Source organism: Paraburkholderia phymatum (assembly GCF_040965635.1).
Taxonomy (GTDB): Bacteria; Pseudomonadota; Gammaproteobacteria; order Burkholderiales; family Burkholderiaceae; genus Paraburkholderia; species Paraburkholderia phymatum_B.
The window spans coordinates 1-52,515 of record NZ_JBFRCH010000044.1; the positions used below are offsets into that span (position 1 = coordinate 1).

The 52,515-nt window shown below is 58.5% G+C and carries 36 protein-coding genes and 8 pseudogenes; 12 read left to right on the forward strand and 32 right to left on the reverse strand.

Annotated elements, in window-relative coordinates:
- Nucleotides 1–129: 129 nt before the first annotated feature.
- Nucleotides 130–525 (forward strand): annotated as a pseudogene (locus tag AB4Y32_RS36050) (IS5 family transposase); the annotation flags it as partial.
- A 143-nt stretch (nt 526–668) separates the two neighbouring features.
- Here AB4Y32_RS36050 and AB4Y32_RS36055 read toward each other — a convergent pair.
- The 16 genes and pseudogenes from AB4Y32_RS36055 to AB4Y32_RS36130 form a co-directional block, all read right to left on the reverse strand.
- Nucleotides 669–1,093: pseudogene (locus AB4Y32_RS36055) on the reverse strand (IS4 family transposase); the annotation flags it as partial.
- Nucleotides 1,094–1,369: 276 nt separating this feature from the next.
- A complete protein-coding gene (gene glmS / locus AB4Y32_RS36060) occupies nt 1,370–3,187 on the reverse strand; it encodes a glutamine--fructose-6-phosphate transaminase (isomerizing) (protein ID WP_368725857.1) in 1,818 nt (605 codons plus the stop codon).
- Between the two features lie 244 nt (nt 3,188–3,431).
- Nucleotides 3,432–4,151 carry a carboxypeptidase regulatory-like domain-containing protein gene (locus AB4Y32_RS36065; protein WP_368725858.1) on the reverse strand — a complete coding sequence of 240 codons (720 nt, stop codon included), beginning with the start codon at nt 4,149–4,151 and terminating at the stop codon, nt 3,432–3,434.
- 19 nt (nt 4,152–4,170) lie between these two features.
- Nucleotides 4,171–6,507 carry a YjbH domain-containing protein gene (locus AB4Y32_RS36070; protein ID WP_368725859.1) on the reverse strand — a complete coding sequence of 779 codons (2,337 nt, stop codon included), beginning with the start codon at nt 6,505–6,507 and terminating at the stop codon, nt 4,171–4,173.
- Between the two features lie 137 nt (nt 6,508–6,644).
- The gene (locus AB4Y32_RS36075; RefSeq protein ID WP_368725860.1) at nt 6,645–6,944 is read right to left on the reverse strand and encodes a hypothetical protein; all 300 of its coding nucleotides are present in this window, start codon (nt 6,942–6,944) and stop codon (nt 6,645–6,647) included.
- Between the two features lie 428 nt (nt 6,945–7,372).
- Nucleotides 7,373–8,593 carry a hypothetical protein gene (locus AB4Y32_RS36080; RefSeq protein WP_368725861.1) on the reverse strand — a complete coding sequence of 407 codons (1,221 nt, stop codon included), beginning with the start codon at nt 8,591–8,593 and terminating at the stop codon, nt 7,373–7,375.
- Nucleotides 8,594–8,634: 41 nt separating this feature from the next.
- Nucleotides 8,635–9,813, reverse strand: a complete 1,179-nt coding sequence (locus AB4Y32_RS36085) for a polysaccharide biosynthesis/export family protein (protein ID WP_368725890.1) — start codon at nt 9,811–9,813, stop codon at nt 8,635–8,637.
- A 47-nt stretch (nt 9,814–9,860) separates the two neighbouring features.
- A complete protein-coding gene (locus tag AB4Y32_RS36090) occupies nt 9,861–10,952 on the reverse strand; it encodes a hypothetical protein (protein ID WP_368725862.1) in 1,092 nt (363 codons plus the stop codon).
- Between the two features lie 98 nt (nt 10,953–11,050).
- Entirely contained in the window at nt 11,051–12,400 is a 1,350-nt protein-coding gene (locus AB4Y32_RS36095; RefSeq protein ID WP_368725863.1) for an oligosaccharide flippase family protein, read from the reverse strand.
- Nucleotide 12,401: 1 nt separating this feature from the next.
- Nucleotides 12,402–13,679 carry a UDP-N-acetyl-D-mannosamine dehydrogenase gene (wecC, locus tag AB4Y32_RS36100; RefSeq protein ID WP_368725891.1) on the reverse strand — a complete coding sequence of 426 codons (1,278 nt, stop codon included), beginning with the start codon at nt 13,677–13,679 and terminating at the stop codon, nt 12,402–12,404.
- A gap of 41 nt (nt 13,680–13,720) precedes the next feature.
- On the reverse strand, nt 13,721–15,940 hold the full coding sequence (locus AB4Y32_RS36105) for a GNVR domain-containing protein (RefSeq protein WP_368725864.1): 2,220 nt from the start codon (nt 15,938–15,940) through the stop codon (nt 13,721–13,723).
- Nucleotides 15,918–16,373, reverse strand: a complete 456-nt coding sequence (locus tag AB4Y32_RS36110) for an arsenate reductase/protein-tyrosine-phosphatase family protein (RefSeq protein WP_368725865.1) — start codon at nt 16,371–16,373, stop codon at nt 15,918–15,920. Before AB4Y32_RS36110 ends, AB4Y32_RS36105 begins: the two co-directional genes overlap by 23 nt.
- 65 nt (nt 16,374–16,438) lie before the next feature.
- A complete protein-coding gene (locus tag AB4Y32_RS36115) occupies nt 16,439–16,963 on the reverse strand; it encodes an acyltransferase (protein WP_368725866.1) in 525 nt (174 codons plus the stop codon).
- Nucleotides 16,963–18,105, reverse strand: a complete 1,143-nt coding sequence (locus tag AB4Y32_RS36120) for a glycosyltransferase family 4 protein (RefSeq protein ID WP_368725867.1) — start codon at nt 18,103–18,105, stop codon at nt 16,963–16,965. Before AB4Y32_RS36120 ends, AB4Y32_RS36115 begins: the two co-directional genes overlap by 1 nt.
- A gap of 32 nt (nt 18,106–18,137) precedes the next feature.
- A complete protein-coding gene (locus AB4Y32_RS36125; RefSeq protein WP_368725868.1) occupies nt 18,138–19,172 on the reverse strand; it encodes a glycosyltransferase in 1,035 nt (344 codons plus the stop codon).
- A 525-nt stretch (nt 19,173–19,697) separates the two neighbouring features.
- On the reverse strand, nt 19,698–19,904 hold the full coding sequence (locus AB4Y32_RS36130) for a hypothetical protein (RefSeq protein WP_368725869.1): 207 nt from the start codon (nt 19,902–19,904) through the stop codon (nt 19,698–19,700).
- Here AB4Y32_RS36130 and AB4Y32_RS36135 point away from each other — a divergent pair.
- The 7 genes from AB4Y32_RS36135 to AB4Y32_RS36165 all read left to right on the forward strand — a co-directional run bounded on the left by AB4Y32_RS36135 (nt 19,891) and on the right by AB4Y32_RS36165 (nt 29,561).
- Nucleotides 19,891–20,604: a response regulator transcription factor gene (locus AB4Y32_RS36135; protein WP_368725870.1), complete on the forward strand. Its 714-nt coding sequence runs from the start codon at nt 19,891–19,893 to the stop codon at nt 20,602–20,604. The two genes, AB4Y32_RS36130 and AB4Y32_RS36135, sit on opposite strands and share 14 nt — an antisense overlap.
- Nucleotides 20,605–20,749: 145 nt before the next feature.
- Nucleotides 20,750–21,868 (forward strand): non-hydrolyzing UDP-N-acetylglucosamine 2-epimerase, encoded by a 1,119-nt coding sequence (gene wecB / locus AB4Y32_RS36140; protein WP_368725892.1) that lies wholly within the window; start codon nt 20,750–20,752, stop codon nt 21,866–21,868.
- Complete coding sequence (locus tag AB4Y32_RS36145) at nt 21,865–23,145, forward strand: glycosyltransferase (protein WP_368725871.1); 1,281 nt, start codon at nt 21,865–21,867, stop codon at nt 23,143–23,145. Before wecB ends, AB4Y32_RS36145 begins: the two co-directional genes overlap by 4 nt.
- Nucleotides 23,142–24,386 carry a glycosyltransferase gene (locus AB4Y32_RS36150; protein WP_368725872.1) on the forward strand — a complete coding sequence of 415 codons (1,245 nt, stop codon included), beginning with the start codon at nt 23,142–23,144 and terminating at the stop codon, nt 24,384–24,386. The genes AB4Y32_RS36145 and AB4Y32_RS36150 overlap by 4 nt, the downstream gene beginning before the upstream one ends.
- A gap of 53 nt (nt 24,387–24,439) precedes the next feature.
- Nucleotides 24,440–26,566 (forward strand): bi-domain-containing oxidoreductase, encoded by a 2,127-nt coding sequence (locus tag AB4Y32_RS36155; RefSeq protein WP_368725873.1) that lies wholly within the window; start codon nt 24,440–24,442, stop codon nt 26,564–26,566.
- Between the two features lie 122 nt (nt 26,567–26,688).
- The gene (locus AB4Y32_RS36160; protein WP_368725874.1) at nt 26,689–28,332 is read left to right on the forward strand and encodes a heparinase II/III family protein; all 1,644 of its coding nucleotides are present in this window, start codon (nt 26,689–26,691) and stop codon (nt 28,330–28,332) included.
- On the forward strand, nt 28,329–29,561 hold the full coding sequence (locus AB4Y32_RS36165) for a glycosyltransferase family 4 protein (RefSeq protein WP_368725875.1): 1,233 nt from the start codon (nt 28,329–28,331) through the stop codon (nt 29,559–29,561). Before AB4Y32_RS36160 ends, AB4Y32_RS36165 begins: the two co-directional genes overlap by 4 nt.
- A 714-nt stretch (nt 29,562–30,275) precedes the next feature.
- Here the strand turns inward: AB4Y32_RS36165 and AB4Y32_RS36170 are convergent.
- The 11 genes and pseudogenes from AB4Y32_RS36170 to AB4Y32_RS36215 form a co-directional block, all read right to left on the reverse strand.
- Nucleotides 30,276–31,022 carry a Crp/Fnr family transcriptional regulator gene (locus tag AB4Y32_RS36170; RefSeq protein ID WP_368725876.1) on the reverse strand — a complete coding sequence of 249 codons (747 nt, stop codon included), beginning with the start codon at nt 31,020–31,022 and terminating at the stop codon, nt 30,276–30,278.
- A gap of 196 nt (nt 31,023–31,218) precedes the next feature.
- On the reverse strand, nt 31,219–32,514 hold the full coding sequence (locus tag AB4Y32_RS36175) for an EAL domain-containing protein (protein ID WP_368725877.1): 1,296 nt from the start codon (nt 32,512–32,514) through the stop codon (nt 31,219–31,221).
- A gap of 773 nt (nt 32,515–33,287) precedes the next feature.
- Nucleotides 33,288–34,067 (reverse strand): annotated as a pseudogene (locus AB4Y32_RS36180) (IS4 family transposase); the annotation flags it as partial.
- A 384-nt stretch (nt 34,068–34,451) separates the two neighbouring features.
- A pseudogene (locus AB4Y32_RS40775) lies at nt 34,452–34,753 on the reverse strand (IS6 family transposase); the annotation flags it as partial.
- 92 nt (nt 34,754–34,845) lie between these two features.
- On the reverse strand, nt 34,846–35,985 hold the full coding sequence (locus AB4Y32_RS36185) for an extracellular solute-binding protein (protein WP_368725878.1): 1,140 nt from the start codon (nt 35,983–35,985) through the stop codon (nt 34,846–34,848).
- Nucleotides 35,986–36,131: 146 nt separating this feature from the next.
- On the reverse strand, nt 36,132–37,511 hold the full coding sequence (locus AB4Y32_RS36190) for an amidohydrolase family protein (RefSeq protein ID WP_368725879.1): 1,380 nt from the start codon (nt 37,509–37,511) through the stop codon (nt 36,132–36,134).
- A gap of 436 nt (nt 37,512–37,947) precedes the next feature.
- Entirely contained in the window at nt 37,948–39,063 is a 1,116-nt protein-coding gene (locus AB4Y32_RS36195; protein ID WP_368725880.1) for a porin, read from the reverse strand.
- Nucleotides 39,064–39,442: 379 nt separating this feature from the next.
- Nucleotides 39,443–40,597 (reverse strand): M20 aminoacylase family protein, encoded by a 1,155-nt coding sequence (locus AB4Y32_RS36200; protein ID WP_368725881.1) that lies wholly within the window; start codon nt 40,595–40,597, stop codon nt 39,443–39,445.
- 202 nt (nt 40,598–40,799) lie between these two features.
- Entirely contained in the window at nt 40,800–41,276 is a 477-nt protein-coding gene (locus AB4Y32_RS36205) for a PaaI family thioesterase (protein ID WP_368725882.1), read from the reverse strand.
- Entirely contained in the window at nt 41,277–42,602 is a 1,326-nt protein-coding gene (locus tag AB4Y32_RS36210; RefSeq protein WP_368725883.1) for an aspartate aminotransferase family protein, read from the reverse strand.
- The gene (locus tag AB4Y32_RS36215; protein ID WP_368725884.1) at nt 42,589–43,524 is read right to left on the reverse strand and encodes a 3-keto-5-aminohexanoate cleavage protein; all 936 of its coding nucleotides are present in this window, start codon (nt 43,522–43,524) and stop codon (nt 42,589–42,591) included. Before AB4Y32_RS36215 ends, AB4Y32_RS36210 begins: the two co-directional genes overlap by 14 nt.
- Nucleotides 43,525–43,883: 359 nt before the next feature.
- On the opposite strand from AB4Y32_RS36215, the gene AB4Y32_RS36220 reads away from it, so the two are divergent.
- The 3 genes from AB4Y32_RS36220 to AB4Y32_RS36230 are packed head-to-tail and all read left to right on the forward strand — an operon-like array spanning nt 43,884 to nt 46,769.
- Nucleotides 43,884–45,002 (forward strand): ABC transporter ATP-binding protein, encoded by a 1,119-nt coding sequence (locus AB4Y32_RS36220; RefSeq protein ID WP_368725885.1) that lies wholly within the window; start codon nt 43,884–43,886, stop codon nt 45,000–45,002.
- The gene (locus tag AB4Y32_RS36225) at nt 44,999–45,913 is read left to right on the forward strand and encodes an ABC transporter permease (RefSeq protein WP_368725886.1); all 915 of its coding nucleotides are present in this window, start codon (nt 44,999–45,001) and stop codon (nt 45,911–45,913) included. The genes AB4Y32_RS36220 and AB4Y32_RS36225 overlap by 4 nt, the downstream gene beginning before the upstream one ends.
- Entirely contained in the window at nt 45,906–46,769 is an 864-nt protein-coding gene (locus AB4Y32_RS36230; RefSeq protein ID WP_368725887.1) for an ABC transporter permease, read from the forward strand. Before AB4Y32_RS36225 ends, AB4Y32_RS36230 begins: the two co-directional genes overlap by 8 nt.
- A 265-nt stretch (nt 46,770–47,034) precedes the next feature.
- On the opposite strand, the gene AB4Y32_RS36235 is transcribed toward AB4Y32_RS36230, so the two are convergent.
- Nucleotides 47,035–48,003: a helix-turn-helix transcriptional regulator gene (locus AB4Y32_RS36235; RefSeq protein WP_368725888.1), complete on the reverse strand. Its 969-nt coding sequence runs from the start codon at nt 48,001–48,003 to the stop codon at nt 47,035–47,037.
- A 609-nt stretch (nt 48,004–48,612) separates the two neighbouring features.
- Between AB4Y32_RS36235 and AB4Y32_RS36240 the strand changes: the two are divergent.
- Nucleotides 48,613–49,162 (forward strand): annotated as a pseudogene (locus AB4Y32_RS36240) (IS110 family transposase); the annotation flags it as partial.
- 71 nt (nt 49,163–49,233) lie between these two features.
- On the opposite strand, the pseudogene AB4Y32_RS36245 reads toward AB4Y32_RS36240, so the two are convergent.
- From AB4Y32_RS36245 to AB4Y32_RS36260, 4 genes and pseudogenes are all read right to left on the reverse strand, one after another.
- Nucleotides 49,234–49,689: pseudogene (locus AB4Y32_RS36245) on the reverse strand (ATP-binding protein); the annotation flags it as partial.
- 161 nt (nt 49,690–49,850) lie between these two features.
- Nucleotides 49,851–50,852: pseudogene (locus AB4Y32_RS36250) on the reverse strand (IS91 family transposase); the annotation flags it as partial.
- Between the two features lie 105 nt (nt 50,853–50,957).
- Nucleotides 50,958–51,947: a tyrosine-type recombinase/integrase gene (locus tag AB4Y32_RS36255; protein WP_368725889.1), complete on the reverse strand. Its 990-nt coding sequence runs from the start codon at nt 51,945–51,947 to the stop codon at nt 50,958–50,960.
- Nucleotides 51,944–52,354: pseudogene (locus AB4Y32_RS36260) on the reverse strand (tyrosine-type recombinase/integrase); the annotation flags it as partial. The gene AB4Y32_RS36255 and the pseudogene AB4Y32_RS36260, both read right to left, overlap by 4 nt.
- Nucleotides 52,355–52,515: the final 161 nt, after the last annotated feature.

Sequence of the window (52,515 nt, forward strand, 5' to 3'; positions counted from 1 at the left end):
AGGGCTGGTTGCAGCATTCTGCCGCAACCAGCCCTCTGCCAGCTTGCTTGCGCCACGCGCGTCAAGCGTTCGCTTCGCCGGGCTGACGCCCGCACTTGACCCGGCAACCACCCACTCGAGATTCGAAGAAGCACCAAGATTCATATGGTTGCCGCGGATGCTCGAACAGCCATAACGTTCGCCCTGTCTGCTGACCAGGCAGGTGATGCGCCAGAGGGGCGAGCCCCGTTGCAAAGCCTTGCCTCGCCCAATCGGCCACTGCATCTGCTGATGGACAAGGCGTACGAAGGCGACGAGACGCGCCAACTCGCGCTCGACCTGGGTTTCATTCCGGTTGTTCCGCCGAAAAGCAATCGGCTTGAACCGTGGGAATACGATCGCGAAATGTACAAGCGCAGAAACGAAGTGGAACGCCTGTTTCGCCGCCTCAAAGGCTTTCGCCGCATCTTTTCCCGCTTCGACAAACTGGACGTGATGTTCCTCGCCTTCATCAATTTCGCCCTCATTGTCGACGGGCTTAAATAGTGTGAACAGGCCATAGCTTCATCATTGACGTTTGCAAAAAGATCGCCTCCCTTCGGCAGCAGATATGTACCGTCGTCGATGTCTTGCACAACCCTTTGAAGACCATCTGATGTTTGGGCCTGATCGACGTGCACGCCTTTAAAGTAAAACGCACCGGCTTCGATGGGCAGGAAGTCGAGCACGCCCACCTCGTGCACCTTGCCGTCGCCGATGTGAACGCGGGAATTGCGCCGCGCAAATCCAGCGGCGTATGCATCTTCAGCGCTGCCTTGCTTGTGCGAAACGGCGCCCACTGAAACAAGGACAGGCACAGGTCGATGGTCGTAGCATCGAGCGCATAGACCGTCGCATCGAGATCGATGTCCAGCGATTCGGTCGCATAAAGCGCTCGGGCACGTGCAATGAGTCGCATCGCCAACGCGCGATAGATACGCCAGTCGCGCAGGTTCAACGCGTCCGACAACGTCGAGCGTGCCGGCACGTTCTTCAATCCCATATGGGATTGAAGAACGTGCTCCCACGGCACAAACTGCATGACTTGCGCAAACGGCGTCTTGCCCACGTTCATGCGCTTCTCCGGGTCGTCCAAACCCGAAAGGATTGCAAATGTTGATTTCGAAATTCAAATCGTAGACACCGTTGCCCCCTCCCCGAAACCTGCTTTAGCAGGCGTTCTGCAGCCTGCTGACCTCAAATAAACGGGACACTACTGGTGCCTGATCTTTTTGCAAAAGAACATCCGGTTGTTTAGCGGCTAAGCGAACAGAGGGACGGCGTGGATTTGCGAAACGCAGAAAGCCTTCCCCTTTCTGTGAGTCCATCATTCTGCGAAACGGCGCGATCATTATTCAACGGTGACAGATTTTGCAAGATTCCGCGGCTTATCGACATCCGTCCCGCGAGCACAAGCCGTGTGGTACGCGAGTAACTGCAGCGGCACGACGTGCAGGATCGGTGACAGCAAGCCATAGTGCTCGGGCATGCGGATGACATGCAGCCCTTCGTCATTGACGATCTTCGTATCGACATCAGCGAATACATACAGTTGCCCACCGCGCGCCCGGACCTCCTGAATGTTCGACTTCAGCTTGTCCAGCAGCGCGTCGTTTGGTGCAATGGCCACGGCCGCCATTGTCTGCGTGACCAGCGCGAGCGGCCCATGCTTAAGCTCGCCGGCCGCGTACGCTTCCGCGTGGATGTAAGAGATCTCCTTCAGTTTCAACGCACCTTCAAGCGCTATTGGATAATGCAGCCCGCGGCCGAGGAACAGTGCGCTGTCCTTACGCGCAAACTCTTCCGACCATGCGATGATCTGTGGCTCCAGCGCCAGCACACTGTTTAGCGCCGCCGGCAAGTGGCGTAGCTGGCGCAGATAGTCGTCTTCCTGTGACGCGGTCACGTGGCCGCGCACTTTGCCGAGCGTTACTGCGAGCATGAAGAGAGCGACCAGCTGCGTTGTAAATGCCTTCGTCGACGCGACGCCGATCTCTCGGCCCGCATGCGTGAGGAATGAGAGCACCGTCAGCCGCACCATCGCGCTTGTGCTGACATTGCAGACCGACAGCGTGTGCTTGTGTCCCAGCGCTTGCGCATGCTTGAGCGCCGCAAGCGTATCCGCGGTTTCGCCAGACTGCGAGATCGCCACTACCAGCTGATTCGCATTTGGCACGGAGTCGCGATAGCGGTACTCGCTCGCGATCTCCACCTGCGTGGGAATTTTCGCGATCGACTCGAGCCAGTATTTTGCCGTCAATCCCGAGTAATAGCTCGTGCCGCATGCGACAATCAGGAGGCTGTCGATTTCCGAAAATGCCGTCGGTGCGGCCTCACCAAACAGCGTTGCGTCGAAAGAATCCGTTGCCGGGATCGTGTCACCGATTGCGCGAGGCTGCTCGAAAATCTCCTTCTGCATGAAGTGGCGGTAAGGGCCCAGTTCAACCGCACCGCCGTAGGCCGCAACTTCACGCGTTGCGCGCTCAATAGGCGCACCGTGACGATCGACGATCCTGACACTCGCGAGCGTCAGCTCGCAGACGTCGCCTTCCTCCAGAAAGACAAAACGCTCCGTGCTTCCAGCAAGCGCCAGTGCATCCGAGGCGAGGAAGTTCTCGTGCTCGCCAAGACCAACGACGAGCGGCGACCCTTGCCGCGCACCGACAACCGTGTTCCGATGCGCTGTGTGCAAAAGTGCAATCGCGTAGGCACCATGCAGTTCGCCCACGGCATTTCGCACCGCTGTGAACAGATCGCCGCGATACAGGCTGTGGATCAGATGCGCGATGACTTCCGTATCGGTCTGCGAGACAAACTCGTAGCCCTTGCCACGCAGCATCTCGCGCAGCGGCTCGTAATTCTCGATGATGCCATTGTGCACGAGTGCCAATTCGTTGCAGGAGAATATTGGATGCGCGTTATCGGTGACGGGCGCGCCGTGGGTCGCCCACCGCGTGTGCGAAATGCCGCTGACGCCTTCCAGATGCGTCTCGCGCACCTGCGCATCCAGTTCCGCGACGCGCGAGACACTGCGCGCACGGTGTAGTTCGCCTCCCGCCAGCACGGCCACGCCGCACGAATCATAGCCGCGATATTCGAGGCGACGCAGTCCTTCGATGAGAACGGGAACGATGTTACGTTGTGCAACTGCACCGAGAATCCCGCACATGACTTGCTTGTCCTCCAGAGTCTGCTTCGTTAAAGCACGTGCTTGCTGAATCACTTTCTTGCGAAAAGGGAATGCCCCTGACGCGAGACCACGTCGTCTCGCCAAGCTCGCGGCACGGTTCGCGCTCGGGGGGCATCCGAAACGCTGGCTTCCACTCGGGCTGGGAATATCACGACAATGCCGCTGCGATCCGCCACCTGCCCGGCCGGGATGAGCACGCGCCCCAGCACCCGTCACTTTTGGTCTACGTAGCGCCCGTGCCACCCGTACCGCCCGTACCCCCAGTCGAGCCGTTACCCGAACCCGTAATCGGATTCTTCGCGCCTGCGTTCACCAGCGCGTTCACCAGTTCTGAGACTGGTTGTCCCGTGGAATCAATCGCCCCGGCGCCGTGCAGCTTGTCCAGGTCGGCATCGATCCCCGGCTGACCCGTGGTGAACGCAGTAGTCAGGAACGCGGAAGTCGACAAGGTCACGCCGTACATGTCTTTGACGACCTGCGCGACGGCGGATTCCGCATTTGTAATCACCGTGCCACTGGTCAGTGCGCTCTGGTACTTTGGATTGGTCGGAAGGCCTGCCAGCAGGCCGTTGACCGTAGTCCCAAGCTGCGCCGCCAGATAACTCAGAAGCAGCTCCGTCAGTGAAGTCAGGTTGTACGTACCCGGCCCCGCGGCAAACGAGTGAAGCGTGGTGCTACCGCCAGTGCCAGTCAACGTGCACGGGCCATCGAACGCGAACGTCGCGTTGAACTTGCCGGATGAGTCTGTCGTAGTGCTCGCCGAACGGTTCTTGCAGACGATTGAGATCGTCGCACTCGCGAACGGAACGCCAATCGCCGCTGTGCCGTTGATGGTCCCGGTCGGCGGCGATCCGCTGCCGCCGCATGCCGTCAGCACACTCAGCGCAACGACAGTCGTTGCCATCCACAATGTCTGCTTTCCGAGTAGGTATGAACGCTTCATCGGTCTCTCCAGAAGGAAGTTACTGACAACCATTGAGCTGTTGGGCCTGAGCACCTGTCGCCCGATAGAAATTCGCGCACGCCACGCGCCCCTTCGTCGCGCCGATCGCAGATACCGCGCCTGACGAGCGTGACACCGTCACCAATCCGGTCGGCGCAGCGGCGTAGCGCTCGTATGCGTCCCGCATGCGCTTCAACTGGGTCGCAAAATACTGTGCGCTGAAGCGACCCTCGTTCAGCAGCATCTTCTGCGTGCCATAAGCAAAGCCGAGATTTTCAATCGCGTTCGGAGCGACATAATTGGGGGCGCCGACGCGGGTGCGGAAGTCGAGAGCGAAGTGGTCAGCGCCATCGATCTGCGTGATGCCGGGTTTCATGCCCTGTCGCGGGGTCAGCGGGAAGCCGATGGCGAGGCCCGCATAAGTACCCTGTCCGCTATGCTCGGCATGCACACTAAACGAAACGTCGTCAAACCAGCGCGTGAAGGTAATTAATGGTCCCTTGTCTCCGCCGACAAAACGCGCCGCGCCGGCTTCGACCCAAAGCTTCCAGGCGGGCTGCACCCAGCGATACGTGAGTGATGCATTGATCTCATGCGGCAGGTGGTCGGTACCCGGCTGCTGATGCAGATACGCGAGACGTAATCGCACCAGATCGGGTCGGCCCGGAACGAATAAAGTCGTTTCGTTTTCGGCACCCACGTAGTGGAAATCGAACTTGCCGACTGCCAGCACGTTCAAGACCTGCGGCGCGATCCAGAAGCTCTGTGCGAGGGCGGCATCTGACAAGCCAGCCTGCAACCTGTATTTGCTGTAGACGCGGCCGTCATCCATGTTCGCCGTGTGATAGATGGGCACCACGTAGCTGCCGATCAGCTCAGCACCCTTCCACAGCGGTATGTGGCCCACGACGTTGACGCCGATCGACGCATCCAGATTCCCGTATTCGGTGCCGAACAGATAACTCGCGATCGGCCTGACCTCAAGGCGCGTAAGACCATGTCGGTGCTCGTCCCCGTGCCATTCGACAGAATTCGCATCGTAGTCGGGTCGAAAGCGCATCGTCATCGATGTAGCCAGATCGCCCGGCGTACCGCTCACGAGGAACTGCACATAGGCATCGCGAGTGACAGTCATCTCCCCCAATACCTGGTTATCTTTCTTGATTACCGCGTGGATCCGTTCCACTTCGCGCGACGCACCCGCGCTAGCCACACCGAGCACGATGCCAAGCGCGTCAGCTTCGTTCTGGTTGTAGCGGTGATTTTCGTATTCGACGATCAGGTCACGCTCGCGGACACCCACGCGCACACGTTCCAGTCCCGCAGCAAACAGCTGCGCGGCGACGGTATCGAGCGCTGCCGTTTCGTCGACAACGGAATCGGATTTCGCGGGCTCCGGCAATTGCGCGACCCGCTCCCTTCCGGACCACACGTCATCGACGCCTGCACGCGTCAATCGGATAGCTGGACGCGTCGGCGCAACGGCGAAATCGCGGTCCGCGATGTCAACGTGCGACGCGGGCGGTAGTTCGGCTGCCAGGCCCCGCATGTCTGGCGGCAGCGCACCCGCATGCGCAGCAAGGTTGTCCCCTACACCGATGTTTGCTTGCAGATTCGAGTCCGCGGGCGTGTGTTCGACGGGTGAAGCGTCAAAGCGGTGTCCAAGCGGAATCTGCATGCCAACCGAGAATGAAGTGCGCGGAGCAACGCCGTTCGTCGAACGCAGCGACCGCAACACCGTTCCAACGAAGCTCGCGCCGGCAAGCCAACTGACTCCGGGTGACTGGTAACGAAAACCCGCATAGGGCGTTTTCGAGTCGTCTTCCACGAGCAGCGACGCTCCGGTGTTCCAAAGCGATACCTCCGCACCACCAAAGATCCCGTTAAGGCGATCGCCCTGCCCGTAGCCAACGCTCAGTGTCGCAGGTCCGAAGCTCTGCGAGACGACACCATATGTCGAACGGAAATAATGCGTCTGGCCGCCAACATCCGTCATACCAAATGCGATCGCCGGCTGGTAGCGGAAAAACCGTGGAACCTGCACCTTGACGTCGGCCATCAGATGCCGAAACAAGAAATGATCAGCACCGGAGAAGGCCGCGGGCACGTTGCCCGGGTAATTGGCCAGCCCGCCTGACACCTCGACATAGGGCAAGAGACCCACCGCTCCCCAGTACATCTGCGCGCCGGTTGCGCGCGCACCGAAGCGGGGATCCAGAAAGTTGTTGTATTGAGCCTCCGCAGTCCCTTCTGGCAAAGCAAACGCATAAGGAATGACCAGCCCGCCCGCCTGCCCGAGCGAATTCAGCGCAGGTGGAGCGGCCGCCTGTGCGGCCACCGGGAGCGTGAGAGCCACGGCGAGTGATATCGCGCTCAACGCGCATGGTTCGTGTCGTACGTGCACGCTTCGATGGTTTCCTAGCTATGTCGTCCGCAATGGTCTAGTTATGCTAACTATATGGCACATGGCGCGTCAGGAACGATCAGCAAATTTCAGAACAACGTGCCTTCATCACCCATGCGATTGAAGAAATGCACCGCTTCTTCCGGCGTCATCTTCATTCTGTAGCATTTCTGAATATCTCGGATCGTTGCTTCGTCAATCGCACAGGGCCATTTAAGGACCCCTTCCTTCACCGCCAGAATCAACCACTCGTCGGTCCATTGCTGGACTTGGCGTATTTCCTCTTCTGACAGCAGGTCGTGAAGGGAGCGGGTCGCAAACGACGCCCGGATCTGATCGTCGTGGTCGCGACTACGGCTCGTAGCGAGCGAAAATTTCGTCTTTATCATTGCTTTGATGACATCTCGTAGAATCCCTCGGCAAGGAAAATCGTACGGCGTCGCATTGCCGCATGCAGTGACGTTTGTCACAATAGCTGACGTTCATAACTATCTGCCTGCTGCTTTTACACCGCACGCGTTACTGCGATAGCTGCACTCTGCAAAGCGCGGCCGCTGCATCCGGGATCAACCTGGTGCTTTGCGGCAAAGGACCTCATCCAGCGAGCAGCATTTTTGCCGTCGACGGCGATCTGTGTGACATCGAGATACTCGCCAAGCGAACCGCTCCCGGCGCTCCAGTCCAGATGCCCCTCGGCCAGACTGGAGATGGGAAGGAAGAGTTGACGCGCACTGCATAAGACTACCTAGCCACTGCGCTGCGGTTTCAGACGGCCATGCTGCAGCTACCTCACCTCAAGGCCAGAGCTGGATTCTTTTCAGCTACGCAGTGTCATACGCACATTGTTCACGCCTGTCTCACGATTTACGGCGCTGACTTCGACGCGATCTGCGCGTCCAGTAACAACGAAGAGCTCATTGCCGTATAGCGTCGCATGCGTCGCGTTGGCCAGTTGCGTAAAGCGCCAGACACGTGGCTTGTTCCAGACATAGTTCCCCGCGGCCCGGTAGTCCTGCACGGGTGCGAGTGCGTCGATCACAAACGAGCGCGGAAAGAACACGTTGTCTTCCAGCGTCAACCCGCGTAGGTTTCGCATGCCGTCGACCAGAATGCAGGTGACGGCCGCATCGGAATCGCCGCGTGCAAACGATTCGTCTCTACATGCGACGATCCGCACGTTGCCCATGATGTCAGAGAATCTGAACGTAGCTCGGGCTTGGCCGCGTGCGACGACGTAACAGTCCTCGATCTTGATCTGCTGCACCGTCGCGTCGGGCGGTGTGCCCGGGTCCTGCTCGAACCAGATTGCCGCGCCATCCCGTGAATTGCAATAAACGGTGAGGTTGCCAAGCGTTGTAACGGTCAGCGGGCGCACGTGCGCATCCGTTTCGCGGAACTTCGACTTCAGGCCTAGTGAGTTGAAGGTCGTGAAATACAACGTCGCAAATCCTGCGTCGTTGCGATAGTCCCCCTGCCGGAAACTCCACACCTCGCCCGCATAGTTGTACAACGCCGCGCAGGTGAACCGCCCGTAGCAGCGCACGTTCTCGAAGGAATGGCCATAACTTTCGTTGGCGCCTGCCACGCGCGAAGCGAAGACCGCACTGCGCGGCGCGTCGGAAGGCAAGCCCGCAAACGTCAGGTTGCGCAATACGAGGCCCGACGTGCCGGATATATCCAGTCCCTGCGACGCGGTACCACGCACGATGAAGTTCGCGTGGCCAGGCACAGGCTGGTGCGTAGTATTGGTTCCCTCGATGATGAGACCGCCGTAGTAGAGACCTGTCAGATCGAGGTCGGTAATCACGTGATTCGCACCAACAAGCACTCGCCGGCAGCGCGCGCGTGCCGCATAGGACAGGCAACGCTGGATTGCCTCACTATCGTCAGTCCGGCCGTCGCCCACGGCGCCGAATTTATAAACCGACACACCGTCGCCCGACGGTATCTGGGGCTGCTGCGTGCCAGCGCGCGCAGGTACCACGGATGCGCCCGCCATCAGTGAGCCAAACAGAAAACGCCGCCGTTTTACTTGCATGTCGTGCTCCTTCGCGATGGTCGCTGAGATTCCCATGCGTATTACATGCCTAGGGTCTTGATATTTGCCAGGCCACCGGCGAACGGCACCAGTTGCGATACGACCCGGCCGAATCGCGTGACGCTCGCCGTATCGAGGTAAATTATGTCGCGCGGCGACAGCACGATCTGATCGGCAAGCGCGACCGCGACAGGTGACGAACAGTCGAGATGGAACACTGTGGTCGTATCGGGGCCGCTTGCCCGCACGAGGTACAGCTGCCTGGCGTTCGAGGTCACCGGGTTCATTCCGCCCCCATCGTTCAACGCTTCAGCCAGGGTATACGGACCGTCAGTCGGCATCGGAATCGACAACGGTTTGGCGACTTCGCCCATCAGGAACACCTTTTTGATGCGCCGGTTCGGAATGTCGATGATGTCCCCATCGACGAGCCGCAGATTATTGCGCATATCCCCGCGATACAGCAGCCGATAAAGGTCCACTGAGATCTGCACGTCTCCCCGGGTGAGCATCGCGCCAGCCAGGTCGGCGTCGGGCGTCACGCCACCGGAAAGCCCGATTGCATCGGCGACGTTCAAGGGCACGTCAGTTAAAGGTAGTACCTCGGGCTGCCTGACTTCGCCTGTCACGTACACCTTCTGGCTCCGAAAGCTCATCACGGTCACGTCGAGCTGGGGCGCACGCACGTAGCGTGAAATGCCCAACGTCAGCTCACGGCGAATTTCCGGCACCGACTTGCCCGCAACGCGCAGCGCACCAACATACGGGTAGTAGATCGTCCCGTCCGCCTGTACAACCCGTCCGAGCGCGTCGCCGCCATTGGCGGACGCGACCGCCTGTGCGGCGAGCGACTGTGCACTGCCCTGCTGCGTCCCTCCCGCGACCTGTGCGCCGATGCCCGGGTTGTTCAGCTCCGGATGATCCCATACAACGACATGCAGTACGTCACCCACCCCCACCCGATACTTATAAACGTCGTTCGGCTGCGCGAGATCCGTCGCCGATACAGGCGCCGCCGGACGCAAGGACGTCGACGCGACCGAGTTTACGCCCGCGACCGTAAGCGGCAACAGCACATAGCGCTGACCGTTGACAACGAGGTGGTCGCCGCCCTGCGTCTGCGTCGCCGGACCGGGATTGAATCGCATGCCCGGGGCGGCTGCACAGCCGGCCAGGACGACACACAATAGAGAGGCAATAGTGACAGCAATCTGTTTCATGAATGCTAGGTTCTGGAAAATATGAGCCTGTGCGGAAACCGCATCCGCTAACGCGCACGTTGCATTGCTCCGACGGATGCGATTCTGAGAAAGCCGTATACCGCGATCGAGAGCCAGATCGCCGTCGTGATTGAATTGGTTGCATTTACCGCCGCTCCGCGAATCACGAAGAAACACACCCAGCACACCTGCGGAAGGAACGCTGCAAGGGTGAGCGGATCGCGCAACACCAGCCATTTGAGTCCACGAATAAGCACGGCCCATACTGCGCCGTACGCAACCCCCATATAACCGTGTGCTGCGAATGAATCCGCGTACCAGGTGAACGGCATGTGATAGAACCCATCGGGTGTGGTGAAACCGAAAAAATCCTGCGCAAAGCGGATAGCCGGGTCGAGCGAATCGAGGTCAATCTTCGCGAAGAAATTGACGAAGCCAATAGCGAATCCGATCAGCGGCGATACCGTATGCTGGTCGTTGCCGCTGTAAGAATAGAAGACCACGTGCAGTCCATGGACGAGAAATATCTCGGGTAGTGCCAATTCCCCGCTTGAGCGCAGAAACAGTAGCGCAAACGCAGCAGTGAGCAGCACGCCACCGTACAGCGCAAGCTTCTTGCCGAGATCGCGGTCCGAGTTCGCCAGTGACAGGATCGCTAGCGGCAGCAATGGCATCTGCAAAAACGAGCGCACGCCTGTCTTGAAGCAGAAATACGCATAAACCAGCAGCACAGTCGCGAGATACAGATAGCTGCGGCGCAGATAGGCTGTTACGAGAGAGGACGTACCGACGATCAGCAGTACCCAGCCATAGGCGACGCCGCGAAACGACACATAGCCGGCGTAATCGAACGAGCTCGATTCGAAGAAGTAAAGCACCGCGCCGATTACGAACAGGCCGAAATAGACGTTGGTAACCAGGCCCATATCGATGTCTGTCAGGCGCTGCGCCAGTTCGAAGGGCCGGGCGCCCACCGACAACACCACGAGAAACAGTGCGTTGAAGGTGGCTGCATACAGACTTACCTGCACAAAGGTTCGTTCGTCGATTTCGTAGATCTTGCCGGTGAATCCTTCCTGATGGATGAACACACCGCCCAGATGGAATACAAGGACGAGGAACGCGTAATAGCTCGCCACCAGTGCAAAGAAGCCGCAGAACCGGTCACGCCGCACGAGCCATACCGACCCGACAAGCGTGCACACGAGGTTGAGCACATCGACGAAGACCGCGCTGCTCATGCGGGTCTCCCGTGGCGCTCGCCGGCGGCCGCTTCACGCACATGCCGACGCAAAAAACCGAGATGAATCAGTGTGTGCACCACATATGCGACCACGAGTCCTTGCGCAAGGCCCAGCGCGCCCACACGCGGCACCTGCCAGCTCGCCCAGCCGAGATAGATGGCGCTCCACAGCAGGTTCACGAAGAGACCGATCCATAAACGGTTGCTCGCCGTCATGATCTGGCCGATTGCCGCGTTAAGACCGTTTGCCGCCGCAGCCACCGCAAGCCAGCGCAGCAGCGGAGCGGCGTCGCGGTAGGCGGCCCCATACAGCGCCATCAGCCGCCCTGCGACAAGTCCTACTACCAGCGAAGACGCGCACGCGACGAGCGTATTGGCGACGATGCTGTGACGTGTCAGCAACGCGAAGCCGTGGCCATCGCCCGATGCGCGCATCCGCGACAGTACAGGCAGCACCGTCCCGGCGATGACCGCCGGAATGAAAGTCAGGCCGATATACCACTGATAAGCAGCATTGAACTGCCCCACCTGTTCAAAGCCAGCGGGCGTACTCGCGAGCAACGACAGCGCGATCCAGTTGATCGGAGCCATCACGAGTGCACTCATTACGACCGGCGTGCCAAGCGCAACAAAGCGGCGGGTCTCGTCGCGCAGCCATGTCGTGCGTAACGCGCCGCGCCAGTCGATGCCCGCTCGTGCTACCCACACACCATAAAACGACCACGCGCCCGTCACGGCGATCAACGCACAGAGTGCACCTGCCGCGCCCGCAAGCCACGCGCAGAACGGGACGGTGCACGCGAGCGACAACGCGCTGCTGGTCGTCATCAGCGCATTCGTACGAAAGCGCTCCAGCCCGTTCAGTGCGCCCTGCACCACGCCCTGTACGATCGCTGGCACGACGGCCAGTGACCCAAGCTCAAGCAGACCGCGCATTGCCGCGTGATGAAAATGCCACAATGCGAGTAGCGGCGCGACCAGTGCAAGCGCGACACCCGAAAGCCCAGCATAGCCAAACGCGCTCATTCCGACGACCACCACGCCGACGTCCCGACGCGACTCGATTGCGCCATGAAAGTCCCCCAGATATTTGCTGGCGGCCACCCCCAGGCCGCTTGTCGAGAGACTGGCGACCGAAGTGACTGTGGCCAGTACCAGCACGTACTCGCCGTAGCGCGCCGGACCGAGGATGCGCGCAAGAAGCACTGCTGAGACGAGCGCCGCGATTCGGCCAGCGAGCGCGCCGCCAATGCTCCAGCCGGCATTGCTGGTGAGCCTTGCAAACGACGGGCTGCGCGTGAGGTTTGCGATTCGCGCAATGGCGGGAACTCGAATGCCGCGCACGTTATTGCCACAGTCCCTTCGTGTCGACGATCGTCTTGCCGGTCAACTGGGCAAGATCGAGCGACAGAAATGCACGATGCTTGACGAGCACGACGCACACGTGCGCCATCGCTATGGCTGCGTCCGCTTCGATGAGCCATGCGTTCGGGCCCTGCAGCTCCGCCGGCAGCGTATCGATATGCGGTTCTGCAATCAGCAGCTGGCAGCCGGGTTCGCGCATCAGCGCATGGGCGATCGCAACTGCCGGACTTTCGCGCAGGTCGTCGACATCTGGCTTGAATGCCAGCCCCATCACCGCGATGCACACGTTTTCGACGGGGCCCTTCTCGCGATGGCCTGCAATCGCGCGGCGCACCTTGTCGAGCACCCACTGCGGTTTGTAGTCGTTGACTTCGCGCGCCGTGCGGATCAGACGTGACTCATCTGGCGCGCCACTCACGATGAACCACGGATCGACCGCGATGCAATGCCCACCGACGCCTGGTCCCGGCTCAAGAATATTCACGCGCGGGTGACGGTTCGCGAGACGGATCAGCGTCCAGACATCCACATTGAAGCGCGCCGCGACCAGCGAGAGCTCATTCGCAAATGCAATGTTCACGTCACGAAAACTGTTCTCAGACAGCTTGCACAGTTCGGCCGTTCGCACATCCGTCACCGCGCAATCGCCCTCCACAAAGCGACGGTAAAACGCCGCTGCGCGATGCGCGCACGCAGGCGTGATACCGCCAATTACGCGATCGTTCTTCACGAGTTCGATGCAGGTGCGACCAGGCAGTACGCGCTCGGGACAATAGGCGACGAACACATCGGGCGTCGCGGTGTCGCCCCGGTGCGGGAACGTGAGATCGGGCCGCGCATGCGCGAGCCACTCGCACATCTGCTCCGTCGCACCGACCGGGCAGGTCGATTCCAGGACAACGAGATCGCCCCGCTTGAGCACTGGCGCAACCGACAGAGCCGCGCTGCGCACATACTTCAGGTCCGGAACGTGACCGTCGGTGAACGGCGTGGGCACGGCGATCAGGAACACTGATGCCGGTTCCGGCAGACGCGCCACACTCAGCATCTTGCGTTCCACCGCATGCGCGACCTGCTCGGCGAGTCCAGGCTCTTCGATGTGAATCGTGCCGCGCGAGACCGCCTCGATCACGCGGGCATCGATGTCGACGCCGAGCACGCGAATCAAGCGTTGGGCTGCTATCGCGGCCGTCGGCAGACCGATATAACCAAGCCCGATTACACAGGCGTCGTACGTCGTCGTTTCTTCGGCTGCGATTGAACCGGCGGATGAGCCCGGCACGAGATTCAGTGTGCTCACTATTCCTCTCCGTACGTGTAGTAGCCGACGTACCGACGTCGACGGGATCCGTATTGACCGCGGCGCATGTCCATGTCGTTGTAGACGATGCCGCGCGGTGTAATGCCGCCTTGCCTGAGAGCCGCAATGGAATGTTCAAGCTCGCTCAGCGACGTCGCGCCTTCGCGTGCCACGACCAGCGACAAATCGGCATGGCTGCCCACAATGGCGGAATCCGCGACCGCCAGCACGGGCGGCGTGTCAACGATTACGTAGCGATAGCGGCTTCGCAAAGTGGCCAGCAACCCGGTGAAACGCGGCGACATCAGCAGATACGCCGGCGCCTCGGGATAGTCACCACAGGCGACGAAGTCCGGCAGCTGCGCGCCGCCCTTGCGGATGACCCCGTCGAGCTCTGCCTTCTCACGCAAATACTCGGCGAGCCCCAGACTCCTCGGCAGGCCAAGCGCCTTGTGAAGACGCCCTCGCCGCAGATCACAGTCGACCAGCACGACCGACTCACCTGAGTTCGCAAGCAAGGTCGCCAGATTCAGCGAGACGAATGACTTGCCTACTCCGGGGCTCGGCCCGACAATCAGGACCAGGCCCTTGCCTGGATCGATCATCATGACCTGCAACGCGACCTGCAGGCTGCGCACGCTCTCGATAGCGGGCTCATTCGGGAAACGATGCGCCAGCACGGAATTGCCGTTGGCCGCGCGATCGAGCGCTTGCTGCCTGGGCGAGCGAGGGATCTGCGCCAGCACTGGCAAGCCGACCGACTCTTCAAGTGAGCCTGGATCGCGCACGCCTTCGAACACCGCCGACTTCAGGAACGCGACAGCCATGCCGAGGCCGAGGCCGCCAATCAGCGCGAATACCATCACAAGCGCCTTTTTTGGTTTCACCGGCCGCTCGGCTGCTACCGCGTAGTCGACCACCCGCACGTTGCCAACCTTGCCAGCGTGCGCGATGTCAAGCTCCTGCGACGCGTTCAGCAGGTTCATGTACAGATCGGTATCCACTTGCAGGTTGCGCACCAGTGTCACCTGCTGCTGCTCGAGTGCGGGCAGATCGGAGATCCGTTGCTGGAAGCTCGTCAACTGCTTCTCCAGCGTGCCAATCTGCTGATCCAGTGCGCCGACAGCCGGGTTCAGCTCGGTGAAGCGCTGGTTCAGTTCGCTGCGCTTTTGCCGCAATTCGAGCAGTTTGGTCTGAGCGTCCACCGATTGCTCAAGCAGCAGCTTTGTCTGTTCGGCAAGGTCAATCGTCCCGTATCGGTTGCGGTATGTATTGAAGGCGGTTTCCGAACGATCAAGCTGCTTTTTCAGTCGCGGCAGTTGACCATTCAGGAAATCAATCGTCCTGCGCGTTTCGAGCGCATGGTATTCGAGGTTCTGTGCAAGATATTCGGTGGCGATTGCGTTGAGCACCTGCGCCGTCTTCTGGCGATCGCGTCCGGTCAACGTGACGCCGATCACATCCGATTCGCGGCCAAGCTCCTGCACTGTCAGTTCGCGTTGCAGCCTGTCGATCACGTCGAGCCGTGAATAGCGGCGCAGCTCGAAGCGTTCGCCTGCGCGGGCGATCATTTTCGATACATGCAGTTCCACCGTACCGAGTTCGTTGCTTAAGACGAGCGGCGTGCCGACTTGGCCAGTCGCGTTGACGTCCGCCTGGTCGCTCGCCAGCCGGAAACGACCGCCGCCAAGACTCAACAGCGTAAACCGCTTACCCTCGAGTTCGCCCGGAACGTTGAAGCGGTCGACCTCAAGCGTCTCGCCGCCCCATGCATAGCTGTCGAGCCCGAAGCGCGGCGCGCTGACTGATGTACCCGACGGTCGGACCTGGAGCCAGCGCCCCACCACAGGCAGCATGACCGGACGCGCGTCGATATACATTCGCAGCTTGTCGACGGTCGCCGAGACGACTAGCCGCGACCTGATAATCTCCATTTCGGCGGGTGCGCCGGCCTTCAGTTGCAGCGCCGACGAAAGGTCGCCGAGCAGGTTGCTCGATCCACCCGACTGGTCCTCGACCTGAATGACAAGATTCGATTCGTAGGTCGGCGGGACGATTAGCACATACACGGCGCCCAGCATGACCACCACCGCTGCGGTGACAAGAATCAGTACCTTGTTGGTCAGCACGAGCTCAAGGTAGTACGACAGCTTTCGCGGCTGATCAGACGGCAGGAAAAAGCGTTCGCTTTTGGGTTCAGTCATGCTCGTGCACTCCATTGAGCGCAGCGATGCGCTGTACCCAGCCAGGCACACATGACCGGATTTGCTCGAAGCAACGTTGGATCACCTCGGCATTGCCGCCATGCGGATCGTCAATGTCCCCACCCGCGGACGCACCGTAAAGAAAGGTCTTTCCCGACGCGGCCGGGAAGCGCCGTTCGACCTCCCGCTTTTGTGCCGCCTCCATGACAAGCAGCAGGTCAGCGCGTGCGGCGTCGGCGCTGCCGATCTGCCAAGGCGCCCAATGTGGGCGCGACAGACCGTGCGCCATGAACAGCTCCCGAAGCACCGTCGGCGCGAGCACGCCGACGGCTGCATGCAGTCCGGCCGAACGCACTTCGCAGTCTGGCAGCGCATCTTGCAGCAAGGCCTCCGCAATGGGGCTGCGATACAGATTGCCCGTGCATACGACCAAAATATTCCTGATCATCAAACTCGTCCGACAGGTTGAACAATGACAACGACGCCAAAGGCAGCTTGGCAAACAAATGGTCCTCACGCCCTCATACGGATGACGCGCGCGGGGTTTCCGCCGACAATCGCGCCGGCAGGCACATCCTTCGTCACCACGCTGCCAGCTGCAACCACGGCGCCAGTGCCGATTCTCACGCCCGGTAGGACGATGCTGTTCGCTCCTATCCAGACATCGGAAGCGATCGTCACCCGGCGGCCCGCATGTCCGCTCGAAAACACCTTGCCCGGCAGCGGCGGTATGACGTGATTGGTAGACAGGATCTGCGTGCGATAGCCAATCAGCACGCGGTCTCCGATTTCCACTCCACCCGCCGTCGTAACCACGACACCAAGCGCAAAGTCGACGTCGTCGCCCACCGCGAGGTTGCGCCCCGGCATGATCCACACGCCTGGATAAAACACCGGCCGCCGGCCAATCGTTGCACCGAGCGCGCGCAATGCGAGCGCCTTTAGCGCGTTGCAGGCTCGCAGGCGCGGCAGCGCGAAGAGCATCGACAGCGCCGCCTCGACGCTCGCCACGAGCGCGTAGCGACCGGCGCGCATCATCAGCTCCACACGCCCTCCCCCGCAACGCAGGACAGCAACATCGCGCGAATCCGGTCGGCTCGCACTTCCTGACTGGCAAGAGCCTGCAAACGCTTTTTTCCATTTGCAACGAGACGCTCAACCTCAACTTCGCCTTGCACGAACGCGAGCATCCTCGCCGCGATCTGCGCGACATCGTGTGGCTCACAGTAGAAAGCGCTGTGGCCACAGATCTCGCGCGCAAAGTCCCTGTCGCTGACAAGCAAAGGCACATTCGCCTTCCACGCTTCCATATAGTTATTGCTGTAACTCTCGAGGTCGCTCAGATTCACCAGTACGTCGGCTTCGTCGTAGACGTTCTGGATATCCCGCGATGCAACGGCTCCCCGAAATTCGAAGTGGGCAGCGGCCATCGGGTGACCGTCGAGTTCGCTCGCAAGCGCGGCCGATTCGCAGCTGATCAGGAACCGGAAGCGCCCGGCCACGCCCGCGTCGATCAACCGGTTCGCGACCGCCGGCAGGCGCCATAGGTTCTTGTGTGACGAGGCCCCGCTCAGAAACAGGAACGTGACCCGTTCCCTGTCAGCGCGTTCGCGCGGCGAGCCACGAACATAGTCGGACGGAGCGGGTGGCAACACCTCCACCTTCGTCATCTCAAGACCGCAATGTGCGGCGACGCGCCGCTGCATCACCGATGTTTCGACGATGATCCGGTCTGCTGCAAGCAGGCGGCGGCGGCGCGCCGCGTTCTTGATTCGCTGGCGAACGGCGGCGCGCCAGGGGAGATATCGCCAGTACGGCGACTCGGGATAGCAGATAATCGGATAAGCTACCCCGACCACGCTCTTCACTTCCGGACCATGCGGTAAACCCGCGCCGAACAATGTCTTGATGACGGTGATGCCGTTCCTGCGTATGAACGATTGCAACACAGTGCGCTCGAACCAGGCGCGCCTTAGCACTTGTGACGGGCACCGCAACTGATGTGACGTGGGGACCTTCAACGGGTAACGTGCCAACTCGCCAGAATCAGGCAGCAGAAAGAAGAGCCGCGCGCCTGGCCACTCACGTGCCTGCACGCTGTCGAGGAAATTGAGTGCAAGCTGGACGCCGCCGCCCGTGCGGATCCCCGAGAAGTCGAACAGGATGCCAGGCGCCGGCATGGCAGCAGCTTTGGTATTTGCCGCGCGTCGCATCACAGCTCAATCCACGGACGTTGCACGAATCCCGTGACGGGCGAACCTGCCCGATACAGAGAGCCGTAGAGCGCGCTGTAAACCAGCACGAAGCCAGCAAGCCATGCCATCGCGGCGGGCTCATCGTCGCGCAGGCACACCGCCGGCACGACGGCTGCTGCGTTCAGCGTCCATAGCACGATCGTCGTCAACGGGTTGCGCAAATCGCCCAGCCGCGTGTCAGTCGACCACGGTTGCAGTGCCACCCAGCGATATACCAGATGGTGCAGATGCCTTGCGTCCGGTTCAGCCGCCGGGGTGCGGCTGATAAACCTGCGGCGCGCGATGGAAAACAACGTTTCAGTGACCGGGTAACCGATCAGCAGCAGCACCGACCACGGGCTGATGGAGCGGTTGCGCACCACCAGCAGCAACGCAAGCTCCGCAACGACGAACCCCGCGAAATATGCGCCGCCGTCGCCGAGAAAGATTCGTCCCAGCGGGAAATTCCACATCATGAAGCCGAGCAGCGCGGCCACGCAGACGAGCGATAGCTCCACGATGACCATGTCGCCAGCCTCATAGCCCAGTGCGCCCATCCCGAGAAGCGCTGCGCAGCTCACGCCTGAGGCAAGCCCGTTATAGCCGTCAATCAGATTGATAGCGTTCGACACACCTGCCACTGCCACGAGCGTCAACGGCATCGCAACGACCGCGAACTGCAAAAGATGATCGAATGGCTCAATGCCGGTTCGTCCCACGCTCGCCGAAAGCAGCAGATAGCCGAGCAATGCAGACACCATCGACATCGCCAGACGCACCACCGGCACGACGGCTTTCGTCATGTCTTCGATCAGGCCCGAACCGAAAGCTGGCAACGAGCATGCCAGAACAAGGATCAACAGCTCATTCGATGCATCGCTTTTGCCCAGCAAGCACGTGGTCCCCACGAAAAGCGCGAGGCTGCCGAATACCGCAACGCCACCCACGCGCGGCACCGACACGCCATGCACCTTTTGCACGCCGGCAAGATCGCTATCGCCCGTCAGTTTCAAATGCCAACCCCGAGTTTTGATCAGCGCGGCAGCGAATATAAAGGCTAGCGCAAAAACCGCTACAGGTTCCATGTTTGAACTCTTTCAATGCGTGTAGATGTGCGATGTCGAATTCGCGAAAACAGTATTTCAAACAACAACCCTCGTCAGACGGGCGCCAGTTTAAAGGCCTATTTTCGACCGTTATCCCATTGCGTCATTAATGATCGGAATTCGTCAGAAAACTTGAGCCATGAGCTTCTCGAGTGACGGTATTGCAATGCAAGGTCCACGACCAAACCGGCGTCCGCGCGGGGATTAGCATGTAAAAGCGGTCGAATCGAAGCTGCGACGGAGCGGGCTGATACAAAATAGATAACCCGCACCAATGTGTGATATCCGTCACCCCCCGTTTTAGTTGAAACAAGGAATAATTCAGCCCGACATTCCGAGGGCCGCACGCGCATCATTAAAAACGATTCGACAGGCGTGACTGGAGAATTTTTAGCGCGTGGCCACCACCTAAAACGACGAATTAGCAACTGGCTACGGGGCATTAAATGAAACAGAAAACGACCATTTACGGGGCATTGAACGAAAATAAAACGGCGGCTGATTGGCGTCGCGCGGACGGGGATTGGCATCCCTTACCGCTGCCTCATAAGACAAACGATCGATCTGCATGGACGGCATGGCTTCGCCAACAGTCATCTGGCCACACGTTTCGCGGCGTGCAGTGATGTTGATCGCCATTCTTGAGCGGGACCCTGCTACCCGCGCCCAGCTTGGCGCCACATTGCGCAAGGCCGGCCATCACGTCGCCGACGTTCCATATGTCGCTACGCTCACCCGCCATCTTGCGGCACATCCCTGTGACATTGTCCTGGTCGGCAGTCACGAGTCGACTGACAATCGCGAGGCGACGATCGCGCGCTTACGCGCGCATCGACGGCTTGGCATCGCGGTGCTGGTAGACGCGCAGCAGCAGGACGCGCGCATTGCCGCACTCGAAAGCGGCGCCGATGTCTGCGTGAGCCGCCCATATGACCCACGTGAACTCGTGGCGACCGTGGAGAGTCTGGCGCGCCGCATACGTGACACGCAGGACCGGCACATGCAGGACACTGATCCGCATGACGCTGCGAAGCCTTCTGATGCCTGGCTGCTCGTATCGCGCAAATGGCTGCTGCTTTCGCCCGATGGCGAGCAGGTGCAACTGACGGCCACTGAATGCTCACTGCTTTCTGTACTTCTCACGCATGCTGGCAAACCGGTATCGCGCCGAGAAATCGTAGCCGCACTCGGTTACGACTATCGCCACTACGATGAGCGCCGACTTGAGGCACTCGTGAGCCGCCTGCGTCGAAAGCTGGGCCGGCGTCCGCAAGGCACGCCAATTCGTGTCGCGCATGGCTTCGGCTACGCATTCACCGCAACCGGACTTGTGTCATGAGGGCGCCTGCCCACAACATCGCCCGGCCCATACATGCGCGGCCACTGAGCGCATCGCCATTCATTCGATCACTCTTATCCGTTGATCTGTCATGACCCAGCCCACAATTCTCATTGTCGTCGGCACCCGGCCCGAAGCCATCAAGATGGCGCCGGTAATCCACCGTCTGCGACGCGAGACGCGTCTTCGCACGGTTGTGTGCACCACCGCCCAGCACCGTCAGATGCTCGACCAGGTTTTCGCCAACTTCGAGATTAACGCCGATATTGATCTTGACCTGATGCGCAACAATCAGGACCTTGCCACGCTGAGTGCGAACGTTCTCACCCGCGTCGCGGCCGTCCTCGCGGAAGTGAAGCCGGCATGCGTACTCGTGCATGGTGATACGACCACCGCGATGGCCACGTCCCTGGCTGCGTTCTATGCGCACGTCGACATTGGACACGTGGAAGCGGGCTTGCGCACCGGGGACCTCGCGCAGCCGTGGCCCGAGGAACTGAACAGGCGGGTGGTCGACCTTGTGAGCACGCACTACTTCGCACCGACTGAACTCGCCCGAGACAATCTGCTCACTGAAGCCGTACCTAGTGATTCGATTCTTGTCACGGGCAACACGGTGATCGACGCGCTGCTGATGACGCTCGACTTCACACGCCGTCATGGGGGCGTCGCAGCGGCATTGCATGGGCGCTATCCGTTCCTGCAACACGATGGCAAGATCGTGCTCGTGACCGGGCATCGTCGCGAGAATCACGAGCATGGTCTTGCTTCGCTATGTCAGGCGTTGAAGCGGATCGCGTCTGACGCCGGCGCGCAGGTCGTCTACCCGGTGCACCCTAATCCGAACGTGCAGCGCATTGCCACATCCGTGCTTTCAGGCCTCGACAATGTGCACCTTATTGAGCCGCTCGATTATCCGGAATTCGTGTGGATGATGCGGCGTTCATCCATCATCCTCACGGACTCGGGCGGCATTCAGGAAGAAGCGCCATCGCTCGGCAAGCCGGTGCTCGTGTTGCGGGATGTGACCGAGCGCCCGGAGGCGCTCGAGGCGGGCACCGTAACGCTGGTCGGTACGGATGAAACGCGCATCGTCAGCGAATGCATGCGACTGCTCACGGACGAGGCGTACTATCGCGACCGCTCGACACGCAAGAATCCGTTCGGCGACGGGAGGGCCAGCGAACGCATTGTGACGTTCCTGCGCCACCGCTATACGCCAGTACATCGTACTGCAGCGTTCGCTGCGCCCGCGCTGTCATGATGGTGATGTTAGACAGATGGCGGTCGCACCGCCCCGTCTTGCTGATCACATGTTTCAATGCGGACGCCCCGACGTCCGGCTATGCGACGCGCGTACTGCAGATGGTCGACAGCTATACCGCTCGCGGTTTCGACGTTAACGTGCTGCGCTTCGTGCCGATCGCCCATTGCGCGCAGAGCTGGCGCGCGCCGCTAAATGAGCGGGGAGCGCACCGCGTCATTGAGTGCGTGGCGCCACCAATATCACGGTATGAGTTTGGCCGGCGCCTTTCCGTGTACTGGTGCCGGCCTCTGGTCTTCGCCGCACGCCTGCTGCTTCGGCCCGCCATCGTGCAAGCAGAAGGGCACGAAGCTGCGGCCGTCACGCTCTGGCGCGGCAAGGGCGCACTGCAAGTTGCAGATTTGCATGGCGCCTTACCGGAGGAAACCGAGTACCGACGGCAACAACAATATGGATCGTTAGCGCAGGCGCCGCGCTGGTTTCATCGCCATGAAGCTCGCGTGCTGCGCGCCTGCGATGCCTATCTTGTCGTTTCCAATGGCATGGTCAGTCATCTGAGCAAAAAGCTTGGCAAGGCGGCGTTTCACAAAAAGGCGTTTCTGCTTGATGTGAAGTCGTCCGCCCGCTTCATGCACGCAACTGCGCGTGTCACGCGGGGGAACTATGGCATAGCCGATGAGGAAATCGTCATTGTCTATTCGGGTGGTACGCAGGCCTATCAACGGCTACCCGCAATCGCCAGCTTTGTCGCGACGCTTGGTGCGTATGTCGAGCGGCTACGGTTCGTCGTTTTCACCGCCGACCCGGATGGCGCACGATGCCAGCTCGAGCGTCTCACCCACGGCATTCAAACAATTGTCACAAGCGTTGCACCGTCGGAACTTCATGCGCATCTTCGGGTTGGCGACTTTGGCATCATCTTTCGCGACGATCACGTGATTAATCGGGTGGCCTCTCCAACAAAAATATGGGAGTACCTGTTGTCAGACCTGCACGTCATCTGCAATCACGCTGCTGGTAATGCAGCCGAGGCGGCCGGTGCCCTGAATGCGGCTCTCGTCGTCGATCCGGATCCCACCTCGGACCAATGGCCGGTCATCGCAAAAGCTGTTGCCACGATCGTGCACAAGAGACGGGCCGCGCCCGGTCTTGTTGCGACGACGGCCTCGGAATATCTGCAGCGCGAAGGTGACTGGGAGAGCCGGTTCGATGCGTGGCTTTCGCACCTGCGGACCTTGGTCGCCCCGCGGCGCGGCCGGTGGGAAACACTACCATGAAAGTGCTTCAGGTCGTACCGACGCTTTCAGCGGGCGGCGCGGAAACTTTGGTCGCCGAACTCGCACTCGCGCTTGCGCGACGCGGACATCAGGTAGGCGTCGCGCTACTTGCCGGAGCCCGCGGCGAAAGGGGCGCGGAGCTCGCCGATAAGCTCAAGCATGCTGGCGTCTGGGTCAGCGGCCGTACGCTGCATTCGATGAGGCGGCCAGACGGCGCCGTGTCGCTCGCGCGGACGATCCGCTCGTTCCGCCCTGATGTCATGCATTCGCATCTCTATGCGGCCGACGTTGTGCTCGCCGCGGTCAATGCGTTGACCGTTCGCCAGCGACTCATCCGTACGATCCACAGCACAGCGATCCAGGGAACGCGATCGCGCGCGGGGACATGGCTGCTCGACCGCTTGTACGCCACTTCGGTCGCTTGCGGTGCGCGAGTTGCCGATGCCTATGCCGACTATTTCCGGGGCGTGCAAAAGTCCGCAGTTGTCACTGTGCGCAATGGCGTCGCACGCCCTGGCGCGAATGCCAATACAGAGCGCAACGGTGTACGCGGCTCTCTTGGTATCGCACCCGACGCCTTCGTCTTCGTGCATGTCGGTACCTTTCACGGTCGCACTTTGGCGAGTTCACCGAAAGCACACGACGTACTACTGAAGGCGTTCGCACAGCTTTGCTCGCACTCGTCGGCCTCGCGTACACATCTGCTGCTAATAGGAGACGGCTGCTTGCGCGAGTCCGCGCAGCGACTTGCGCAGACGCTAGGCATTGACGGACGGGTAACTTTCGCCGGTGTGCGCGATAACGTACCACAGTATCTCGCGGCGTCTGACGCGTTCGTGTTTCCGTCGCGATACGAAGGCCTGCCTGTCGCGCTGATCGAGGCCTGCATGGCGGGCGTGCCGACGATTGCATCGGACCTGCCGGAAGTTGCCGAAGTATTCGGCGATCTCGACTATCTGGCGGCGCGCGTAGACGAGCCGTCAGACTTCGCGTCGGCCATGCTCGATTGCTTTGCGAACCCCACATCTGCGCGGGCACGCGCACACCAAACCGCAGCGCATGTCGCTCTCGACTTTTCCATTGACCTGTGCGCAGCACATTACGAGTTGCACTACGAGCGGCTGGGCGCGTCGCTCGCCTCGCGCATCGCGCCACAGTGCTTTGACGTTGCACCTGCAGCGCACACGTCGACTTCGGCGCACTCCCACGCTACAAAGCAACTCCATCAGGAAACCCCGTGAAACAAGTCTTGCAAAATCTCAAGGACGGCCGCACCGCGCTGTGGGATGTTCCGATGCCGACGATCTCGCGCGGCAGCCTGCTAATAGAGACGACCACCACGCTGCTTTCATCGGGCACCGAGCGCATGCTAGTCGACTTCGGCCGCGCGAGCCTGCTCGGCAAGGCAATGCAACAGCCCGATCGCGTGCGCGACGCATTGCAGAAGGTCAGAACCGATGGGCTCGCGGCAACGCTGTCTGCAATCACCGACAAACTCGATCAACCGCTCGCATTGGGCTATTGCAATGCCGGCGTGGTCGCAGCGGCAGGCTCTGATGTCGGCAGCCTCCAGGTGGGTGACCGCGTTGTCTCCAACGGCAAACACGCCGAATATGTGACAGTTGGAGAAAATCTGTGTGTACGCATTCCCGACAACGTAACGGACGAGGACGCGACATTCGCAGTTCCGGCCGCAATCGGCTTGCAGGGCGTTCGGCTTGCGGCGCCAACGCTTGGCGAAACCTTCGTGGTGATCGGCCTCGGGTTGATAGGCTTGCTGACGGTACAGATACTCATCAGCAACGGCTGCCGGGTGATTGGCATCGATCACGATCATGTGCGCGCGGCGCGCGCGGCAACCTTTGGCGCTTCCCATGTGCCGGCGGGCGCCGATGCAGTGACGGAGGTGCTTGCGCGCACCGCCGGCATTGGCGCGGACGGCGTGCTGATCTGTGCCTCCACCAGCAGTGACGAGCCCGTTGCACAAGCCGCAAAGATGTCCCGAAAACGCGGGCGTATCGTTCTCGTAGGTGTGGCGGGGTTGAACCTGTCTCGCGCAGACTTCTATGAAAAAGAACTCAGCTTTCAGGTGTCATGCTCCTATGGCCCCGGACGCTACGATCCGCGCTACGAAGAAAAGGGTATCGACTATCCGATTGGTCACGTGCGCTGGACGGAGAATCGCAATATCGCTGCCGCATTGCAACTGATGGCCGACGGGCGGCTCACGCCTCAGACCCTCATCACACACCGCTTCACACTCGCCGACGCGGAACGTGCGTACGCGCTTCTCGTCCAGGGGACGCCCTCTCTGGGCATCGTGATCAATTATCCTCAAGCGGGTAGCGCAGGTGCGAAGTCAAACACGACGCAGATTGTCGCAGCCGATTCGCACGCCCAGACGGTGCCGCTCGCCACGGGTAATAACGTGCCGGTCAAGGGTGCATCCGGCGTGCGCGTGAACGTGATTGGCGCGGGCAATTATGCGGGACGTGTGCTGATCCCCGCGTTTCGAAGTGCTGGTGCGGCGATCAACGGAGTCGCGTCACGCAATGGGGTGACCGCCGCGCACTATGGACGCAAGCACGCTGCAGCGTTCGCATCAACCGACGCCGCTGGATTGTGCGCATCGCGCGACGCGCAAGCGGTGGTAGTCGCGACGCGCCATGACACGCATGCTAACTTCGTGATCGAAGCGTTGCGGAATGGGAAGCATGTATTCGTCGAAAAGCCGCTATGCCTCACCTATGACGAACTGCAACGCATCACAAAAGCACTCGAGCAGGCACGCACGGCCGCGCGAACCGGTGCGCGGCCCGAACCCGTGCTGATGGTCGGCTTTAACCGGCGCTTTGCGCCACAAGTCGCCCGGGTCAGAAGCCTGCTAGCGCCCCTGGCTGCGCCAAAGGCACTGGTGCTGACTGTCAACGCAGGGATGATTCCAACCGATCACTGGACGCAAGACCGGGAAAGCGGCGGCGGACGGATCATCGGGGAAGCCTGCCACTTCATCGATCTACTGCGCCATCTCGCCGACAGTCACATTGTGTCCTTTGAGGCAACCGGATTTAATGCGACTGCACCTGCGTCCTGCGATACCGCCAGCATCACATTGCAGTTCGAATCGGGATCCATCGGCACTATTCACTACTTCGCGAACGGCCACCGGTCAATGCCGAAAGAGCGGCTCGAGGTGTTTTGTAGCGGCAAGGCGCTTATACTCGACAACTTCCTGAAACTTCGTGGCTACGGCTGGCCACAGTTCACCAAGCTGAACCTGTGGCGGCAGAACAAGGGACAGGAAGCCTGCGTCGCCGCGTTCGTCGACGCTATCGCCAACAATGGTCCGGCACCCATCCCCCTCGCTCAGCTGCTCGAGGTCAGCCGCGTGACGATCGATATCGCGCAGGAACTGGGATGACACCATCGCAAGCGCTACGCCTATTCCATACGGTTCGCCATCTGCGTCCTGTTCAGGTTCTGTATCGCGCCAGATACGTTTTGCTGCCACACGCGCGCATCAACGTGCACATCGATGGGGCCGTGCGACCTGCCACGTTCGACCAGCCGCCTGCGGAGTTCGCTTCGAGCCCGGACGAGTATCTGGGCGACAAGCTCTTCCGCTTCCTGAACCGCGACGGCGATCTGAACGGCGGATGGAACAATCCGCAGTACGAGCGGCTGTGGCTGTACAACCTGCACTACTTCAACTACCTGAACCAGTCGACGCGCAACCACCATGCGTATTCGCTAGGCCGTCTGATTGACGCGTGGATCGTCGCTAATCCAGTTGGGATGGGCGCGGGCTGGGAGGCATATCCACTGTCGCTGCGCATCGTCAACTGGATCAAATGGGCAAGCACGGGCCAGCCCATGACAAGCGTGGCACTGACAAGCCTCTATGTTCAGGCGCGCTATCTGGCACAAAGGCTCGAATATCACTTGCTCGGCAATCACCTGTTCGCGAACGCCAAGGCGCTCGTCTGCGCCGGTCTGTTTTTCGACACGCCGGAAGCATCCTGCTGGCTCGCGACGGGCCTCGCAATCCTGCGCCGCGAGTTGCCGCGACAGGTGCTAGAGGACGGTGGGCATATCGAGTTGAGCCCGATGTATCACGCGATATTCATCGAGGACCTGCTTGATATCGTCAACCTCGCCACGTGTATCGGCACACACAGGTGCAGCGCCGACGCCGAGAACTGCCTCTCGCTGGCGCGCAAGCCGTTGCCGCGCATGATGCAGTGGCTGAGAACGATGACACACCCGGACGGCGAGATCGTACAGTTCAACGACGCCGCTTTCGGCATCGCGCGGCCATATGCCGTGCTTGCCAAGTATGCCGGAAGACTGGGCCTCGAGGTGCAACCTGCATCGTACCGGCCACCGCTAACAACACTCGATGCGTCCGGCTATGTCCGTGCTGAATGCGGTGACTACGTGGCGTTCCTGGACATCGCACGGGTCGGCCCGGACTATCTGCCTGGCCACGCCCATGCAGATACGTTGACCTTTGAGCTGTCGCTCGACGGTCAACGGCTGATTATCGATGCGGGCACAAGTACCTATGTGGCTGATGAGCAGAGGACGATCGAACGCGGCACGTCCGCCCACAACACGGTGACATACCAGGCCCAAAACTCCTCGGACGTATGGAGCGCGTTTCGCGTCGGACGGCGCGCGTATCCCATCGACATTGACATGCGGGCGCAAACCCATCGCGGACGATCCAGCCGAGCGGACAACAGCGGCACGCGCAGAACAGGGGAAGCTGTCTCTCTGGGCGCCATCGACCGCGCCACTTGGAGCATCAGCGCGGCGCACACCGGTTATGCGCATCTACCAGGCTCGATCATCCATCGCCGTACCTGGCACGGAGACGAGGAAACCTTGCTGATCGTTGACCGGCTCGAAAGACCTGACGGCCGCACGATCGCAGACCTTCAGGGCACGTTTGCGACGCTGCGGTTCGCTGCACATATCGACCTGACCGAAAGCGCGGCAGGTCACGTCATCGGCAGTGCGGACGGGAAAGTAGTCTGTCATGTAACGCACACGGGTTCAGCCGCCCATATTGTCAACGATTTCCATTACCCCCGCTTCGGTGTGAAAGTGCCGTGCAAGGTGCTACGCCTCTCATTCTTGCACGCGACGCTCGTCACCCGCCTCTCCTTCCGGACTCCGGCATGAAGATCCTTTTCGTCACTGATAATTTTTACCCTGAGACCAACGCGCCTGCTTCACGAACGTTCGAACACGCGCGTGCATGGGTCGAATCCGGCCATTCGGTGACCGTTCTTACTACTGCACCGAACTTTCCGGAAGGCAAGCTTTACGCGGGCTATCACAACCGCTGGTGGCAGCGCCAAAACGTCTACGGCATCGACGTCGTTCGCGTCAAGACGTACATGACGGCCAACGAAGGCTTCGTCAAGCGCACGCTGGACTACGTGTCGTTCATGATGGCTGCAATCATCGCGTCTCCGCTGCTGCCGCGCTGCGACGTGGTGATTGGCACATCGCCGCAATTCTTCGCAGCACTCGGCGCGCGCATCATCGCAGGTCTGCGGCGCCGTCCTTTCGTCTTAGAACTCAGAGACCTATGGCCTGCATCCATCGTCGCTGTCGGTGCATTGCGATCTGGCGTCGCAATCAAGATGCTTGAAGCGCTCGAACTCTATCTGTATCGCAGCGCCGCCGCAATAATCTCGGTGACGCATTCCTTCAGACGCGAACTGGCCGAGCGGGGAATCGACGCCGACAAGATTGAAGTCGTGCAAAACGGGGTTGACCTCACTCATTTCACGCCCGGACCGCGCGACCTGCAACTCGTCCAGGAACTGGGCTTGAGTGGGCGCTTCGTCGTGGGTTATCTGGGCACTCACGGGATGGCGCATGGTCTTCACAACGTGCTCCAAGCGGCCACACTACTCAGGCATCGCACCGATATCACGTTCATCATGGTCGGGGCTGGGGCAGAGAAGCGCTCACTGGAGGCACACGCTGCACAACTTGCACTCCACAACGTCAGCTTTGTGGCACGGCAGCCAAAGGAGCGCATGCCTGCACTGCTCGGGCTGTGTGACTTGTGCCTCGTCCCGCTGCGCGACCTGGCGCTGTTCCGCAGCGTGTTGCCCTCAAAGATTTTCGAAGCAATGGCGATGCACACCCCGATTCTCGCAGCGCTGCCACGCGGAGAAGCCACAGAACTGGTCGAATTGCTCGGGACTGGAGAGATCGTCGCGCCCGAGGACCCGGCCGCTCTCGCCGAGGCGGTCGTGCGTCTTGCCGCCGATCCCGCGCGCCTCAACCACTACCGATCAAACGCAGCACGCGTGGCTGTTGCTTATGACCGGCGACGGCTTGCCCAGAAAATGATTGACGCCATTGCACAACGGATCGGGCAGCGAGAGCCATGAAAAGATCCAGTGAACAAAACTCACACCTGATGCGCGTTTTGGCGCTGATCGTCTCACTAACGTATGCGGTCCAAACCCGTGCGCAGACGTCCGACGTGGTCACACGAACGTTGCTATCCTCGCAAACCGCATCAACACCGACGCAGCGGCAGACAGGAAAGGCTTCATGGCTTCGCCCGGAAACGGACCATCACGCCCCGAATGCGCTCGGTGCCCCGCGCTCTAACCTGCGCAGACGCGCCGTCTCGCAGCCTTCGATGCTGGAATCCCCGCGTGATGCATTTATCGGCAGCGATCCCGACGTCGCGCGTGCTCTCGTGCCATGTGACGCGCTCGGGCGTAGCATGCGCAACGTCAGTCCTTCGACGACCGGAGCATATGCGTCAGGCAGCACATCAGGCATCGCAGCTGGCGTCGGCTACGATCCAGCGACGGGAAGTCAAGCAGTGCAGGCAGTTGTTCCAAGCTGTCAGGGCATGCTCTCGAACAACGGTGACACTACCATGGGTGACCGCAGAAGCAGCGCATATGAGCAGATATCGCCAGATGCGGTCGGGCGCGGATTGGATGTCCGGCGTCCCGGCACGCTCACCGTATTACGGCCCTTCGCACATTAACATAAGACACGGGTTGACTGAGGGACCCAATCAAGACCCGGGTGGCATTCCAGGAACAAAGCACTGCCCTACACGCCCCCTTGATACGCATGCCTGGTCATCGAGACTCTTCACTGCGTGCCTCGCCGAAAGCGACTTCGCCGAGCGCGGCGCGGTGTAGTGTCTGTTCGTCAAGAACGAGATAGCGTCCACGATCCTTTCTGATAATCCGGTTTTCGATCAGTACGTTGATTGCGCGTGATACTGTTTCCCGGCTGACGTTCGCCGTTATCGCGATGGCGCGCTGGCTTGGCGGTCTTTCGATCGTTACCATGCCATCATGGCTTACCGTCGTCATGCTTGACAGTACAGCATAGATGCGTGCACGGGAGCTCGTAACCCCCAGTCTCGAGCGATCATCGAATCCTTGTCGGATTGATTCACATAGCTGACACAGAAGCAAATAGGTGACTTCCACCGATCGTAAGAGAAATCGTTCGGCATGCTCGCGGTCAAGATACCCCACAAGCGCGTCGGAGATTGCCACCACCGAATTGGTTTGCGGGTGGCCGTCAATAATGGATGTCAAACCGAAATAATCCCCGGGTTCAATGAAGCCAAGTCCGATTTCGCGACCGTCTTCATTAAGCGAAATCTGCTGTAGGCGGCCCGAAAACAGGAACATCAATGCAAAGCCCGGTTCCCCCCGGTGAATCACCATGTCGCGACGTTTAAACTGTCGGGTTCGGACGTGTGCCGCGATAGCGCGTAGCGCGTTTTCGTCGAGGCTCGATAACAGGCGTTGTCGACGAAGAATATCGATAGAGACGCGATTTTTCGGTTTCGGGCGATCATTGTCGCTCATGATTTTCCTGACCTCGTCGGGTCAGCCAATTGTCTGTTGACGCTGGTCCGGACCTCCATAAGCCCGGGTCGAACGACGCATGCCAAGCGGAAATCTATTGCTGCCCCCGGCGCATAAGACCTTGCCAAACGTCTCTCTGTCTTCCATTGCCCGTGAGGCGGACTGATCCGCGCGTCGGGGGGCTGAGTGTAGCCAATCAGTCCCCTCTATCGCGATTGGTAACCGGATGCGTCAAATCGGAACCAAAAATGGGATCGAAGAGGTATCCCTGTACCCATTGGGCATCACATGCAAGGGAAATTTGCACGTCTGCCTCGCGCTCTATACCCTCGAGCACAACGTGCGATGCACACAGCCGCGCCAGCTGAACCAGGGATCGCAAGCGCGCTCTCGCGCGGTCTGTCGCGCGGGCATGGCGCAGATATGAACCATCGACCTTCACCATATCGACACGCAGTTCGGTGAGACTCTTTAAACAGCTATGACCCGCGCCAACGTCGTCGAGCGCAACGCGACATCCCAGCAGTCGCAACACTCGAATAAAGTCCCTTAATGCATCCATGTCGGTAAACGGCGCGCTTTCCGTAATTTCGACGACGAGCCGCCTGGCTACCTGCGGCTCTCTGGTGAGTCTTTCTATGATCGTCGCCCACCATCCGTCGAGCGTCGCACTCTGAACCGAGACATTACATCCGAGAGAGACATCAGGGCATGCCCGCAGCGTTTCGATGACGGATGCCACTACCCACTTATCTAGACGGCCAATAAGTCCGAGCCGTTCGAGAACGGGAATCTTGTTGCCGACACTGACGGGCATTCCATTCTCTGTCGTGCACAGCAGTGCTTCGTAGTATCCGATGATGCCGATGTCGCACGCGCTGCAGACCTTCTCATAACGAAAACACAATTCGCCCCGTTCGAGTGAATCAAACACCCCGTTGGCAGTCTGCATATCTGCCATGTACCCTGCGCGCCAGGTTTTACCACCCATTTGCGCTGCATGAGATCCGACCTCGTCAAGATCGAACGGCTCGTCAACATCTGGCGGGGTCGAAGCGTCAATTGCCGCGCGGATCATGCCTGTGGCGGTCGGTACCGGCTCGTCGCCGAGTGCCGCGATGACCGATTCGACGATGCTGTTGTCGTCCAGAACATGAGGCACATCGTCTGAATCACTATAATCATTTCGGGGCATCACAAAAAAGATAAGGCCACCGCTGAACGTTACAATTCCAGACTTGCGCATAGAAAATTCACGCGCGCGCTCATGCACAATATGCCTCACGGCCAGCGCAGCGTCCGTTCCGTACGCGCCTTCGATCTGTACAAGATTACGGATTGAAGCTACGACACATGTCGTTTTTGTATCGGAGTAGTTGACCGACACCGCATTTTCTCTCGTAAACGTAGTCGAGACCGCCATGGCTTCTTCTGCCGGAGTTAGTAAAGTTAGTTTGGCGCACGGTGGGACGAGATAAAGGTGCTTGCTCACTCCGGCACCATGGGAACAAATGCTCGTTTCGAGACAGGCAACAACTCATCGCCGAACGCGGTGTTCAAGGCAGCTCGTACCACTTTTTCACGCCGAGCGTTCGAGCGCTCCTTCGCAGAGAATACGTTACGTCTAGTCACAACTAGTCTGTGTATATGCGCTCTTGCTAAAGCCATGATGATAAAATGTTGGGCCTAGAAAACGTGCGGTCCTGAAGAATAGATACTCATGCAAAGATCGCGGGACGAGTAAAGAGCCTGCACCACCTGCGAGAATGCCTAAATGAACTTTTGGCAGATAAGATGGCCTCGAAATCTTGCGCCTAGGAAAAACGCCCGCAACGACGAAGAAAGGTTTGATGGCGTTGCGGAACCTAACGTGACCAGCTATTTCTGGTTGCGGAAATGAATCAATTGTAGAGTGAGAAAGAGACACGAAGCTGACGAATCCTGATTCGTGATCGAATGGTGAGCTGCTCATCAGATTGTTTGAATCTCGAGCGCTATGGGCATTGTTGTTCTGCCAATACTTAAAAATCGCATCAACACGCGGAGCTGCCTTTTATCTCGGTGTGCGAAACGTAGGAAGCCATCCAGCAACGTATGCGATACGATGAACGGCCCGGCGAAACCGCTCACAGCATTGGTCAGCTTTGGTCGATCGTTCCGATCTATACTTGCTGTCGTTCCGTCACCCCGTTGCGGAACATTTCATTGGTTTTTGGGCCCCCCGCACCGACGCTTCTCTTCGGTGCGGTCTTTTTACCCATTTGATTACACACAATTCCAGATGGTCTTGACTCCGCGTTCGCCATCGCCTTTGCGCGCCAGGAAGCCGCCAAGCATGGCGACCAGACGCACGGCCTCATTCAGGCACGGTGACGTCTTGGGTGGTTTCTTTTTACTGAGAATGAATGCCGCGCGCCACTCATCGCACTCGAAAAGAAGTTCTGCATCCAGGTCCGGGCAAGTTCGGCCCAGTCGCATCAGCCACGCGACCACCATGAACAGTGCCAGGGCGCGCTCAAGCCGTGCCTTCGATGTGAGCTGCAACGCCTCGACCCGACAGCCGTTCTTGAGTACGTGGAAGAATAGTTCCACCTCCCAACGTACCCGGTACCAGTCAATAAGCTGCGCCGCCGCATCAAGGTCGTTCGCCTGGCGATTACTCAGCAGCCGCCATTCAACCGGCTTGACGCCTGCCGGTGGGTCGACCTCCCGGGCGACGATACACGTGACGCTCACCACGTCGCCTGCGGCATCAGGCAACAACGCGACACACTGCGCCCACACCTGCTGCCGGATCGTGCGCGCCGGCTGAGCCTGACGGGCTGCCAGCGTAAAGTGAATTCTGCCCAATGGCTTGCCCGCAGTAACCTTGTTCCACAATTTGCCGCCTTCAGGCAGGGTGCGATTGTGCTGCGAGCGCAGCAGCCAATCGGCCGGGTTGTCCAACTCGCGTGCCTTGACCATCAACGCCATGATGTCCGACTCCCGGTCAGCCACGTAGACGAGCCGCGTGGCAGGCAGTGCCGCAGCCTGTTCGGCAACCCGGGATGCTTTTTACCTCGCTCCGGTGACAGTGATCTGAAACCACCCTTTCGCGCTTCCACCATCCCCATCTGAATGACTCGATCCCGTACGCATTGGGAGCGGGGCTGTGACCGCGTTGCTAGCGGCATTAGCTACCTGTGCCGTGGACGTGTAGCACGTAACAGGCCGACATACAAATCGCCATTTCTTTTTTGCGAGCATTCTTTGGAGCGCCCTGTTTGGCTTCGGTGCTTTTCTGTGTAATACAAGGGAAGATCAGGCGATCTTTCTGCTGGTCAATATTTGCGCGATAGGCGTCATCGGCACTCTCAGCATTGTCAATCTGGCGTTACTGGGTTGGCTAAAGATAAACTGAATCGTCATCAAATAGCAGGGTGATTCGCGTTAACCACGGTCGCTGCGATGCCATGCCGAAAGGCGCGCCTGGAGAGCTATGCGACGGAATTGTGCGCTCATGCAGTGCCGTGGTAACGCGAACTGCTGCCTGATCGGATCGACGCTCGAAAGGAGCGCTTGTATACACGCCGAAACTCGGAAATGGCACGCTCAAGGCGGCGCGTTGGTTGATGACTGTTTTCCGCGCGGTTGTTGACCGGTGCTGCCACTATCACGAACACGTGCTTCATGCCGGCCAAGTTCAAAACTTCTGCCTTCGCCGCCGGGTAGCTGCACAACCGGTCAGTTACGAATTATCGGGGGCCTTTCGCTCTCACTTCCCGCCCGATGAAACGTCACCACCACCGCAGTGGTGATACTGTGTTCACCGCTTGTCCAGTCGTTAAGCGCCAATCCAATTGACCCACCTCTCCTGGGCAGTCGCGCCGTACTTTGCAAGCCAATTCGGATCGATACGAACTACCTGCGACCAGTTACTCGGGCTAACGGCAAGGCGTTCCTTTTCTGCCGGAGTCAGATAGACTAGGGCAGGCTGCATTGCAGTTGCGGCTTTCGATGCTCTCATGTACTGCGCGTGGGCTTCCGGCCGGGTATAAATGAAATCCAGCAGCGCCAAAGTAGCGTTGGGATGGGGACCACCGTTGACCGCTGCCCAAACCGATGAGTCCAGCGGCGCACCATTCCAAATCGTCTTTAACGGCAAGCCCTGCTCCTGGAGGCGCGCAACACGGCCAGATAGCATCATCCCCATCACAACCTCGCCGTTTCGAAAGACTTGTTGACTCTGGTCCCCGCTATTCCACCACACTGTGACGTCCGGCTTAATCACGTCCAGTTTCCTGAAGGCCCGATCCATATCAAGCGGGAAAAGCCTGTCGCTCGGCACTCCGTCGGCGAGTAGCGCCGCGATCATTGGCCACCATGGCACACCGAAATTAGGCATTGCACGAGGGCCTGGAAATCGCTTGGTGTTCCAGAAGTCCACCCAGTTCTGAGGTCCTCCGCCCGGAAACTTCCGGGTATCGTAGGCAAGGACCGCCGCTCCCATGTCGAATGTCACGGCACGTCCCAAACATGAGCCCGGCACACCGTTGCGGAGAACTTCTGGAACAAGCCGACAGCTATTGAGGTCACGCAACATTGGCGTGATAGTTGGCGTTAGATAGTCAGCGGACGTCGAGATCATATCCCACTGAACAGTGCCGAGCTTTTTCATCGCCATCAGTTTAGCGATACGGTCCCCGTACGAGCCACCGACGTTCTCGACCGAAATTCCGGTGGCCTTGGTGAACGGCTCGTAGAAGTACTTATTCACCATATCGACGTAGGCCCCGGTTCCACCGGCCATCACTACTCGATTTTCACCTGCACTCTTTGCCTTCGCTACCAGGTCTTCGAAGGGGTCCGCCGCCCACGCCGGCCTGGAAAAAAGCGGGGATATGATAGCAGTTGCAGCGACGCTGCCAGCAATGCGAATGAACTGCCGTCGGTCAACGCTAGGGCCAAAAGGTTTCGTACTCATGTTGTTCTCCTCCTCGCAATGTTAGGTGTACGGCGATTTGCATCGGCCGTGCCGAGCACCACCGGATAATTCATTCACTCGTCACTCGACGCGTCGCCGCATCTTTATGCGGAACTCTCTCCCCGTGTGCAGTGTGCCGATTCGAATTAATTGGCTTGGGCTCGCTTTAGCAGTTCCCGGCGCCGCTCAAGGGCCTTACCGAGTACCTCGTCCTGGTCAACGTTAGTGACCCTTCCGTCTTGCATGACGACTCGACCGTCGATCATGACCAGATCAACCGGAATCTGGGAGGAAGAAAGCGCGAGCAAGCCGCCTCTGTGCTCAAGCGGAGTGTGCGTAATGTCCTCGACCGCGCGAACAACAATGTCGGCCCGTTTTCCAACCGACAGCGCTCCCAGTTCCTGAGCCAGACCGATGTTCCGAGCAGCGTTGGCAGTCTGCATGTAGAACGGCTCCGCATCGTCCAACCGTTGGCCCACTGCGGCGGACAGCAGCAAACTGGCGATGCCCGCTGCGCCGAAGGGATGGTACATCGTAGTATCCATCCCTAGCGAAACGCATACTCCGTCTTCAATAAGTTTCGGGAAGTGGCACGGATCCGACGGATGCACCCCACGATGCAACGCATTATTGGGGCACCAGGTTATGCCCGGTCGTTGACTTCTGATCATCTCCACGTCGGATTCGCTCATCACATTCAAGTGAGTCAATGTGGTTCGCTCGTCGAGAACACCTAGCTTTTGAAGCCGTTCGACTCCAGACATGCCATATTTGGCGGCTTCAATGTCGTACCACGTGCGGATAAAGCCCTGGTGCTGATTGAAGCCCACACCGTTCCGCTTGGCGAGTTCGTATGCGTCCTGAGTCAGGCCATCAGTCGCCGATCCCTCGCCATACAGGCAGACATACCCCCGGACTAGCGTGTTCTTGTCGGCGTTTCGCGCAAGCTCTTTCTCCAAACGTTGGATAACAGCCCGACGCGTCGCCGGAGCTCGCTCAAGCAGCCGCTCGCTAATCATTCCGGCGGCGTGGGTTGCGAAGTGACCGATATCATCCCAACCGAACGGTGCGGAAACCATACCGCGCATCCCGACACGGCACAGCGCCGACGCGAAAGCATCTGTCTCGAGGACGGTACCCGCTTCCATGAAACATGTGTAACCTCTGCGCAGGAACGCGACTGCTATCGCAGACGTCAGTGCCTCGGTTATCTCGTCGTCCGTCTGCACCTTGACATCGGTATAGGACACCTTGAACGGGGAAACCTGATCCAGCGTAACTGGCAAGCTGTGCAGTGCAATCGACGTGGCGTGAATATGTGTATCGATCATCCCTGGGTGAACGACAGCACCCCGGGCATCGAACGTCTGCTTCGGCGCGTACTGCGCCAGTAACGACTGCGTGGGACCGAGCGCCTCAATACGATTCCCGGCCACTGCAATAGCTCCGTCGCTGATGTATGGAAAGTCGCGGTCACCCGTGAAGATGTCACCGTTGGTAATAACGTAGTCTACCTGCTGCTTCATTCCAATCACTCAAAAGGTTACGCATTTCGCGTGGCAGAGTGGCGCAACTTGTCGACGACAGAGCCGCCCATGCCGTACTGTGGCTTGTGATTGCCGCTCGCCGCATGCTGAACTGACTTTACGGTAAGTACGCCAATCCTGGTAGGTCGCTCGCATTATGCTGTCGCGTACATCGTTATGCCGTCCCCCACTGAAACCGCAGGACGTGACGTCTTTAGTCACGCGGGGCTCCGCTGCCGAGGGCAGCCGGTCCCCATATTGCGACGACAGGCGTCTCGGCGTCACCACGGATGCAATTCAACGGATTCAGCCGTTTCCAACAGGAAGGTATCAATCCGCCTGCGACTGAACCGGGCGACTGTTAGCGCGGCGTGGCGTCGGAACGGACAGGCATTCGTCATTACGCGCCTTCGCGTGTCAGACGCGTAACGATCGTTCAAAACTTGTGACGAATAGCCACGCGCGCGAACAACTGATTCCTGTTAGACGAGACACCTGCCGAGAACGGTACATAGGCGAAATCGAGAACGGATCCAGTGGTGTCGCCGCCGACGTGTTGGTAAGCACCAACAACGTAAACGTCCGTTCGCTTAGACAGGAAATAATCGGCCATCACGCCTACCGTCTGGTAATTCGGCTTCAGCTTACCGCCCGATTCGCTCAGCGTGGCCTTCGTGTAGTTATACATCGCGCCAACATTGAAGAAGGGCGTGAAATCATATTTCCCATTTATCTCAAAATTCTGGAAGCGCAAGCTCGACGCCCCCCCGCCCGTCGGCGTGATTGCACCAACATAGACAGAGCTCGTTGGATTTTGCAGATATGAGTCCGTGTACAAAATACCCACTGCAGCAGAGCCGAACCGGTATTTTGCCCCTCCTCCAAAGATGCGCAGTCGTGTTGCTCCGAAGAAGGAATCGCCGATCGCACCAGTGGTATCACTCGACGGACTGTTCCCCTGAAGGTAACCGATCCCAACCAACAGCCCCCCAACGGAGTAGTTCGCGCCAGCACTGAATGCACGGTTATTGGCGAAATTCGTGTCATTCGAGAAACTGTATGTCCCGCCGAACTGAACTCCGGAAAAAGACGGACTGGTGTATTTTATTGTATTTTGCAAACGGAAAGTGAATCCAAAATTATCGTTGTCGTATGGATGCGAGAGGATGCCGCCGGAAAGCGTCGACACATAATCGACAATGGAGTCATACTGTCGGCCAAGCTTGATCGATCCGTACGCAGCACTGAAGATCCCGACGTAGGCTTGCCGTCCGAACATGCGGCCACTTTGTCCCAGCTTTCCGTTGTTCACGTTGAAGCCGTTCTCGAGCTGGAAGAGCGCTTTTAGGCCTGCTCCCAAGCTTTCTTCGCCTTTGAGTCCCCATCGGCTACCTTGTATGAACCCGCTGTCCATCACGTACGCCTTACTTCCATTTGCATTGTTAGTAAAGTCCAGACCTTCGTCCATTAAGCCGTAAAGCGTGACGGTGCTCTGTGCATGCGCGCACGCCACTGTCCCCGACAGAACAGCTGCTCCTAAAAGTTTTTTCATGTGATCTCCAAACGCGTTCCGATACGCTGCTCATCAGCAAGACTTCCATCAAAAAATGCATATCACTAAGTATTTCTAATTATCTTTACCTTAACTCGAACCTAAGGTTCTTCGCTTTCCCGATCTAAATCAAGGAAATTTTCAGCCAACGGGCCATATCCGGCACAATCGAGGGCGCGTCCTTGTAAACCAATTCGCCGGTTTTCCTCGATTGCCTTCCACCCATGAACTGCGTCGGCGTGGAGCCTGCTCATTACCGCCCCGAGCGCTGGCCCCTTCAGGAATGTGCATCCCAGGTCAGTCTACGTGGCAGCAATGCAGTACTGTCCAGCCACCGCTCAATACGCAGACGCACTGCGACTAGCACGCCATCTTTTTCTCAGACGGAACCTTGTGTGACTACGTTTATCCATAACGCCATGCCCAATGGCAGCGATTTGTCGTTGAAATCGTATTTGGGATGATGGAGCGGAGCGGTCTGGCCGTTTCCCATCAGGATGACAGCACCCGGACGCGCCTTCAGCATGTACGAAAAGTCTTCTGCCCCCATGATCGGCCTCATGTTGCACTGCACGGCGGCATCGCCAACCACCCGGGCTGCTGCTTCGCCCAGAATCCTTGCTTGCGCAAAATGATTGACCGTCGGTGGATATCCGCGTCGATACTCGACCTCGGCAGCGGCGCCGAATGCTGCGGATATACGCTTTGCCATCTCAGTGATGCACTTTTCGGCGTTATCACGACAGGCTTCCGACAAGGTTCGAACCGAACCTTTTAAAATCGCGTCAGCCGGAATAACGTTGTATGCCTCGCCTGCGTGAATCGACGTGACCGAGACCACGATGGGATCTACAGGATCGGATTTCCGCGAAACGACGGTCTGTAGTGCATAAATCAAGTGACTGGCAATATGAATCGGATCAATCGTCTCGTGCGGTCGAGCCGCATGCCCACCTTTACCAACGATCCTGATGTCAAAGCGGTCCGATGCTGCGAACATAACGTCGCTCGACAAGGCAAATGTGCCGACGTCCAGACCCGGCATGTTGTGAAGGGCATAGACTTCATCGACTGGAAACCGCTCAAACAAGCCGTCGTCGATCATGACTTTGGCCCCACCCCCGCCCTCCTCAGCGGGCTGGAAAATTGCGACGAGCGTGCCTCGAAACGCGCGCGTCGCAGCCAGATGCTTTACTGCACCGAGCAACATGGCCATGTGACCATCGTGGCCGCACGCGTGCATATGTTTCCGACACGTCGATGCATACGGTAAGGCCGTATCTTCCCGTATCGGCAAAGCATCCATATCTGCCCGGATGCCGATCATTCGGCTATCCGACGCCTCGGATCCCCGCACAACGGCCACCACCCCGCTACGACCGATTCCTGACGCAACCTCGTCGCATCCGAAACTGCAAAGGAGTTCGGCGACACGTTTCGCGGTTCGGTCAACGTCGAACAAAAGCTCGGGATGGCGATGAAAGTCACGCCTCCATTCCGTAGCTTCCGCAATAGTCGTCTCTTCAAGTATCATTATTTGCGCCCTTCAACACCTTTATTCGAAAACAGCGGCGTGTTCGACTTCCATGCATTTTTCCCGTCTGAATGAAAGGTCCTCATGGCTATGATGACGCAGCGACAGATCTGAATACAGGTCAGCTCTTTATACGCGTCGTCACGTCAAAGCAGCGCTATATTCGAGGACAGCTACTGCGTCATGCCATTAACGCGGGCCGTCAACTGTCGACCTCAATGTGCAGCTGTGTTTGAGTCACGTAAGCACATGGAGCGCCTCGCTCATCGGAAAGGACCGTCTGCCAAACCGATGTCTGTCGCCCAATATGAACTGCCGTGCATTCGGCTGAGATTCGGGTGCCGCAACACGGCCGTACAAAGTTGGTTTTTGATTCGAGCGTTGCAGTGCGCTGCGAGGGCCGCAAATTCTGCAACGCCCCCATGGCACCGAGACTATCCGCCAGCGCCATTAGCACTCCACCATGGACAACCCCTCCAGAATTAACGTGTTGCTCGCCAACCGCGATGTGGGCGCAAATATGATTTGGTGAAACCATGTCCAAAGTGATTCCCAACGCGCGCTGGAAACCGCGCAACGGCATCTGTTCGATTTCGCCAGGAGACCAGCGACCTGGACCGGTCTTGATCGGCTGACTGGATAACGGCTCGCTCATTGTGCTTTCTGCTAGCGAATTCATTCAGTTGTGACACTGTCGACCATAGAGCTCAGCAAACTCTGCAAATGCCTCAACAAAGCTTGAGCAGTCCTCCTGCGTGGTCTGCAACGAGAGATTGATCGTGCCTCTACGCGGAACGTAAAACCCTTTGAGCAGCATGTGCAGATGGAACAGCTTTCGTTGCACGGCCGACGTTTTGACTTCCTCGGGCCGCGCGGGCAATTTTTCCTGGAAATGAAGTGACAGAATCGATCCGAATCCGCCGACCGACAGCGCCATACCGAAGCGTGTCGCGGCATCGATCAGTTGCCTGCGCATCGTGTCACCAAGTTCGTTGATATTCCGAAGCGCCATTTCAGTCGCAATTTCTTCGAGCCCCACGCTGCCGGCGATCATCGTCAAGACGTTGTTGTTAAAGGTCCCCCCGTGCCCGATCGCTCCCTTCTGCATCGGATTCATCCAGTTCAGAATTTCGGCTTTGCCGCCGAAGGCACCGAAATTGATTCCGCCGCCGATAGATTTGCCGATAGTTGTAATATCAGGCGTGATGCCGACCACAGTCTGCAAACCACCGGGATGAAAGCGCGCAGTCTGCACCTCGTCGAAGATCAAGAGCGCATCGTACTCGGTCGATATCGACCTCAGTGACCGCAGAAAGTCCCAGTCGCCGACGATACCGCCCCCACTTCCTATCATGGGTTCAACAATGATTGCAGCAATATGTCCTTCTGCAGCTTCAATGCAGCGACGCACATCATCAATATCGTTGTAACGTGCGAAGACCATCTCTGCCTGGTCGACATTCAGCGGTGCATTGACATCGAGATAACTGGCAAGGCTTCCGTGATAGCTACCGTAAAATGCAAGGACCAGCGATCGCTTCTTGACCGCCCGGGCCAACCGCATGGCCAACAGGTTGGCTTCTGTACCGGAATTGGTAAATCTCACTCGCTCGATCGAAGCGAACCGTTTACAAATTTGGCTTGCCAGTCGGGCTTCATGGGGATGCGGTCCACCATAGCTGATACCATTGTCGAGTGCTGACTTCAATGCCTCGATAATGCGAGAATCGGAATGACCGTAAAATCCAGCAGTCAGATCATTCATGAAGTCCCGATATCTGTGCTCGTCAACATCGTAAACGTGGCCGCCCTCCGCCCGCTGAATATATAGCGGGAACGGGTCGTAATAAAGCGCCACGCGTGTATTGCCTCCAGGAAGCACGCGAGATGCATCCAGGAATTGAGAATAACTGTTCTGATTCGCGCGGGTGTATTGATCTTCCAAAGAAACTACGGCGCTTGCGATATCCATTTTCGACTTGTTTTCTACGTTATTCACTGACATTCCCCCGAGCCTTCAGACAGAGGATTTCGCGCGCTTCGTCCGGTGTTGCAATCTCCAGCGACAACAGGTTGAGGATCTCGCGCATACGCGTGACCTGCTCGGCATTCGAGCGAGCAAGCCTGCCTTTGTCCAGATACAGATTGTCCTCCAGACCAACGCGTACATTTGACCCCATCGCCGCACCCATCGTACAAAGCCGGAATTGATGCTTGCCGGGCGCCAAGACGGTCCAGCGATGATCCGGACCGAAGAGACGACTGGCCACGTTATGCATATGCGTCATATTGTCTGCATCGAGACCGATACCACCACTAAACCCGAATACCGTCTGGATAATGAACGGCGGTTTGAGAAGACCGATATCTGCAAAGTATGCGACGTTATATAGATGACCGACGTCATAGCATTCGCATTCGAACCGTGTACCGCCCGCTCCCACTTCTTGGATCGTCCTGGTCAACATCTCTTCAGTGTTTGGGTACACACGATTGGACGCCCCCATAAACTGCTCTTTCTCCCATTGGTGTTGCCAACGCTCGAACTTTGCAAGCATTTTTCCGCGGCCATAAGGCGAGAGAGAGCCCATGTTGAGCGAAGCTAGCTCGGGGTTTAAGCGCACTGCGGCCGCGATCCGGTCTTCTACGGAAGTGTTGGGTCCGCCGCTAGTCGTGATATTGATAACCACATCCGATTCGCGGCGTACTTGATCGATAATCTGCGCGTAGACCTCCGGATCCGGTGTAGGTCGGCCGTCGATTGGGTTGCGGGCATGAAAATGAATGATCGCCGCGCCAGCTGCGGCTGCATCAATCGCTTGTTGTGCAATTTGCTCGGGCGTTATCGGCAGATATAGCGACATCGAGGGTGTGTGTGCAGCACCAGTCACCGCACACGTTATAATGACCTTGCGGCTATCAGACATGAAAGGACTCCGATTGAGTTGCAGTTCAGTCTAGGGAATCCAACGCCGCCATGCCATCTGCTGGCGTTATTACCGCTCGTGAAGAGTTATGAGAGGTACGAACCAACGAGTTCTCCAGAAGATTTGCAACATGAAAGTTGCTCGCGCCTCCAACCTCGCATTCGGAAACTTCGCCCCCTTGCTTTTGCGTACCTCAGCCGTTAGAGCGGTCCACCATAACAAATGACCCTCTCCTCATAATCCGCGGATTTTTGGTGCGATGCGTGTATGTTTATGATCTGCGGTCAGAGCCATAGGACGAAGCCGTGCATAAACGTGCAACAACGTCCTGGTAGAGATGAAACGCCAGTCTGGAGGAGATGATGAAGGGTGAAAGTGTTTCGATTCGCGATATCGAGAAGCGCTACGGTTCCGCCAACGCAGTGAACCGCGTATCTATCGAGGTTGCCGCCGGCGAGTTTCTTTCGCTTCTGGGACCTTCGGGGTCCGGCAAAACGACGCTGCTGATGATGATTGCCGGCTTTCAGCTGCCGACGGCCGGACTTATCAAGGTCGGCGCGACGGACGTTACCCACGTCGCGCCAAATCGGCGAAATGTTGGTATGGTTTTCCAGAAGTATGCGCTTTTCCCACACATGTCGGTACGGGAAAACATCGCATTTCCGCTGCGCATGCGGAAGGTGCATCGGCAGGATATCGACCGCCGTGTCGATGAGGCGCTCGCCATGGTTCGCCTCGACGCTTACGGCGATCGCAAGCCAGTCCAGTTGTCAGGTGGACAACAACAACGCGTCGCTGTAGCGCGCGCACTCGTCTTCGAGCCTCCCGTGCTGCTGATGGATGAACCACTTGGAGCACTCGACAAAAACCTGCGAGAGCAGCTGCAGATCGAGATCAAAACCCTTCAGCAGCGCCTTGGCGTTACCGTCATCTATGTCACGCATGACCAGGAGGAGGCGTTGACAATGTCGGACCGGATCGCCGTCATGAACGGCGGTCAAATAGCGCAGATTGGCAGTCCGTCGAATCTGTATGGACAACCGGCCTCGCCGTTCGTCGCAGCATTTATCGGAAAAATGAATTTCCTCTCAGTCGAGTACCTGGGCCGCTCGGAAAGTGGAACGCAGATCCGTGTATCTGACCGGTCGACGATAAGCGTCACCCGGGAGACTGCAGCACACGGGCCAGCCCTCACTTACGGACGCCCGCTGCGTGCAGCGATACGACCGGAGAGTATCTCGGTCCTCCAGAAAGGCTTGGGTGGCCCAACCTCCATCCGGGGAATCGTAGAGACGTCAATTTATGTCGGGTCGCATCACATTCTGCTGGTTAATATCGACGGCCGTAGTGACGCTCCGCTGCAAGTCCAGGCGCCCGCCGGTCAGAACCTGCCCGCTTTCACGCGTGGCGATGCCGTTGACGTTACGATGGACAGCGACGCCATTCACCTCTTCGGTGAAAACGGTGGTGTCCAATGAGTAGCCTGAACGCGAGCCCAACCAACCAGACTATGTTGAATCGCTATTCGCCCAAGGGATTAAAACGGGGAGGAAGCGACAGATACCCGCTTCCGTTGGCAGTTCTGTTGCTGCTCCCCTTGTTTGCGCTACTTGTTTTTAGCTTCCTTTACCCTGTCGGCCACATGCTCGTTGGAAGTGTGTTTGATCCTGACTTTACGGTTCGTAATTACTCGCTTATCTTCACCGAACCTATCTATCTGAAGATCCTATTGCGCACGCTGCGAATTGCGCTCCTTACAACTGTGGGCGCATTGTTTTTTGGCTACCCAGTCGCCCTTGCGATGGCGCGCGCGGGCAGCAAGGCCTCAATTTTGATCATGGCTTGCGTCCTTATCCCACTCTGGACGTCATTACTTGTTCGGTCATATGCCTGGATTATTCTTCTACAGCGAACAGGGGTTGTAAACGAAACCCTTTTGAAGCTTGGGATCATAGGAAAGCCACTGTCACTCATTTATAACGAAGGCGCCGTAATCGTCGCGATGGTACACGTCCTATTGCCCTTTATGACCCTTCCTATATTCAATGCATTAAAAACCATTCCCAGCGAGTTGCCACAGGCTGCGGCCAACCTCGGCGCCGGGAAGCTTGTGACGTTTTTTAAAGTGATTTTGCCGCTCAGCATGAACGGGGTCTATTCCGGGACATTGGTGACCTTCATCCTGGCTCTTGGGTTCTATGTCACACCTGCCCTGGTCGGCGGCCCCCGGACGCTCATGATGTCCACGTTGATTGCCCAGCAAACGACGGTAATGCTGAATTGGCCTCTTGCCGGCGCCCTGGCAATGGTCCTTCTTACAATCACTCTTACCATCGCGCTCGTTTTTCGCAAGATACTGGCGCCTACCGGACGGATCAAAAATGTCTGATGCCACTACTTTTATTCAGCTTCGCGACCCACGATCGCTCGCGCTCAGCAAATTGGCTGGAGGCGCTTTCGTGGCCGTCGTCCTGTTTTTTCTCGTCTTGCCGACGTTAATTGTCATACCCATTTCGTTCGGAAGCGCGCCGTACATTGAGTTCCCGCCATCCAAGTTATCGCTTCATTGGTACACTGTTTTTTTTAACGATTCCGACTGGATTGCCGCTGCGCTTTTCAGTCTGAAAATCGCATGCCTTACTGCAATTTCAGCTGTGGTGATTGGTACGCTCGCGGCAGTTTCGCTCGTGCGTGGCGACTTACCTGGAAAATCGTTCGTCCTCGGACTGGCACTCGGCCCAATGATAGTGCCTCAAATTATCATCGCTCTAGCGCTCTACCTCTTTTTCTCACCGCTGCACTTGACCGGAAACCTGTTTGGCTTTCTATTGGCGCACACTATGCTCACCGTTCCGTACGTGGTGGTCTCCGTTTCTTCATCACTAGAAGCGTTTGATCCAATCCTCGAAATGGCAGCCTTGAATTGTGGCGCCGGGCGTGGACGTTCGTTTTTCGAAATCGTTCTCCCTCAAATCATGCCGGGCATAGTGACTGGAGCCATCTTTGCCTTTGTTTCCTCTTTCGACGAAGCAACGATATCGTTTTTCATCTCTGGAGATCAAGGCAAAACCATTACCAGAAAACTGTTTGAGGACATCGATTTCAATCTCACCCCCGTTATCGCAGTAGTATCGACGGTTATTGTTCTTGTTTCTATTGGTCTCATGGGTGCCGCGCACCTGGCGCAGAAAAAACGAAATCGGTATGCTCGCCAGCGGCTGACGCAAATCTGCGACCCGTGGTGATTTGTTACAGGAGCCATTGCGATAGCAGATTGACCCGATGGATCGGTCGGCCACCACGCGGAGTCGGTCAACTAAAGCGGCACAGGTATCAGGCGACGATACATTCTTCGATCCTTTAAAGGTTTGCGGCTGCTTCCAGAGCCGCAAACCTCTGCATACAAAGAATCTTCCCGAGTGGGAAGTGGAGCGATGTCAGCAATCGCACAAATCGAAGTCGAACTGAATTTATTGGTCTGCCCGGTGCATTCCTCGCCTGCCAGACCAACTACTTCACACGAGCATCTTTCGGTGTCGTCCCAAAATGCCGCTTGAATGCGGTACAAAAATTAGACGTATGCTGATATCCCACCTCAAAAGCCAGTCTTTTTAATGCAGTATCACCACTTTCAAGCAGCAGCATCGCGCGCTTCATCCTGCGCTCAGTAATATACTGCAAATAGCTAACACCAAAACTTCTTCGTATTTCGGTTGATAATTCCTGAACAGAAATACCGAAATCGGTTGCTAGGTCCAACAACGACGGCGGGGTCTTGAGATTGGAATCAATGATGGTTTTGATGCTCTCCGTTCGACTCTGTGCTACGTCGGGCTTCGCATGCAATTCGCCGTCTGACATCAGCGTGCTAAGGCTGAGACAGAGCAGCTCCTGCGATTTAATCGACAAATAGTTTTTCGCCAACGAGAGATGCACGCCACCGCTCACGAGTTGCTTCGCAGCAGAGATCAGCGTATACGGAAGTGGCCTGGAATGCCAGAAAACCGCAGAATTGCTACCCTCGCGCTCGGCAAACATCGGAAGGCAACTCGGGTAAAACCCGTAGAGCGAGATCAGTGTTTCGGGCCATACACCTATAGTCAGCGATACCTCTTCCGTATCACTGATCCAGACACTTCTTTTATCGACCCCAACCGGCTGATAATAAACTGCGAGTGTCGGCCTTTCCAGCACATGGGAGACGTCACTCCCTAGCTCGAGCCGACGAGTCCCCGATAAATGAAGCAGAAATACGATTCGCCCCAAGCCATGTTCGTCATCATGAAACGCGCTCGTGGTCTTGAAACGTCTGATCGTGAGCGAGGGGTTCTTGTAATCGTAATAGCACTCCACCTGCCCGAGTGCGATCCCCGGCGGCGGTACTAGGCGGTAGTTACCCCCCTCTTTGCTCTTGTCGGTCCGCTGCAGGTGGAAGGCAGACTGTTGGACCAGACGCTGGACGAAATCTTCGGTATTCACCACAACCCACCTTCTCGAGGGACGAGTCAATCTCATAATTCGGGTAAACCCGCACCAAAGCAGACCTACGTCGAGGAAAACGCCGTAACATGGCAAAAATGTTACCGCAGACTCTACAACATCAAAAGGAATCTAGCGAGTTGGGCAGATCCCCGGTTGAAAACCGGGCAAAAAAGTGCAACAGGGCCTGGAAAAGGCGCGGCTCGACAAACTTCCGGCTCCAGAATGGCAGTGCAGGCACCACTATCGAATATCATGAACGCAAAGCCAGTTCGCGATCGACAGTTGTTCGAATGAGCGCACGGGCTCTCCCTGAGTGGACCGCCTTGAAAAAAGCACCGAGTAACTGCCTGTCGTTGTTCCTCAGGTCGGCGACGATTTTCAGGACAAGCGGCCTCATCCCTGTTTCGACACGGGCTGCTCGGCCCTGAACCCTCGCTGACAAGTTCCTCGCAGAGACTGTGGAAGATCTGAGCCTTGCCTAGACATAATGGTCGCTGCTGACTGAACACCGCGAGGACCCGTCTCGCGTATCGTGGGTTGCGCACCGAAGTATGCCGAGCCACATACGCCTGGGTGGGCCAGGCGCAGAACTTCAGGAGACAGGCCATGGACAAGGTTATCAAGTTTTTTGTCGAACTGGACGTGCACAAGGACCCCATCTCGATTGCAGTGTGCGAGCCCGGTCGGGAAGCTGCAAGATTTGCCGGCACTATCTGACATGACGTGCCGACGCTGTTGAAGGTTTTGCGCAAGTACGACGAAGCCGCACAGGTGAGCGTGGTGTACGAAGCGGGGCCAACTGGCTACGGCCTCTATCGCGAACTCACCGGCCATGGCTACCAATGCTAGGTGATTGCTGCCTCGCTGACGCCACACCCGGCGCAGACGGGATCAAGAACGACCGTCGCGACTGCTTGCGGCTGGCGGAACTCTCACGGGCCGGTGAACTCACGGCGATCTGGATACCGATGCCGCACACGAAGCGCTGCGCAACCTGTGGCGCGCCCGCGAAGACGCGGTGAGTATGCGACTCAAGGCCCGTCAACAATTGTAGGCATTCCTGCTGCGCCACGGACGCATCTACTCGGGTAAGACGGCCTGGAGCCGCATGCACCTGCGTTGGATCGCTGATCAACGGTTCGAACAAAGCCCGGACGGGCAGTTCAAACTCCTCCACTTATGGGCACTTAAATTCCCCCACCCCGTGAAGCAGGACGTGGACGTTATTTAGCTCTCTTTTGTTTTTCGCGCAAGGGTTTCAGCGGCCTCTTTAAGTCGATAGCTGCGACCGTCGAACTCGAGCAGGTGGCAGTGATGCATGAGGCGGTCGAGGATTGTGGTGCTCATCGTGTTGTCGCCAAGGTAAGCGCCCCAGTCCTGGACGACGCGGTTGGAAGTCACGACGACGCTGCGACACAGCTTGTAGAGTTGGTGGATCAACATTTGCAGCAGCGCGCCGGGGTCGTCGGGAATCGTTCGTGACAGGAACAGGTCATCAAGCACGAGCAGATTGCCATCGAGGATGGCGCGCAGGCGCGTTTCCCGCTGCGCGGGTGGACTGAGAACGTAGCGGTCGAAGAAGTCGTCGGTCTCAAGGTACTGGACCTTGTAGCCCTGCAGGACGGCCTGGTAGGCAATGGCCTTTGCAACGTGCGACTTGCCAGTACCCGGGTTCCGGACGATCGTATGAAGCCTGGGGTGAACGCGGTGCGAATGAGCGTTTCAACCGACTGGCAAGCAGGGGTTCAGGCAATTGCGCCGCGAGAGCAAGCCGGAGGCACGAGTCCGGTCGCGCAGGCCTGGTCGGGGAAGGCGTACGTATTCGGGAATGGGGTCGATGCTGGCTAGTGCACATGGCGCGGGACGGGAGGGGCGCGCGGCAGGATGCCGGGCACACCGCTTTCGATGCGCACCATGTGGCCCCTGCCGCATACGGGACAGTCTCGCAATGACTTTCCGGTCAATCGCTGATAGTGGTCACGGTAGTCTTTTGTGGGTTCGACTGCCTCAGCGGCGGGAGCCTCGACGCCGAGCAGCCGCCGGCAGGTGGCCAGGCGCGCGGCCCGATGTCGGTTGGCGAGCCATCCGTAGCTGCGGATGCGTTTGAAGGCGTCGGGCAGCACATGCAGCAGGAAGCGGCGGATGAACTCGTCAGCCGCGAGCGTCATGGTTCTGTGCCTGGCTTCGTGCCGGTAGTCTTTCCAGCGAAACTGCACGGTGTGCCTGTCGAAGGCGAGCAGCCGGTTATTGGAGATGGCAACGCGATGGGTGTAGCGACCCAGGTAATCGAGCACGTGTGCGGCGCCGCCAAACGGTGGTTTGGCATGGACGACCCACTCCGCGTGTGCGCTGGGGGCAAGCCAGGTGGCGAACGCACGGGCATCGCGGAGCGGCTCGAGCTGGCCATGGAAGCGCAACGTGCCGGCATCGAATGCGCGGCGCAGCTGCTCTATAAAGAGCCGCCGGAAGAGGCGCGAGAGCACCCGCACCGGCAGGAAGAAGCCCGGTCGGCAGGCGATCCAGCGCTCGCCGTCGGGCGCGATGCCACCGCCCGGTGCACGTGCGGATGGTGCAGCAGATTCTGCCCCACGTGTGCAGGATCGTGATGAAGCCGATTTCGGCACCGAGATGTCGGCGGCGATCGTGCGCAGCGTCTGGGCGCTGGTGCGGAACAGCATGTCGTAGAGCACGCGTTTGTTCTGGTACGCGAGTGCGGGGATGGGCTCGGGCAGCGTGAAGACCACATGGAGGTACTCGACGTCAGGCAGCAGTTCGGCTTGCCGGCGCTCAAGCCACTGCGCACGGGCGAGTGACGGGCACTTCGGACAGTGCCGGTTGCGACAGGTAATGGAGTGCGCTCCATTACGTGTCTTATGGGGAGTAGTTTCGTATGGGGAGTGGACGTGTCGAGCGAGCGCGAACCGGGGAACTCGCGCTCCTGTAACTCTCCATTAAAGCTTCGCCTTGAGCATGGCGATGACCTTGTCGGATGGCCTGAACGAGCCCCTGCGCAGTTCCGGAGGAACGATTGCGTTGAGTGCTTCAAGCTTCTCGGTAGGGTCGGCACGGGTGTAGATTTCAGTAGTAGCCAGATCGCTATGTCCGAGCCAGAGAGACACTTTTCGGATATCGTTCGTGCTCTGCAGTACTATCATTGCGCACGTATGCCTCAAGACGTGCGGCGAAACACGTTTCTGTAACAACGAAGGGCACTTCTGGCTCGCCGCCTCAACATGATGTTTGAGGACGTAGGCAAACCCCCAGCGGCTCATCGCATCACCCCGGGCATTGACGAACAACTCCGGTACTCGGGCCGTTCCCCGTACCGCGATCCACGCACGTAGCGCATTGGCGGTCACTTTCCAGAGGGGGAGCGCACGCTCACGTCGCCCCTTACCATGAACGCGGATACTCATCGACAGCAGTGCAACATCCGTCATCTGTAACCCCGTCAATTCTGAAACGCGCAGGCCACCGCAGATAGCCAGATGCAGCATTGCCCGATCCCGGATTCCCTCACGTGTTGTTGGGTCTGGTGCATCGAGCAGAGCCCGGACTTCCTTTTCTAACAGATACGGTACCAGCCGCGAATCAGTCTTCTTGTATGGAATGCCAAGAACACGCCTTATCTGCTCGAGCGCGATGGGCTCGCGATACTCGAGGAAGTGGAAGAACGACCTGATTGCTGCCAGTCGAACATTGCGGGTCTCCGGTGAGTTTTGTCGTTCATCTTCAAGATACTCCAGAAACGCACTGATCATTCCGGCATCGAGCTGCTCCAGCGCAAGCGACGAGGGAGACACATTAAGCCGTTTGGCGGCAAACTCGAACAGGAGCTGGAAGCTGGAGGCATAAGAGTCGCAGGTATGTTGACTGGCACCTCTCTGATGTGCGAGGGTCTCTCGAAGGAATGCCGAGACGTGGGGAGCTAATCGAGTCATTTCTGTTCTCCGATGAGGAAGTCCTCGGCGGTGGCTGCAATATCGCGCAGGAGTTCCGGAGTGGCCTCGATGTACCAATAGGTATCGTTGATGTTGGCGTGGCCTAGGTACGTCGCAAGGGCCAGCATGTGCTGCCCGACGCGGTCCCGGCCTTCAGGGCTCGCTTCGAGTGCACGAATGGCGAACGTGTGCCTGAGCCCATGCAAACGCGGGCTCTGGCCGTTGGAGGAAGGGCCAATGCAAGCCAACTTCAGCAGCTTCCGGAACGTCCAGTAGGCAATCGTGTACCTGAGCGGGTGACCGTCGTCATCAACGAACACATGGTCATCGCCCGGATGCGCCAGTCGCCGCAGCGTTAGATATTTGTGCAGCCCCTCCGTCGCTGTATCGTGGAGAGGAACCAGACGACTCTTGCCGCTACGCCGCTAGCGGCGTAGCGGCAACTATGCCGCCTTGTAAACTATGCTCGATCCAGACAGAATGAGTCTCAAATTCAAGCACAACGAACAAAACATGATCGGCATAGTCTAATTGACATTGGACTCGCTTTCGCGAGAGGCGCAGGTCA

Coding starts and splice junctions, on each gene's coding strand:
- glmS (WP_368725857.1), bottom strand. CDS start 3,187: ATGTGCGGGATTCTCGGTGCAGTTGCACAACGTAACATCGTTCCCGTT.
- AB4Y32_RS36065 (WP_368725858.1), bottom strand. CDS start 4,151: ATGAAGCGTTCATACCTACTCGGAAAGCAGACATTGTGGATGGCAACG.
- AB4Y32_RS36075 (WP_368725860.1), bottom strand. CDS start 6,944: ATGATAAAGACGAAATTTTCGCTCGCTACGAGCCGTAGTCGCGACCAC.
- AB4Y32_RS36080 (WP_368725861.1), bottom strand. CDS start 8,593: ATGCAAGTAAAACGGCGGCGTTTTCTGTTTGGCTCACTGATGGCGGGC.
- AB4Y32_RS36085 (WP_368725890.1), bottom strand. CDS start 9,813: ATGAAACAGATTGCTGTCACTATTGCCTCTCTATTGTGTGTCGTCCTG.
- AB4Y32_RS36105 (WP_368725864.1), bottom strand. CDS start 15,940: ATGGAGTGCACGAGCATGACTGAACCCAAAAGCGAACGCTTTTTCCTG.
- AB4Y32_RS36110 (WP_368725865.1), bottom strand. CDS start 16,373: ATGATCAGGAATATTTTGGTCGTATGCACGGGCAATCTGTATCGCAGC.
- AB4Y32_RS36115 (WP_368725866.1), bottom strand. CDS start 16,963: ATGATGCGCGCCGGTCGCTACGCGCTCGTGGCGAGCGTCGAGGCGGCG.
- AB4Y32_RS36120 (WP_368725867.1), bottom strand. CDS start 18,105: ATGCCGGCGCCTGGCATCCTGTTCGACTTCTCGGGGATCCGCACGGGC.
- AB4Y32_RS36135 (WP_368725870.1), top strand. CDS start 19,891: ATGTTGATCGCCATTCTTGAGCGGGACCCTGCTACCCGCGCCCAGCTT.
- AB4Y32_RS36130 (WP_368725869.1), bottom strand. CDS start 19,904: ATGGCGATCAACATCACTGCACGCCGCGAAACGTGTGGCCAGATGACT.
- wecB (WP_368725892.1), top strand. CDS start 20,750: ATGGCGCCGGTAATCCACCGTCTGCGACGCGAGACGCGTCTTCGCACG.
- AB4Y32_RS36145 (WP_368725871.1), top strand. CDS start 21,865: ATGATGGTGATGTTAGACAGATGGCGGTCGCACCGCCCCGTCTTGCTG.
- AB4Y32_RS36150 (WP_368725872.1), top strand. CDS start 23,142: ATGAAAGTGCTTCAGGTCGTACCGACGCTTTCAGCGGGCGGCGCGGAA.
- AB4Y32_RS36155 (WP_368725873.1), top strand. CDS start 24,440: ATGCCGACGATCTCGCGCGGCAGCCTGCTAATAGAGACGACCACCACG.
- AB4Y32_RS36165 (WP_368725875.1), top strand. CDS start 28,329: ATGAAGATCCTTTTCGTCACTGATAATTTTTACCCTGAGACCAACGCG.
- AB4Y32_RS36170 (WP_368725876.1), bottom strand. CDS start 31,022: ATGAGCGACAATGATCGCCCGAAACCGAAAAATCGCGTCTCTATCGAT.
- AB4Y32_RS36185 (WP_368725878.1), bottom strand. CDS start 35,985: ATGAGTACGAAACCTTTTGGCCCTAGCGTTGACCGACGGCAGTTCATT.
- AB4Y32_RS36190 (WP_368725879.1), bottom strand. CDS start 37,511: ATGAAGCAGCAGGTAGACTACGTTATTACCAACGGTGACATCTTCACG.
- AB4Y32_RS36195 (WP_368725880.1), bottom strand. CDS start 39,063: ATGAAAAAACTTTTAGGAGCAGCTGTTCTGTCGGGGACAGTGGCGTGC.
- AB4Y32_RS36200 (WP_368725881.1), bottom strand. CDS start 40,597: ATGATACTTGAAGAGACGACTATTGCGGAAGCTACGGAATGGAGGCGT.
- AB4Y32_RS36205 (WP_368725882.1), bottom strand. CDS start 41,276: ATGAATTCGCTAGCAGAAAGCACAATGAGCGAGCCGTTATCCAGTCAG.
- AB4Y32_RS36210 (WP_368725883.1), bottom strand. CDS start 42,602: ATGTCAGTGAATAACGTAGAAAACAAGTCGAAAATGGATATCGCAAGC.
- AB4Y32_RS36215 (WP_368725884.1), bottom strand. CDS start 43,524: ATGTCTGATAGCCGCAAGGTCATTATAACGTGTGCGGTGACTGGTGCT.
- AB4Y32_RS36220 (WP_368725885.1), top strand. CDS start 43,884: ATGATGAAGGGTGAAAGTGTTTCGATTCGCGATATCGAGAAGCGCTAC.
- AB4Y32_RS36225 (WP_368725886.1), top strand. CDS start 44,999: ATGAGTAGCCTGAACGCGAGCCCAACCAACCAGACTATGTTGAATCGC.
- AB4Y32_RS36230 (WP_368725887.1), top strand. CDS start 45,906: ATGTCTGATGCCACTACTTTTATTCAGCTTCGCGACCCACGATCGCTC.
- AB4Y32_RS36255 (WP_368725889.1), bottom strand. CDS start 51,947: ATGACTCGATTAGCTCCCCACGTCTCGGCATTCCTTCGAGAGACCCTC.